General features: G+C 64.4%; 52 protein-coding genes (1 of these 52 cut by a window edge). 37 read left to right on the forward strand and 15 right to left on the reverse strand.

Annotation, left to right across the window (positions count from 1 at the left end; all coding sequences use genetic code 11):
• The 3 genes from AC1RR3_RS23065 to AC1RR3_RS23075 form a co-directional block, all read left to right on the forward strand.
• Positions 1-302, forward strand: partial view of a hypothetical protein gene (locus AC1RR3_RS23065; protein ID WP_492825398.1) — the 3' portion only. 79 nt of this gene lie to the left of the window's left edge; the window shows 302 of its 381 coding nt (coding positions 80-381); its start codon lies off the left edge, out of view; its stop codon occupies positions 300-302.
• 125 nt (positions 303-427) lie between these two features.
• On the forward strand, positions 428-1,180 hold the full coding sequence (gene recO / locus AC1RR3_RS23070; protein WP_492825399.1) for a DNA repair protein RecO: 753 nt from the start codon (positions 428-430) through the stop codon (positions 1,178-1,180).
• 100 nt (positions 1,181-1,280) lie between these two features.
• Positions 1,281-1,559 (forward strand): hypothetical protein, encoded by a 279-nt coding sequence (locus AC1RR3_RS23075; protein WP_492825400.1) that lies wholly within the window; start codon positions 1,281-1,283, stop codon positions 1,557-1,559.
• A 127-nt stretch (positions 1,560-1,686) separates the two neighbouring features.
• On the opposite strand, the gene AC1RR3_RS23080 is transcribed toward AC1RR3_RS23075, so the two are convergent.
• The gene (locus AC1RR3_RS23080; protein WP_492825401.1) at positions 1,687-2,673 is read right to left on the reverse strand and encodes a helix-turn-helix domain-containing protein; all 987 of its coding nucleotides are present in this window, start codon (positions 2,671-2,673) and stop codon (positions 1,687-1,689) included.
• A 509-nt stretch (positions 2,674-3,182) separates the two neighbouring features.
• Between AC1RR3_RS23080 and AC1RR3_RS23085 the strand changes: the two genes are divergently transcribed.
• The 14 genes from AC1RR3_RS23085 (at position 3,183) to AC1RR3_RS23150 (ending at position 21,783) form a co-directional block, all read left to right on the forward strand.
• Positions 3,183-4,196, forward strand: coding sequence for a formylglycine-generating enzyme family protein (locus tag AC1RR3_RS23085; RefSeq protein ID WP_492825402.1), 1,014 nt, complete (start codon positions 3,183-3,185; stop codon positions 4,194-4,196).
• 10 nt (positions 4,197-4,206) lie between these two features.
• Entirely contained in the window at positions 4,207-5,928 is a 1,722-nt protein-coding gene (locus AC1RR3_RS23090) for an arylsulfatase (RefSeq protein ID WP_492825403.1), read from the forward strand.
• Between the two features lie 5 nt (positions 5,929-5,933).
• Positions 5,934-6,962, forward strand: a complete 1,029-nt coding sequence (locus AC1RR3_RS23095) for an HAD family hydrolase (RefSeq protein WP_492825446.1) — start codon at positions 5,934-5,936, stop codon at positions 6,960-6,962.
• Positions 6,963-6,985: 23 nt separating this feature from the next.
• Entirely contained in the window at positions 6,986-7,489 is a 504-nt protein-coding gene (locus AC1RR3_RS23100; protein ID WP_492825404.1) for a hypothetical protein, read from the forward strand.
• A gap of 33 nt (positions 7,490-7,522) precedes the next feature.
• Positions 7,523-7,762 carry a DUF3302 domain-containing protein gene (locus AC1RR3_RS23105; protein WP_092216279.1) on the forward strand — a complete coding sequence of 80 codons (240 nt, stop codon included), beginning with the start codon at positions 7,523-7,525 and terminating at the stop codon, positions 7,760-7,762.
• Positions 7,762-8,703 carry an HlyD family secretion protein gene (locus tag AC1RR3_RS23110; protein ID WP_492825405.1) on the forward strand — a complete coding sequence of 314 codons (942 nt, stop codon included), beginning with the start codon at positions 7,762-7,764 and terminating at the stop codon, positions 8,701-8,703. The genes AC1RR3_RS23105 and AC1RR3_RS23110 overlap by 1 nt, the downstream gene beginning before the upstream one ends.
• 11 nt (positions 8,704-8,714) lie before the next feature.
• Positions 8,715-10,145: a DUF1254 domain-containing protein gene (locus tag AC1RR3_RS23115; protein ID WP_492825406.1), complete on the forward strand. Its 1,431-nt coding sequence runs from the start codon at positions 8,715-8,717 to the stop codon at positions 10,143-10,145.
• Positions 10,146-10,203: 58 nt separating this feature from the next.
• The gene (locus AC1RR3_RS23120; RefSeq protein ID WP_492825407.1) at positions 10,204-11,670 is read left to right on the forward strand and encodes a DUF1254 domain-containing protein; all 1,467 of its coding nucleotides are present in this window, start codon (positions 10,204-10,206) and stop codon (positions 11,668-11,670) included.
• Between the two features lie 61 nt (positions 11,671-11,731).
• Positions 11,732-12,748, forward strand: a complete 1,017-nt coding sequence (locus AC1RR3_RS23125) for a SphA family protein (protein WP_492825408.1) — start codon at positions 11,732-11,734, stop codon at positions 12,746-12,748.
• Positions 12,749-12,769: 21 nt separating this feature from the next.
• A complete protein-coding gene (locus AC1RR3_RS23130; protein ID WP_492825409.1) occupies positions 12,770-14,875 on the forward strand; it encodes an adenylate/guanylate cyclase domain-containing protein in 2,106 nt (701 codons plus the stop codon).
• Between the two features lie 62 nt (positions 14,876-14,937).
• Positions 14,938-15,879 (forward strand): ABC transporter substrate-binding protein, encoded by a 942-nt coding sequence (locus AC1RR3_RS23135; RefSeq protein WP_492825447.1) that lies wholly within the window; start codon positions 14,938-14,940, stop codon positions 15,877-15,879.
• 215 nt (positions 15,880-16,094) lie between these two features.
• Positions 16,095-18,353: a DNA topoisomerase IV subunit A gene (gene parC / locus AC1RR3_RS23140; RefSeq protein WP_492825410.1), complete on the forward strand. Its 2,259-nt coding sequence runs from the start codon at positions 16,095-16,097 to the stop codon at positions 18,351-18,353.
• 330 nt (positions 18,354-18,683) lie between these two features.
• The gene (locus AC1RR3_RS23145; protein ID WP_492825411.1) at positions 18,684-20,234 is read left to right on the forward strand and encodes an ABC transporter substrate-binding protein; all 1,551 of its coding nucleotides are present in this window, start codon (positions 18,684-18,686) and stop codon (positions 20,232-20,234) included.
• Between the two features lie 4 nt (positions 20,235-20,238).
• Positions 20,239-21,783, forward strand: coding sequence for a GMC family oxidoreductase (locus AC1RR3_RS23150; RefSeq protein WP_492825412.1), 1,545 nt, complete (start codon positions 20,239-20,241; stop codon positions 21,781-21,783).
• Positions 21,784-22,054: 271 nt separating this feature from the next.
• On the opposite strand, the gene AC1RR3_RS23155 is transcribed toward AC1RR3_RS23150, so the two are convergent.
• The 3 genes from AC1RR3_RS23155 to AC1RR3_RS23165 form a co-directional block, all read right to left on the reverse strand.
• Positions 22,055-22,435, reverse strand: coding sequence for a hypothetical protein (locus tag AC1RR3_RS23155; protein WP_492825413.1), 381 nt, complete (start codon positions 22,433-22,435; stop codon positions 22,055-22,057).
• A 143-nt stretch (positions 22,436-22,578) separates the two neighbouring features.
• Positions 22,579-23,964: a chromate efflux transporter gene (gene chrA / locus AC1RR3_RS23160; protein ID WP_492825414.1), complete on the reverse strand. Its 1,386-nt coding sequence runs from the start codon at positions 23,962-23,964 to the stop codon at positions 22,579-22,581.
• Positions 23,964-24,782, reverse strand: coding sequence for a chromate resistance protein ChrB domain-containing protein (locus AC1RR3_RS23165; RefSeq protein WP_492825415.1), 819 nt, complete (start codon positions 24,780-24,782; stop codon positions 23,964-23,966). Before AC1RR3_RS23165 ends, chrA begins: the two co-directional genes overlap by 1 nt.
• Before the next feature lie 194 nt (positions 24,783-24,976).
• On the opposite strand from AC1RR3_RS23165, the gene dmeF reads away from it, so the two are divergent.
• The 5 genes from dmeF (at position 24,977) to AC1RR3_RS23190 (ending at position 30,931) form a co-directional block, all read left to right on the forward strand.
• Positions 24,977-25,918, forward strand: a complete 942-nt coding sequence (gene dmeF, locus AC1RR3_RS23170; RefSeq protein ID WP_492825416.1) for a CDF family Co(II)/Ni(II) efflux transporter DmeF — start codon at positions 24,977-24,979, stop codon at positions 25,916-25,918.
• Between the two features lie 88 nt (positions 25,919-26,006).
• Positions 26,007-26,837, forward strand: coding sequence for an N-acyl homoserine lactonase family protein (locus tag AC1RR3_RS23175; protein WP_492825417.1), 831 nt, complete (start codon positions 26,007-26,009; stop codon positions 26,835-26,837).
• 85 nt (positions 26,838-26,922) lie between these two features.
• Positions 26,923-27,801 (forward strand): DMT family transporter, encoded by an 879-nt coding sequence (locus tag AC1RR3_RS23180; protein WP_492825418.1) that lies wholly within the window; start codon positions 26,923-26,925, stop codon positions 27,799-27,801.
• Positions 27,802-28,143: 342 nt separating this feature from the next.
• Positions 28,144-28,794, forward strand: a complete 651-nt coding sequence (locus AC1RR3_RS23185; protein ID WP_492825419.1) for a hypothetical protein — start codon at positions 28,144-28,146, stop codon at positions 28,792-28,794.
• A gap of 73 nt (positions 28,795-28,867) precedes the next feature.
• A complete protein-coding gene (locus AC1RR3_RS23190) occupies positions 28,868-30,931 on the forward strand; it encodes a methyl-accepting chemotaxis protein (protein ID WP_492825420.1) in 2,064 nt (687 codons plus the stop codon).
• 13 nt (positions 30,932-30,944) lie between these two features.
• On the opposite strand, the gene AC1RR3_RS23195 is transcribed toward AC1RR3_RS23190, so the two are convergent.
• Both AC1RR3_RS23195 and AC1RR3_RS23200 read right to left on the reverse strand, forming a co-directional pair.
• Positions 30,945-31,133, reverse strand: a complete 189-nt coding sequence (locus tag AC1RR3_RS23195; protein ID WP_492825421.1) for a hypothetical protein — start codon at positions 31,131-31,133, stop codon at positions 30,945-30,947.
• A 31-nt stretch (positions 31,134-31,164) separates the two neighbouring features.
• Complete coding sequence (locus AC1RR3_RS23200; RefSeq protein WP_492825448.1) at positions 31,165-32,322, reverse strand: MFS transporter; 1,158 nt, start codon at positions 32,320-32,322, stop codon at positions 31,165-31,167.
• Between the two features lie 167 nt (positions 32,323-32,489).
• Between AC1RR3_RS23200 and AC1RR3_RS23205 the strand changes: the two genes are divergently transcribed.
• Positions 32,490-33,749: an adenylate/guanylate cyclase domain-containing protein gene (locus AC1RR3_RS23205; RefSeq protein ID WP_492825422.1), complete on the forward strand. Its 1,260-nt coding sequence runs from the start codon at positions 32,490-32,492 to the stop codon at positions 33,747-33,749.
• Positions 33,750-33,893: 144 nt separating this feature from the next.
• Here the strand turns inward: AC1RR3_RS23205 and AC1RR3_RS23210 are convergent, their stop codons facing one another.
• A complete protein-coding gene (locus AC1RR3_RS23210; RefSeq protein ID WP_492825423.1) occupies positions 33,894-35,138 on the reverse strand; it encodes an MFS transporter in 1,245 nt (414 codons plus the stop codon).
• Positions 35,139-35,307: 169 nt separating this feature from the next.
• Between AC1RR3_RS23210 and AC1RR3_RS23215 the strand changes: the two genes are divergently transcribed.
• Positions 35,308-36,672 (forward strand): Nramp family divalent metal transporter, encoded by a 1,365-nt coding sequence (locus tag AC1RR3_RS23215; protein WP_492825424.1) that lies wholly within the window; start codon positions 35,308-35,310, stop codon positions 36,670-36,672.
• A gap of 32 nt (positions 36,673-36,704) precedes the next feature.
• Here AC1RR3_RS23215 and AC1RR3_RS23220 read toward each other — a convergent pair whose 3' ends face one another.
• The 6 genes from AC1RR3_RS23220 to hemB all read right to left on the reverse strand — a co-directional run bounded on the left by AC1RR3_RS23220 (position 36,705) and on the right by hemB (position 40,657).
• On the reverse strand, positions 36,705-37,103 hold the full coding sequence (locus AC1RR3_RS23220; protein WP_492825425.1) for a PIN domain-containing protein: 399 nt from the start codon (positions 37,101-37,103) through the stop codon (positions 36,705-36,707).
• Entirely contained in the window at positions 37,093-37,323 is a 231-nt protein-coding gene (locus AC1RR3_RS23225; RefSeq protein WP_492825426.1) for an AbrB/MazE/SpoVT family DNA-binding domain-containing protein, read from the reverse strand. The genes AC1RR3_RS23220 and AC1RR3_RS23225 overlap by 11 nt, the downstream gene beginning before the upstream one ends.
• 120 nt (positions 37,324-37,443) lie before the next feature.
• Positions 37,444-37,953: a hypothetical protein gene (locus AC1RR3_RS23230; RefSeq protein WP_492825427.1), complete on the reverse strand. Its 510-nt coding sequence runs from the start codon at positions 37,951-37,953 to the stop codon at positions 37,444-37,446.
• A 6-nt stretch (positions 37,954-37,959) separates the two neighbouring features.
• Positions 37,960-38,736, reverse strand: a complete 777-nt coding sequence (locus AC1RR3_RS23235) for an arginyltransferase (RefSeq protein ID WP_492825428.1) — start codon at positions 38,734-38,736, stop codon at positions 37,960-37,962.
• Between the two features lie 122 nt (positions 38,737-38,858).
• Positions 38,859-39,395: an RDD family protein gene (locus AC1RR3_RS23240; RefSeq protein ID WP_492825429.1), complete on the reverse strand. Its 537-nt coding sequence runs from the start codon at positions 39,393-39,395 to the stop codon at positions 38,859-38,861.
• Positions 39,396-39,595: 200 nt separating this feature from the next.
• Positions 39,596-40,657: a porphobilinogen synthase gene (gene hemB, locus AC1RR3_RS23245; protein WP_492825430.1), complete on the reverse strand. Its 1,062-nt coding sequence runs from the start codon at positions 40,655-40,657 to the stop codon at positions 39,596-39,598.
• 138 nt (positions 40,658-40,795) lie between these two features.
• Here hemB and AC1RR3_RS23250 point away from each other — a divergent pair, with 138 nt between their 5' ends.
• The 13 genes from AC1RR3_RS23250 to AC1RR3_RS23310 all read left to right on the forward strand — a co-directional run bounded on the left by AC1RR3_RS23250 (position 40,796) and on the right by AC1RR3_RS23310 (position 51,706).
• Entirely contained in the window at positions 40,796-41,299 is a 504-nt protein-coding gene (locus AC1RR3_RS23250) for a DUF6163 family protein (protein WP_492825431.1), read from the forward strand.
• A 504-nt stretch (positions 41,300-41,803) separates the two neighbouring features.
• Positions 41,804-42,322, forward strand: coding sequence for a transcriptional regulator LdtR (gene ldtR / locus AC1RR3_RS23255; protein ID WP_011087797.1), 519 nt, complete (start codon positions 41,804-41,806; stop codon positions 42,320-42,322).
• A gap of 198 nt (positions 42,323-42,520) precedes the next feature.
• Positions 42,521-42,757: a hypothetical protein gene (locus AC1RR3_RS23260; RefSeq protein WP_492825432.1), complete on the forward strand. Its 237-nt coding sequence runs from the start codon at positions 42,521-42,523 to the stop codon at positions 42,755-42,757.
• A 37-nt stretch (positions 42,758-42,794) separates the two neighbouring features.
• Positions 42,795-43,016 (forward strand): hypothetical protein, encoded by a 222-nt coding sequence (locus AC1RR3_RS23265; protein WP_492825433.1) that lies wholly within the window; start codon positions 42,795-42,797, stop codon positions 43,014-43,016.
• Between the two features lie 272 nt (positions 43,017-43,288).
• Positions 43,289-44,587, forward strand: a complete 1,299-nt coding sequence (gene glyA, locus AC1RR3_RS23270; protein WP_492825434.1) for a serine hydroxymethyltransferase — start codon at positions 43,289-43,291, stop codon at positions 44,585-44,587.
• 15 nt (positions 44,588-44,602) lie between these two features.
• Positions 44,603-45,085, forward strand: a complete 483-nt coding sequence (nrdR, locus tag AC1RR3_RS23275; RefSeq protein WP_007603426.1) for a transcriptional regulator NrdR — start codon at positions 44,603-44,605, stop codon at positions 45,083-45,085.
• Positions 45,082-46,230 carry a bifunctional diaminohydroxyphosphoribosylaminopyrimidine deaminase/5-amino-6-(5-phosphoribosylamino)uracil reductase RibD gene (ribD, locus tag AC1RR3_RS23280; protein WP_492825435.1) on the forward strand — a complete coding sequence of 383 codons (1,149 nt, stop codon included), beginning with the start codon at positions 45,082-45,084 and terminating at the stop codon, positions 46,228-46,230. Before nrdR ends, ribD begins: the two co-directional genes overlap by 4 nt.
• Position 46,231: 1 nt before the next feature.
• A complete protein-coding gene (locus AC1RR3_RS23285; protein WP_492825436.1) occupies positions 46,232-46,840 on the forward strand; it encodes a riboflavin synthase in 609 nt (202 codons plus the stop codon).
• Between the two features lie 101 nt (positions 46,841-46,941).
• Positions 46,942-47,433 carry a 6,7-dimethyl-8-ribityllumazine synthase gene (gene ribH, locus AC1RR3_RS23290; RefSeq protein ID WP_492825437.1) on the forward strand — a complete coding sequence of 164 codons (492 nt, stop codon included), beginning with the start codon at positions 46,942-46,944 and terminating at the stop codon, positions 47,431-47,433.
• A 3-nt stretch (positions 47,434-47,436) separates the two neighbouring features.
• Positions 47,437-47,934: a transcription antitermination factor NusB gene (nusB, locus tag AC1RR3_RS23295; protein WP_492825438.1), complete on the forward strand. Its 498-nt coding sequence runs from the start codon at positions 47,437-47,439 to the stop codon at positions 47,932-47,934.
• Positions 47,935-48,091: 157 nt separating this feature from the next.
• Positions 48,092-49,090 carry a thiamine-phosphate kinase gene (gene thiL / locus AC1RR3_RS23300; protein WP_492825439.1) on the forward strand — a complete coding sequence of 333 codons (999 nt, stop codon included), beginning with the start codon at positions 48,092-48,094 and terminating at the stop codon, positions 49,088-49,090.
• Positions 49,091-49,328: 238 nt separating this feature from the next.
• A complete protein-coding gene (locus AC1RR3_RS23305; RefSeq protein ID WP_492825440.1) occupies positions 49,329-51,449 on the forward strand; it encodes a sodium-translocating pyrophosphatase in 2,121 nt (706 codons plus the stop codon).
• A gap of 101 nt (positions 51,450-51,550) precedes the next feature.
• On the forward strand, positions 51,551-51,706 hold the full coding sequence (locus AC1RR3_RS23310; protein ID WP_008129438.1) for a hypothetical protein: 156 nt from the start codon (positions 51,551-51,553) through the stop codon (positions 51,704-51,706).
• Positions 51,707-51,726: 20 nt separating this feature from the next.
• On the opposite strand, the gene AC1RR3_RS23315 is transcribed toward AC1RR3_RS23310, so the two are convergent.
• Together AC1RR3_RS23315 and AC1RR3_RS23320 are read right to left on the reverse strand one after the other, a co-directional pair.
• Positions 51,727-52,146: a carboxymuconolactone decarboxylase family protein gene (locus AC1RR3_RS23315; RefSeq protein WP_492825441.1), complete on the reverse strand. Its 420-nt coding sequence runs from the start codon at positions 52,144-52,146 to the stop codon at positions 51,727-51,729.
• The gene (locus AC1RR3_RS23320) at positions 52,082-52,510 is read right to left on the reverse strand and encodes a MerR family transcriptional regulator (protein WP_492825442.1); all 429 of its coding nucleotides are present in this window, start codon (positions 52,508-52,510) and stop codon (positions 52,082-52,084) included. Before AC1RR3_RS23320 ends, AC1RR3_RS23315 begins: the two co-directional genes overlap by 65 nt.
• Positions 52,511-52,666 lie beyond the last annotated feature (156 nt).

Here is a 52,666-nt window from a genome sequence, read left to right on the forward strand (position 1 = left end):
TGCAGGATCGCACGCCCAGTGCCGAGATGACGGAGCAGATGATCATGACGGCGACGATGCTCGCCGGCGGGATGATCCTGCTGCTCGTCTACTTTGTCTGGCTCGCTGCGCATTGGCGCAAGAACTGGCCGCGCTGGGTGCTGGCCGCAGCCCTGGTGCTGTCGGTGATCTCGCTCGGCCAGATCATCGGCGAGAAGGGGATGGAGCTCGACAGCGCCATCGAGATCGTCTCCTGCGTGCTGACGACGATGGGGCTGTATTTCTCGTTCAGCGGCGACGCCCAGGGCTGGTTCAACGCGTGAGCTTTTGCGGGGCAAAGGCGCGCTGTTGCGCGCCGTGCCCACTCTAATCGCAGATGATCAAAATTGGTGGGCACGCTTCGCTTTGTCCACCCTGCGATCGCTCGAATTGCGCTAGACTTCCTCCCATGGAATGGACCGATGAGGGCATCGTGCTGGGCGTGCGGCGGCATGGCGAGAGCAGCGCCATCGTCGAGCTGCTCACGCGCGCACACGGCCGGCATCTCGGCCTTGTCCGCGGCGGCGCCGGCTCGCGGATGCGCCCCTTGCTGCAACCCGGCAACAGCGTCAGCGTCATCTGGCGGGCGCGGCTTGACGAGCATCTCGGCACCTACGCCATCGAGGGACTGAAGCTGCGCGCGGCGACGCTGCTGGGATCGTCCCATGGGGTCTACGGCGTTACTCACCTCGCCTCGATTGCGCGGCTCCTTCCCGAACGCGATCCGCACCAGGAGATATTTTCGCAGCTCGAACATTCGCTGGATGATTTCGACGACATCGGCAGCGCCGCCGTGCACGTCATTCATTTCGAGTTGGCGATGCTCGCCGAGCTCGGCTTCGGGCTCGCTCTTGAGAATTGCGCGGTAACCGGGGAGACCACGGACCTGATCTATGTCTCGCCCAAATCCGGCGGCGCGGTGTCGCGCGGTGCGGGCGAGCCGTGGCGCGACCGGCTGTTGCGGCTGCCGCCGTTCCTGCGCCAGGGCGAAACCGCGCGCGAACTCACGGATGAGGATCTCCAGGATGGCTTTCGGCTCACGGGCCTGTTCCTGTTGCGCCACGTGCTGGAACCGCGCGGGCAGGCCCATTCCGACGCGCGCGCCGGCTTCATCAATGCGCTGACGCGGCAGCAGGCGAAGGCCGCGCTTCCGGCGCCATGACCTGATCGCGCCTCTGCATTGCCTGAGAGCATGCTGTTCCCCGGAACGAAATTTGCTCAGCGACGTTGGCCGGGGAGGTTCCATTACGGGGACGGCCTAAATGTTAATCAGGGGATTTGCGCTATCAGCGGCGCTGTTTGCCTTCGCGCCTGATGCAATCGCAGGCGAGCCGCAGCCCGGCGTCTTTCGACGGGCCTCCTGCACCGTCGTCCGGTATTATGTGGCGAAATATTCGGCTGCTGCCGCAGAGACATGGGCCCGATCCCATGGGGCAACCGAGGCCGAAATCGAAACGGCTCGCCGTTGTGTGGCCAATGCACCGGCGCCGGCGCAGCCCAAGACGCAGCAGACCGTGACCGCTGGCTGGGCCGGGCAGTAGCCGTCCAAGGGAACCAATCGAGGGAACCGATCGATCGTTGCCGGATCGCTGCCACGGTTTAACCGGGCGGCACCGGAAGGCGATTGCTTGAGGAGGTGCGTCTTGCTCCCCTCCGAGGGAGCCGGGCTTAAGCTTGGGCCAGCCCGCCTGTTGAAACGGGGAGCGACATGATTCCCAAGGTCTGCGACGGACGCTCTCCGAACATCGCGAAATAATACTGCGAGAAGCGTCCGAGTTCGTAAAAGCCCTGCTGCATGGCGACCGCTGCAACCGTGGTCGTGCCCGGCGGGCTCTCCCGCAGGATGGAGTGGATCGTGCACAGGCGCTTGTGGCGCAGGAAGGTCACCGGGCCAAGCCCGAACACCTCCTGAAAGGCACGATGCAGCGTGCGTCGCGACACACCGAATGTGGCGCAAATCTCGGACACATGCACCGGCCGCGTGCCGGCCTCGTCCAGATACTCCTCGACCCTGCGGATCAGTCGTCTTGCCGAAGGAAGCCAGCCGCTGTCGTCGGGCGGCATTGACGAGATGACGTTGGCCGCCATGCATTCGACGATCGATCGCTTCCAGAAATCGGCGGTCGACGGGGTCAGTCCGTCGGTGTGGTTGCGCAGATGCGACATGATCCGCACCAGACGACGCGAGGCGACCGCACCGGTGTCGAGATCCGCGCGGAAATGCCCACGGCTGCGCCATGTGTCGGGATTGCTCAGACGTGCCTCTCCGCCGAACAGCGACGTTACCTCATGGAGATCGAAGCGCATCGCGGCGTAAGCGGATGCGCCATGAAAGACGCCGTCATGCTCTAGCAGCGGCGGTATCACGAGCACGTCGTTGAGCTGCATGTCGAACGACCAGTGGGCGACGCGCTGCTCGGCGGCCAGCAGCATTCCGATGATCAGCTTGTCGTCGCTGGAGGTGCGCTGCGTGCGCATGCCGACGTTGAAGGCACCGATGCTGAGAGAGAAATTGCCGATGCCGATATGGGACAGCGTCCCGCGCAGCCGCCCGCGTCCGAGCTGCATGACGTCGACGTGAGAGCCGTGCACGGCCTGGTGAAGGCCCTCGAATCCGTCGAGCTTCCGCGAATCAACCAGAAGGAACTGCCCCATGGCTGTACCCTTGTACTGAAGCGCGACAATTATGCGGCAGACAGCAAGCAACCACCACTACAACGCGAGGTGGATGCAGCGAACTGACTTCGCGTTTTGAGGCGAAAGATCGTCGAATTTGATGTGAACCAATTCCTACATAACGCTGCGGATTGAGGGATTTGCGAGATGTGTCGTTAAGCCTCACCGTTCGCCGCGTTGGACTGGCACAAACTGCACATCACAGCCGTTCAATCTTCGGATACCGTTTGCAACTTAAGCGATACCGGGCGGAAGCGCCTTGCAGATGGCAGAGCGCATGCGGCAGCTGGTTTGCCGCGCGCGCGAAAATGTGCGCGCGAAAGCGGAAGAGATGTTGACGCAACACGGCATCTTCATCTCCAGCCACCAAGCGCCAAGAAGAGGGGACCAGACAATGCGTCCGATGTGCCGGAAAATTTGCCGTCGTCGACGGCCGCTGAATTCCGTGCGGTAGCAATTGGTGGGATGCGCGTATCGGAGTTTCCACCATGCTGCGGGCGGACCTGGATCACTGCGAGTGGTTACCGGATGATTTGAAGACCGGCGAGATGGTCTTCATTCCCGGCGGCACCTTCCGCATGGGATCCGATCACCATTATCCCGAGGAAGCGCCGAGCCATCGCGTTTGCGTCGACGGCTTCTGGATCGATCGAACGCCGGTGACCAACCGGCAGTTCAAGCAGTTCGTCAACGCCACCGGCCATGTCACGGAGGCGCAGGTCGTCCCCGACCCCAAGGATTATCCCGGCGCGCTGAAGGAGATGCTTTACGCCGGCTCGCTGGTGTTCTCGCCGCTGCCGCGCATTACGGATTTGTCTGACTGGAGCCAGTGGTGGTCGTTCATGCGCGGCGCCAATTGGCGCCATCCCTATGGCCCGGGCAGCAATATCAAGGGCCTCGACGATCACCCAGTGGTGCACGTCTCCTACAGTGACGCGAGTGCCTATGCGCGCTGGGCCGGCAAGGAGTTGCCGACGGAGGCGGAGTGGGAGTTCGCCGCGCGCGGCGGTCTCGACGGTGAGGAATTCGCCTGGGGCGACGCGTTGATGCCGGGCGGCAAGCACATGGCCAATATCTGGCAGGGCAATTTTCCTGTCCAGAACCTCGGCGAGGATGGGTTCGAGCGTACCTCGCCGGTCATGGCCTTTCCGCCGAACGGCTACGGTCTCCACGACATGATCGGCAATGTCTGGGAATGGACCTCGGACTGGTGGTCGTCCAGACACGCGGCCGAGGCTGCGAAGCCATGCTGCATCCCGAAAAATCCGCGCGGTGGCCGGGAGGATGCGAGCTACGACCTGTGTCAACCAGACATCCGCATTCCACGCAAAGTCTTGAAAGGCGGCTCGCATCTCTGTGCGCCTAATTATTGCCGCCGCTATCGCCCGGCGGCACGGCACGCAGAGCCGATCGATACCTCGACGAGCCATGTCGGATTCAGATGTGTGGTGCGGTCACCGCTTTCCATTCAACACGAACAAGAAGGACGTACAGCAACGTAGGGAGTCGGGAATGAGTAACGAATTGGAGAACGACAACAATCAGTCGCGGGCTGACAAGTCGATCGATCGCAGAAATCTTCTTTTGGGGACGTCCTCCATCGTCGCCGCGGCGACGCTGACCTCGGAGGTCCTGGCGCAGGCGCAGAAGGCCGCGCCCGCACCGGCAGCAAGTCCGGCGGCGGGGACGCCTTCCGGACGCAAGCCGAACATCCTCGTGATCTTCGGCGACGACATCGGCCAGACCAACATCTCCGCCTATTCCTTCGGCGTGATGGGGTATCGCACCCCGAACATCGACCGCATTGCCAGGGAAGGCATGATGTTCACCGATTATTACGCCGAGCAAAGCTGCACGGCGGGGCGATCATCGTTCATCACCGGGCAATGCACGCTGCGCACGGGACTGTCCAAGGTTGGCATTCCCGGCGCAACTGTCGGCCTTCAGGCGCGCGATGCGACGATTGCGGAGCTGCTCAAGCCGCTCGGCTACGCAACCGGCCAGTTCGGCAAGAACCATCTTGGCGATCGCAACGAATATTTGCCGACTGTCCACGGCTTCGACGAATTCTACGGCAATCTGTATCACCTCAACGCCGAGGAGGATCCCGAGAACCGGTTCTATCCGCGTGATCCCGGCTTTCTCGAGACGTTCGGACCGCGCGGCGTGCTGCGCTGCAAGGCGAGCGATCGCGACGATCCGACAGAGCATCCGCGCTTCGGACGGGTCGGCAAGCAGATCATTGAGGATACCGGTCCGCTAACGAAAAAGCGGATGGAGACGATCGACGACGAGACATCGACCGCCGCCATCGACTTCATCAGGCGGCAAGCCCAGGCGAACACGCCGTTCTTCTGCTGGTTCAATTCCACCCGCATGCACTTTCGTACCCATGTGCGCGCCGAGCATCGCGACAAGCCCGGACTGACCTCGCGTACGGAATATGCGGACGGTATGATCGAGCACGATGCGACCGTTGGCACGGTCCTCAAGACCCTCGACGATCTCGGTATCACGAACGATACGATCGTGATCTACACGACCGACAACGGGCCGCACCAGAACTCCTGGCCCGATGCCGGCACCACTCCGTTCCGCAGCGAGAAGAACACCAATTGGGAAGGCGCGTTCCGTGTGCCATGCCTGGCCCGATGGCCCGGCCGTATTGCCGCCGGCTCCATATCGAACGAGATGTTCAGCGGCCTCGACTGGATGCCGACACTGCTGGCTGCCGCCGGCGATCCCGACATCAAGCAGAAACTTCTCACCGGCTATCAGACGGGCGGCAAGACCTACAAGGTTCACCTCGATGGCTACAGCCAGCTTGCCTATCTAACGGGTCAGCAGCAGGGCAGTGCGCGGAAGGAGTTCATCTACTTCAACGACGACGGTGACGTTGTCGCGGCCCGCGTCGAGAACTGGAAGATCGTGTTCGAGGAGCAACGCGCAACGGGAACGCTGCGGATTTGGGCCGAGCCATTCACCAAGCTGCGCGTCCCGAAATTCTTCAACCTCCGCTCCGATCCCTATGAGCGCGCCGACGTCACGTCCAATGTCTACTACGACTGGCTGATGTCAGATGCGGCGGGCGTCATTGTGGCGGGGCCAGCCATCGTCGGGAAGTTCCTGGCGACGTTCAAAGACTATCCGCCGAGCCAGCGGCCGTCCAGCTTCAGCATCGACCAGATGGTCGAGAAGATGCAGCAGAGCTTCGAATCGGTGCAGAGCAATTGATGGTGATGACCGTGATCATCCGCGCGGTTTTTGCCGTCCTGCTGATTGTCGGATGCTATGCGAACAGTGCGGCGGCTCAGTCGCCGCACTCAGATCCGCTGCCGTCCTGGAACGATGGTGTGGCGAAGAGCTCGATCACCGCCTTCGTCGTGCGGGTGAGCAAGGACGGCAGCCCGGATTTCGTTCCGCCGGCCGAGCGCATTGCCGTGTTCGACAATGACGGCACGCTGTGGTGCGAGCAGCCGATCTACTTCCAGTTTGCGTTCGGCCTGGACCAGGTCAAGGCGCTGGCGCCGCAGCATCCCGAATGGAATCAGCAGCAAACGTTCAAGGCGTTTCTTGCGAATGACAAGGGCAGGCTCGCCGCGCAAGGCCAGAAAGGCCTGCTCACACTGCTCGCGGTCGCGCATAGCGGCATGACGACGGAGGCTTACGCCAGATCGGTGTCCGATTGGCTTGCTGAGGCAAGACACCCGCGGTTCAATCGCCCCTACAACGAGCTGATCTACCAACCAATGGTGGAGCTGCTCGCCTATCTGCGCGCGAACGGCTTCAAGACCTTTATCGTTTCCGGCGGCGGGGTCGAATTTCTGCGGGTGTGGGCCGAGAAGGCTTACGGCATTCCGCCGGAGCAAGTGGTTGGCTCCTCCGGTGTCACGCGGTTCAAGATCGGCGCCGACGGCCAGCCGGTGCTGATGAAGCTGTCCAAGGTCGAATTCATTGACGACGGTCCCGGCAAGCCGTCGGGGATCAACCGCTTCATCGGCCGCCGCCCGATTCTCGCCTTCGGCAATTCGGACGGCGACCAGCAGATGCTGCAATGGACCGCGGCCGGCCCCGGCGTGCGCTTCCTCGGCATCGTCCATCACACCGACGCCCCCCGTGAATACGCCTACGACCGGCAATCCAGAGTCGGAAAGCTCGACAAGGCCTGGGACGAGGCGGTGCAACGCGGCTGGACCGTCGTCGACATGGCGAAGGACTGGAAGACGGTATTCGCGTTCGAGCGCGACAACACGGGAGTATCGCAATGAGGAACGCAACAAGGGGGATGGCAATGTCTGATCATACTCATCTGACGCGTTTGGCGAGCTGCATTCTGGCGCTCGCGACCGGCATGTCAGCTTCTCTGGCAACGGTGTCAGCGGCGCCACTGCACCCCGTCACGATCCAGCATGATGTGACGGCCTCACCCGATCTCATCGAGGTGCGCGCGGCCGGTCGCCGAGGCGGGGCGGCGGTCGGTCCACGAGGCGGCGCGGTGGTTCATCGCGGCGGCGCCGTCGTTGGACCACGCGGCGCGGCCTATCGCGGCGGCACGGTCGTCAGGGGGCCGCGCGGCAATGTTGCCGCTCGCAGCACTACGGTCGTGGCGGGGCGTGGCGGCTGGGCTCGGCCGTACCGCTGGCCGGTGGGAGGAGCCATCGCCGCCGGTGCCGCGATCGGGTTCGTGTCGGCGGCTACGGCAGCCGCATGGGCAGGCTCGCCGCCCGCACCTGGCATGTGCTGGTACTACACCGATCCGTCCCGCACCCAGGGCTTCTGGGACTATTGCCAGTGACGGCGGCGCTGCGGTGACAACGGGGCGGCCGTCATGAGCGGTTACGACATCTTCGCCTGGATCGTGCTGGTGATCCTGCTCGCCAGCGCGATCGGCGTGGTCTGCATCGCCGGCTGGCTGCCCGGACATATCGCCAAATCGCGCAACCATCCGCATGCGCAAGCCGTGACGGTCGCCGGCTGGATCACGCTGTTCTTCGGCTTCGCGCTGTGGCCGATCGCTTTCATCTGGGCCTATCTCGACGTGCCCGCACGCAAGGCCGGAGATGCGTGATGGCCATCGCGATCCTCAACACCTATCTGGCTGTGCTGTTCCTGCTGGTGCATTTCAAGATCGTGCGCTTCAACCTGTTCTGGAAGGTTTCGCCGGCGATCGTCATGGTGGTCGTGCTGCTTGGGCTGCTGATCCCGATAGGGTGGGGGGCGCCGCAGGGTAGTGCGCTGGTGGTGCGCAACGCCGTCTCTATTGTGCCTGACGTCGCCGGTGAGGTGACGGATGTTCCGGTCCTCGCGAACGCGCCGCTGAAATCCGGCGATGTCCTGTTCAAGATCGACCCGACGCCCTATGCGGCGCAGGTCAAGGCGATCGACGCCCAGTTCAAGCTCGCCAGGACGCGTCTGGGACAGATGACGCAGCTTTACGAGCGCGACGCTGGCCGCGGCTTCGACGTCGAGCAGCGCCAGTCGGAAGTAGACCAGCTCTCCGGCCAGCTCGAATCCGCGCAATGGAATCTCGACAAGACGATCGTGCGGGCGCCGGCCGACGGTTACGTCACCAACCTCGCGCTGCGCAAAGGTGCGCGGGTGGCGAACCTGCCGCTGTCGCCGGTGATGGCCTTCGTCGACACATCGAGCACCATCATCGGCGTCGAGATCAACCAGATTGATGCGCGCTTCGTCGCGTCCGGGCAGGAGGTCGAGGCCACCTTCAAGTTTGCGCCCGGGCAGATTTACGCCGGCAAGGTCGAGAGCGTGCTCCAGGCGATCGCGCCGGGGCAGGCGCAGACATCGGGCACGGCGGTGCTGCCGAAAGCGATCGAGGCCGCGCCCTTCGTCGTGCGTGTCAGGCTCGACGACGCCGAGTTCACAAGGCGCCTGCCTGCGGGGAGCGCCGGCACGGCGGCGATCTACACCGACCATGTCAGGCCGGCCCACATCGTCCGCCGCGTGGTGCTGCGCCAGCTCGCGATCCTGAATTACGTCAATCCGTTCTGAGGGAGTGCAACATGATGAGGATCATCGCCGGAGCCGCCATCGTCGCCCTGATGACCATGAGTGCGCTGGCGCAAGGCATGTCTTCGGAAGACCTCGCGGCGCGCAACATCCAGTGCCGCGCCGTCGAAGCCGTCGTCTGGGGCATGCCGGCGGTCAACTATGACCTGATGCTCCAGGAGATGCTGACGAAGACGCCGGGCAAGGTGGGAGAGGTCATCTACTGGGGCCGTCCACTCGACTGGCGCAATCAGACCCTGACGCCCAATCCGGACGCGCTCTATTTCATGGCGTTCTTCAACACCAAAGACGGCCCCGTCGTGCTCGACCTGCCGCCGGGCGACAAGGACGGTTCGTTCAACGGCAACATCGTCACGGTCTGGCAGATGCCGCTCGAGGATGCCGGACTGCTCGGCGCCGACAAGGGAAGCGGGGGAAAGTATCTGGTGTTGCCGCCGGGCTATTCCGGCAAGGCGCCGGACGGTTACGTCGCGCTGCAATCCGACACGTTCGGCGGTTACATGCTGTTCCGCTCCAACCTCAGGAGTCATGGCGCGGCCGATGTCGAGACATCGATCGCTTACGGCAAGCGGCTCAAAGTCTATCCGCTCGCGCAGGCAGGAAATCCACCGCCGACGGTCTTCACCGACGTCGAGGACGTCAATTATGATTCAACGATCCGTTACGACGGGACATTCTTCGAGCATCTCGATCGGATCATCCAGAGCGAGCCTTGGCTGGAGCGCGACCGCGCGATGATCGACCAGCTCAAATCGCTGGGCATCGAGAAGGGAAAACCGTTCAAGCCGGATGATGCGACGAAGAGGGTGCTCACCGGTGCCGTGCGCGAGGCCGGCGCGCTGCTGGAGACGAAATACGACGCCGGCCTGCCACCGTTCTTTTCGCCAACGAGTCGCTGGACCTTCCCGGCGCCGCAAGAGCTCATCAAGGCAACACAGAGCGGCTACGCGGATCTGGACCAATACCCGATCGACGAGCGGGGCATGGCCTATAGCTACGCCTATATTGGCATCAAGCGTCTCGGCGCCGGCCAGTTCTATCTGATCTCGATCAGGGACAAGGACAATCAGTCGTTTGCAGGAGGGCAAACTTATCGCCTGAGCGTTCCGGCCAATCCGCCGGTCGAGCAATATTGGTCGGTCACGGCTTACGACCGTCAGACACATGCGTTGATCAAGAACATGCCCCGCGCGAGCCGGTCCTCGCAAATCACCGAGCTGCAGAGGAATGCTGACGGGTCAGTCGATATCTATTTCGGCCCGAAAGCGCCTGTGGGCAAGGACGCAAATTGGGTGCCGACGGATCCGAGCCGAAAGTTCGAGCTGATGTTCCGCGCCTACGCGCCGACCAAGGCGCTGTTCGACCATACCTGGGTGCTGCCTGACGTCGAGCGCGTCGCGACAACAATCGGAGGCGCCAAGTAACCAATCACGACCACCACGGTTTCGAAGGACAGACTCAAGAGCAAGAAGGGTCAAGACGATGCGAACGAAGCTTCTTCTTCCCGCCGCGACGCTGGCGATCCTCTGTCACCAGCCGGCCACTGCGCAGAATGCTGCGACTTACACGTTCGAGCGCGGCTATCCTGCGTCCGATACGACCAAACGCGCGCGTGACGATGCCGACTTCCAGCGCGCAATCACGGCCTATCGGTTCTGGTATCCGACCGTCTCGGTCGAGGGCATCTTCAATGGCAATCGCGAGCTTGGCCTGAAGGACGGCGAGAAGATGGGGATCGTTGCGGCGGGACCGCGGCAGCTTGGATTCACACTGAATTCCGATACGCCTTACGGCTCCGGAGTCATCGACCTCAGCAAGGGTCCCGTCGTCATCGAGCTGCCGGCCGGTCCTTATATCGGCCTCGTCAACGACCATAACCAGGGCTGGGTGCAGGATCTCGGACTGCCGGGGCCTGACGCGGGGAAGGGCGGCAAGCATCTGGTGCTGCCGCCGGACTACAAGGGCAAGGTCCCGGCCGGCTATCACGTCGGCCAGTCGAAATCCTATAAGAACCTCCTCGCTGTGCGTGCCCTGCCTGTCGGCGGTGACGTCAACAAGGCGATGGACGCGCTGCGAGCGATCAAGATTCATCCGCTCAGCGGTGGCGGCAACGTCGCCATCGTCGATATGACGAAGGAAAAGCTGGACGCCTCCTCACTGCGCTGGGAGGATAACGGCAAGTTCTGGACGGCGCTGAAGCAGGTGTTGGACGAGGAGCCTCTCGTTCCGTCCTTCCTGCCGATGTACGGACTGCTCGCCGAGCTTGGCATCGAGAAGGGCAAGCCGTTCGCCCCCGATGCGCGGATGACCGACGTCCTCGCGCGCGCCGCCAGGGCAGGACGCGACCAGATGCTGGTCTCGGCCTTCGATAGCGCGCGCGCCGATCGCATCAATTGGCCCGACCGCAAATGGGAATGGGTCGGCCTCACGCCCGGCAGTGCGCAGTTCGAGACAGCTTCGGGCATGGATCTCGAATCTCGCGATCGCTGGTTCGCGCAGGCGATCGTGACCTCGCCGGCGATGTTCCGCCGCTCGGCCGGCGCGGGCTCGCTGTACTGGATGAGTGTCCGCGACGACACCGGCGCCTTCCTCGACGGCGGCAAGAACTACAAGCTCAGCGTGCCGCAGCCGGTGCCCGGAAAACTGTTCTGGTCGGTCACCATCTACGACACCCAGACCCGTTCGCAGGTGCAGACCGATCAGGACAAGGGCGCGCTGCGCTCGATGTTCGAGCTCAGGGATATCAAGGGCACGACACCCGCCGATCTCTTCTTCGGCCCGGATGCGCCGAAGGGTAGCGAGGCGCACTGGATCAAGACCCAGCCGGGCAAGGGCTGGTTCGCCTACTTCCGCATCTACGGCCCTGAGCAAGCTGCCTTCGGCAAGAGCTGGAAGCCCGGCGACTTCACGGAGGTCGGAGCGAGCACGATCGGCAGCGCGACGAAATGAGCGCAGGTCGCACGGCGCGACCTGTTCGGGTGGAGACGCGTTGGGACGAAGGAGGCATGACATGACGGGACATTTGCGGACGGCTGGCCTTGCAACCACATTGGCGATGGCGAGCTTTGCCGCTCAGCCCGCGCTCGCGGATTCCTCCGGTGTCAGCTTCTGGCTTCCCGGCATCTTCGGCAGTCTTGCCGCCGTGCCGGTGACGCCGGGCTGGGCCTACTCCACAATCTACATCCATCTGAATGAGAAAGCGGGAGGCGGGCAGAATTTCGTCACCAGCGGCGGTATCCCCGGCTCGGTGACGGCCGGCCTCAACGCGCATGCGGACGTGCTGGTCCAGGGTATCACCTACACTTCGCCGATACCGGTGCTCGGCGGCCAGGCAGCCTTCACGCTGCTGACCGCGCCCGGCAATATCGGCGTCGGCATCGATGCGACGCTGACCGGTCCGCTCGGCAACACCATCTCGGGCAGCAAGACCGATAACCGCACGACTCTGACCGACGTGTTCTACCAGGGCACGCTGAAATGGAATCAGGGCGTCCACAACGAGATGATCTACATCACCGGCAACATCCCGAGCGGCACCTATGATTCCAGCCGGCTCGCGAATCTGAGTTTTGGTTTTCCCGCGATCGACGCCGGAGGCGGCTACACCTATCTCGATCCGAAGACCGGCCACGAATTCTCTGTTGTCGGCGGTCTCACCTATAATTTCATGAACGGCGCGCTCCAGTACCAGAATGGCATCGACTTCCATGTCGATTGGGCCGCCTCGCAGTTCGTCAGCAAGAACGTCCATATCGGCATCGCCGGCTACTTCTTCCAGCAGCTCACCGATGACAGCGGTCCCGGCGCCAGGCTCGGCGGCTTCAAGGGGCAGGCGGTCGGCATCGGTCCGCAGATCGGATTCATGATCCCGTTGTCGGATGGCTATCAGGGCTATCTCAATGTCCGCGGCTACAAGGACCTCGAGACCGAGAACCGGCCGAACAGCTGGTCGACCTGGGTCACTTTCTCGGTCTCGCCGGCCGCGCCCGCGCCGGCCGCGACGAAGCCCATCGTGCGAAAATACTGAGGGGAGGCTGCAACAGCTCCGATGACCGGAGACAGGACCAGCAAGCGCAAACTTCGCATCGGCTTCCAGACATCGATCATCACGGTGTTTGTCGGCGTCGTGCTGCTCGTGGGCCTGACGCTGGTTTATCTCAGCTTCGAGCGCGTCACCGTGATCACGAAGACGGCGGCCTCCGGCTTCACCGAGAAGGTGGCACAGCTCGGTGCCGATCACGTCGACGAGCAGTTCAAGAACGTTCGCGACAATCTCGACATCCTGTCCGGCTTGCCGGCAATCCAGGAGGCCGATATCGCCGACAACTCACGGCTCTACGGGCTGATGGCGGCGATGCTGCGCAACAATCCGCAGCTCTTCAATCTCTATGTCGGCTATGAGGATGGCTCGTTCATCGAGATGGATGTGATCGATCGCGCCAAGCCGGCTTTCAGGACTGGCCTGAAGGTCGGCGAGGATGCGGCATTCCGCCTGGTCCTGATCTCGCGCACGGCGGGAGCTGCGCCGGTCACGCAATATCTGTCCGAGAACCTCATTCAGGTCGCGGAGGTCGCCGGCCCCGCGAGTTACGATCCGCGGCAACGGCCCTGGTATGTCGAGGCGTTCAGGAACGACAAGACCCTGCTGACGGGGCCTTACGTCTTCTACGCCACGGGCGAGCCCGGCTACACATTGCGGACGCCGTTGAAGGAAGGCCGCCGCGGCGTCGTCGCCGGCGACGTGCTGCTCAACCGGTTCGAGGACATGCTGGCGCAGCAGAAGCTCGGCCCGTCGGGGCTCGCCTTTCTGTTCGACGATTCCGAGCGCATCGTCGGCCATCCCGAGATGAACCGCCTGATGGCGGAGATCCCGGAGCGGCAGGACGACCTGCCGCAAATCGGCGCGCTGAAGTTTCCCGCGCTGGTGCCGATCATCAGGTCCTGGCGGGACGGTGGACCCGCTCAGCAATTCTTCACCGACGCGTCGGGCCGGACCTATGTGGCGGCGGTTCACAGGCTCGACACGGCCGGTTCGGCCAATGTTCGGCTCGCACTGGTCGCGCCGCTCGACGAGTTCTACGCGCAGATCATCGGCGAGCGCCGCACGCTGTTTGCGCTGGCGCTCGCCTTCGTCGGCGCCACGCTTCCGTTCGCATTCTGGCTGGGTTCGCTGATGGCGCAGCCGCTGCGCAAGCTGGTCGAGCAGACCGACGCGATCCAACGGTTCGAGATCGCCGAGCGGCCGCGCATCCATTCCGTCATCGCCGAGATCGAGGAACTCGGCCGTTCGGTGTTCACCATGCGCAGCGTGGTCCGCAGCTTTTCAAGCTTCATCCCGCGCCAGATCGTGCGGCAGCTGATCGAAACCGGTTCTTCGCTCAGCCTCGGCGGAAGCCGGCGCGAGGTGACGGTGCTGTTCACCGATGTCGCCGACTTCACCGCCAAGACCGAACGGGCCGACCCGTCGCAGGTGATGATCCACACCTCGCGCTATTTCGCCGCGCTGTCGGACGAGATCATGCGGCACCACGGCACGGTCGACAAATATATCGGCGATGCCGTGATGGCGTTCTGGAATGCGCCTGCGGATGACCCCGATCACACCGTCAATGCCTGCCGCGCCATCCTGGCGTGCGTTGCCGCGAATGAAGCGCTCAACAAGGAATTTCGCCGCGAGGGCTGGCCGCCTTACGACACCCGTTTCGGCCTTCACGTAGGCGACGCCGTGGTCGGCAACATCGGCTCGAGCGACCGGATGAACTACACCGCACTCGGCGCTACCATCAACCTGGCCTCGCGGCTCGAAGGGCTGAACAAGAATTATGGAACGCGCGTGCTGGTCAGCGCGGCCGTCCGTGCGTGCGCGGGAGACGCATTCCTGTTCCGGAGCATCGACAGCATCAGGCCCAAGGGATTTGCCGATGCGATCGAGGTTAGCGAGCTCCGTGGCGAGCTCGCGCAGGCGGACGAGGCCGAGGTCGCGATGTGCCGGCGCTGGGACGAGGTGTTTGCCGCGATCGCAGAGGAGGGCGCGGGCGAGACGGCCATGGTCCGGCTCTCGGGCTTCCTGCTCGACTATCCCCGCGACGGCATCGCGCAATATCACGCGGGTCGGTTTCGCCGCGCGGCCCAGGACCCGGGAGAGGCGGCGTGAGCGCCCGCGATCTCAGCCGCCGGCGACTGCTGCGGCATGGAACGGCGTTGGCCGCTGCGTCCATGCTCGGCACGCCCGCGATGGCGCAGGCCCGCAGCCGCATCCGTCTCGGCTATCTCCACGTGGTCGCCGTGGACGGACATCTGTGGACCGGCCTCGATCGCGGCTCATTCGATCGGGAAGGCATCGATTTCGAGCTGAACGAATTCAACAGCGGACCCGAGGTCTTCGAGGCGATGGGGAAGGGACATCTCGACGTCGTGTCGGCCGGTGGTGTGATCTCGAACTATCTCGCGCTCGGTCGCGGTCGCGGATTTCTGATCAACGACATCGAGATCGCGACGGCGCAGCTGTGGATCCGGCCGACGCTCGGCGTGAAGGGCTTTGCCGACCTCCGGGGAAAACGGATCGCAACGACCGCGAAGACGACGGCGCATATCTTCCTCGACAGGGCGCTGCGCGCCAACAACATCAATCCGTCCGAGATCGAGATCGTCAATCGCAGCATGCCCGCCGCGGTCCAGGCGTTCATAGCCGGAGACGTGCCGGCCGTGGCGCTCTGGGTCCCCTTCAACATCGCCGTGCGTCGGGCGGTGCCGGAGGCGATCAAGCTGGTCGATGCTTCGGCCTTCTACCCGCAATCGGCCGTGCTGGGCGGCTGGGCGGCGACGAGCGATTACTATGCGCAGAACAGGGAGGTGCTGGGCCGGATCATCCGCGCCTGGACGGATGCGAATGACCACATGGTCCGCAATCCCGCGGTGGCGGCGGAAGCCTTGCAGCGATCCCACTATCAGCAGACGCGTCCGGAAGACATCATCGAGGCCTTCAAGGCGCAGAAGCTGTATTCCTCGCGCGAATGGCGACGCCTCTATTCGGACGGGACCGTCGTGAGATGGCTCCAGCAGGTGAGCGACTTCTTCATGACGGACGCCGGCGTCACCGGATCAGTGCGTGCGTCGGACTACTTTGACGCGCAGCTCTATCTGTCGACCGTCGCCTGAAGGCGCGGCCTTTGGCGATTTCGATGCGACCGGCCCCCCATACCGCCCGGCGCTGTGGATAACTCGCGCAGCGGCCCCGGCACAGGGCAGGGGGCGCATGTCGTGGTCCAGCCTGCTATATATCCGCCCGAATCGCGCCCCAGCGGGGGAGAGTTGGCCATGTTTTCCGGCAATCAGCCGGAATCTGACCGGAAGTCTTTGAAAGTAAAGGCCTAATGGGCAAGCGAATAGTTCCGCCGGAAGAGCCGGCCGAAATCCACGATGTGCCGCTACGCGAAGCGCTGGAAGAGCGCTATCTCGCCTATGCGCTCTCCACCATCATGCACCGCGCGTTGCCCGACGCGCGCGACGGCCTGAAGCCGGTGCACCGGCGCATTCTCTACGGCATGCGCCTGCTCCGGCTCGACCCCGGCACGGCCTTCAAGAAATCCGCAAAAATCGTCGGCGACGTGATGGGCTCGTTCCATCCGCACGGCGACCAGGCGATCTACGACGCCATGGTGCGCCTCGCGCAGGACTTCTCCTCGCGCTATCCGCTGGTCGACGGCCAGGGCAATTTCGGCAATATCGACGGCGATAATCCCGCCGCCTATCGCTACACCGAAGCGCGCATGACCGATGTCGCGCGGCTTCTGCTCGACGGCATCGACGAGGATGGCGTCGAGTTTCGTCCCAATTACGATGGCCAGTCGAAAGAGCCGGTCGTGCTGCCTGGTGGCTTCCCGAACCTGCTCGCCAACGGCGCACAGGGTATCGCGGTCGGCATGGCCACCTCGATCCCGCCGCACAACGCCGCCGAGCTTTGCGACGCTGCGCTGCATCTGATCGAGAAGCCCGACGCGAAATCCAAGGCGCTCTTGAAGTGGGTGAAAGGCCCGGATTTCCCGACCGGCGGCATCTGCGTCGATTCCAAGCAGGCGATCGCTGAGGCCTACACCACCGGCCGCGGCTCGTTCCGTGTCCGCTCCCGGTGGGAGCAGGAAGAGGGCACGCGCGGCACCTGGGTCGTCGTCGTCACCGAGATTCCGTTTCTGGTGCAGAAGTCGCGCCTGATCGAGAAGATCGCCGAGCTGCTGGACCAGAAGAAGCTGCCGCTGGTTGGCGATATCAGGGACGAGTCGGCCGAAGACGTTCGCATCGTGATCGAGCCGAAGTCGAAGAACGTCGATCCAGCGCTGATGATGGAATCGCTGTTCCGCCTGACCGAGCTCGAAAACAAGATTCCGCTGAACCTGAACGTGCTGATCAAGGGCCGCGTGCCCAAGGTCGTGGGCCTTGCAGAGTGCCTGCGCGAATGGCTCGACCATCTGCGCGACGTGCTGATCCGCCGGACCAATTACCGTAAGGCGCAGATCGAGAACCGGCTGGAAGTTCTCGGCGGTTTGCTGATCGCCTATCTGAACCTCGACGAGGTGATCAGGATCATCCGCACCCAGGACGAGCCGAAACCGGCGCTGATCAAGGCGTTCAAGCTCACCGAGGTGCAGGCCGAAGCCATCCTCAACATGCGCCTGCGCTCGTTGCGCAAGCTCGAGGAAATGGAGATCCGCACCGAGGACAAGAACCTCCGCAACGAGCTCAAGGGCATCAACGCGATCCTCGCCTCCGAACCCGAGCAGTGGAAGAAGGTCGGCGAGCAGGTCGGCAAGGTCCGCGACATGTTCGGACCCAAGACGCCGCTCGGCAAGCGCCGCACCACCTTTGCCGATGCGCCCGAGCACGATCTCGCCGCGATGGAGGAAGCCCTCGTCGAGCGCGAGCCGGTCACCGTCGTCGTGTCCGACAAGGGCTGGATCCGCACCATGAAGGGGCATGTCGAGGATCTCTCGGGCCTTGCCTTCAAGCAGGACGACAAGCTCGGCTTCGCCTTCTTCGCGGAGACGACCTCGAAGCTGCTGCTGTTCGCCACCAACGGCAAGTTCTACTCGCTCGATGTCGCCAAGCTTCCGGGCGGGCGCGGTCACGGCGAGCCGATCCGCCTGTTCATCGACCTCGAGCAGGAGGCTGCGCCCGTCGCGCTGTTCGTCAACAAGGGCGGACGCAAATTCCTGGTCGCGAGCCACGAGGGCCAGGGTTTTGTCGTCAACGAGGACGATTGCGTCGGCACCACCAAGAAGGGCAAGCAGGTCCTCAATGTCGACATGCCGAACGAGGCACGTACGGTCACCGAGGTGATCGGCGACACCGTCGCGGTCATCGGCGAGAACCGCAAGATGCTGGTGTTCCCGCTCGACCAGGTGCCGGAGATGGCCCGCGGCCGCGGCGTCCGCTTGCAGAAGTACAAGGACGGCGGCCTCTCGGACATCGCCGTGTTCGAGGCCAAGGCGGGCCTGACCTGGAAGGACTCCGCAGGCCGCGAGTTCTCCGCGACCATGAAGGAGCTCGCCGAGTGGCAAGGCACCCGCGCGGATGCCGGCCGCCTGCCGCCGAAGGGTTTCCCGAAGTCGAACAAGTTCGGCCGGGGGATCGGGTAGGGTAGTCTCGTGTCCCGGACGCGCTGCAACGCTCCATAGCGGGTCGAAGACGCGCGTAAACGCGCTTATGGCGTTGCTGTGCAGAGCCGGGACGCCACAACACAGGTGTCATGCCCCGGCTTGACCGGGGCATCCAGTACGCCGCGGCTTCTCGGTTCATCACGCCCCTCTCTGGAATACTGGATCGCCCGCCTTCGCGGGCGATGACAGCGAGTGTGGTGCAAACGCTTGGCAGATAGTCGTGAGCGCATAAGTGCCTGCGTTGATCGGGCACGAACATTGCTTTTTCTTGCCTGCAAATGAACTCTCAAGAAAAAGCAAAAGGCACCAATGTTCAGACTGAAGGCTTTCATTCCGGCGCTGTTCGGACTCGCGCTGGTGGCGGCGCCGGCGCATGCGGCGGGCAATCTCGTCGCGGTGCTCGAGGCGGAGATCGTCACGCTCGATCCGCATTTCTCCACGGCCTATATTTCGCGCACGTTCGGCTACATGGTGTTCGACACGCTGTTTGCGAAAGACTCCAAGGGCGACATCAAGCCGCAGATGGTGCAGGACTGGAAGGTCTCAGCCGACGGTTTGACCTACAGCTTCACGCTGCGCGACGGCCTGAAATGGCATGATGGCCAGCCGGTCACATCAGCCGATTGCGTGGCGTCGCTGCGCCGGTGGGGCACGCGCAGCGCGCTCGGCCGCCGTATCTTCGCGATCACAGCCTCGCTCGAACCGACCGATGCGAAAACCTTCGTGCTGACGCTGAAGGAGCCGTCCGGCCTCGTCATCGACGCGCTCGGCAATCCCGTCAGCCCGGTCGCCTTCATGATGCCCGAGCGCATTGCCAAGACACCCGGCGACCAGCGCATCACCGAGATCATCGGCTCCGGTCCGTTCGTCTACAGCAAGGCTGATCACCGCACCGGCGATCGCATGATCCTGAAGAAATTCGCCGACTATGTGCCGCGTCCCGAGCCCGCCGACTTCCTCGCCGGCGGCAAGCGCGTCAACATCGACACGCTCGAGATCCGCGTCATTCCCGATGGTGCGACCGCCGCCTCCGCTCTGCAAGCCGGCGAAGTCGACTTCATGCAATATGCGCCGTTCGATCTGCTGCCGGCGCTCGAGAAGAACTCTCGCGTGAAACTCGTCAATTTCACCGGCGGCAACATGTTCGCGGGCGCCTATCGCCTCAACGCCGCTTCGAAGCCGTTCGACGATCCCGCGATCCGGCGCGTGCTGTGGAAGCTGGTCGACCAGCGCGAGGTGCTGGATGCGCTCGGGCTCGATGCCAAATACGCCGCTCCCTGCGCGACGTTCTTCACCTGCGGCACCACCTATGAGAGCAAGGCCGGCACGGACGCTGCGGCAAAGCCGTCGATCGAAGCAGCGAAGGCCGCGCTGAAGGCGACGAAGTATGCCGGCGAACCTGTCGTCGTCATGGAGGCCAACGATCTCGAAGCCCCGCGTGTCTCGGCGCAGGTGCTGGCGGAGCGGCTGAAGCAGGCGGGATTCAACGTCGACCTCCAGGTGATGGACTGGGCGAGCGTGCTGGCGCGCCGCGCCAAGAAGGAGGGCTGGAGCGTTTATGGCGTTCATGCCGGCGGTTTTGACCTCGGCTCGCCGCTCACCAACGTCATGGTCGCCTTCAACTGCGTCGACTTCACCGGCTGGCAATGCGATGCACGCATCACGCCCTTGATGGAAGCCTTCGCCAAGGCACCCGCCGAGGAGGACCGCAAGAAGATCGCGGGCGAGATTCAAAGCGTCATGTACGATCAGGCGCCCGCGATCCCGTGGGGCCAGTTCGCGCAGCCGGCACTTTATCGCGCGCCGCTTCGCAATCTGATACCGTCCGCCATCCCGGTGTTCTGGAACGTTGAGAAGTAACGCCATGTACGATGTCATTGTTGTCGGCGGCGGCTCCGCCGGTGCCGCTGTTGCGGCCCGGCTCTCGGAAGATCCGGCACGGCGCGTCCTGTTGCTCGAGGCGGGCCTCGACTGGCGCGCCGAGGAGGCACCCTGGGAGGTGAGGACGCCGAACCCGATCCCGATCATCCACAAGCGCGAGTATCAGGAGAAATGGCAGTGGCCGGATCTGCTGACGCGCCGGGTGGCGGGGCAGGAGCCGCGCTTCTACTGGCGCGGCAAGGGGCTCGGCGGCTCCTCGATGATGAACGGCCAGATCGCGATCCGCGGCGTTGCTGACGCGTTCGACGAATGGGCGGCCAATGGCTGCACCGGCTGGTCGGCGAAAGAGGTGATGCCGCTGTTCTCGGTGATCGAGGACGATTTCGAGTTCGGCGACGCCGCGGGACATGGACGCGGCGGACCTCTGCCGGTCTATCGTGCACCGCCCGAAAAATGGGGCCCGATCGACCGCGGCTTGCGCGATGCTGCGCTCGCCAGCGGCTATCCCTGGTGCGCCGACGTCAACGGCCCGGACGGAGAGGGCGTCGCCTGCTATCCCATCAACAGCCGCGACAGCCGCCGCATCACCACCAATGAGGGGTATCTCGAGCCCGCGCGCGGCCGCGCCAATCTGGAAATTCGTGGCCATGCGCTGGTCGATCGCGTGCTGATCAGTGACGGAAGGGCGACCGGCCTCCGCGTCCACATCGAGGGGCAGGGCACCCAAGAGATCAGCGCGCGGCAGATCGTGCTATGCGCCGGCGCCATTCATAGTCCGGCGATCCTGCTGCGTTCGGGCATTGGACCTGCGGAAGAGTTGAAGGCGATGGGGATCGCGGTCGAGCGCGACCTGCCGGTCGGCCGTCACTTTTTCGATCATCCGCTGTTTCGCGCGACGATCCAGCTTCACGAAAATCTCCGGCCGACCGATCCTGATACCCGTCACACCAATTGCTGCGTGACCTATTCCTCGGGCCTCGCCGATGGCGGCAAGCGCGACATGATCCTGATCGCGTTCAATCACCGCGGCATCGGCGTCCCCGGAGCCATCGGCGCCGGGCTGTTCAACGCGTATTCTCGTGGAACGCTGAAATTGGCCTCGACCGATCCGTCGATCGATCCCATCGTCGAGGAGAACATGCTGGCCGATCCCCGCGACGTGATGCGCATGAGGGATGCGGTGAAGCGGCTCGCGGTGATCACCTCGCAACCGGCGCTCGCAGGCATCGCCGACTGGATCCGGCTGACCGACACCGATCTGACATTTCCTCAAGCAGCCAGCCTGCCGGATCACGAACTCGATGCGCTGCTGCGCCGCGAGACCGGCGACATCCAGCACGCCGCCGGCAGTTGCCGCATGAGCGGCGTCAATGACGCCGATGGCGTCGTCAATCCCGACGGTAGTGTGAAGGGCATCAGTGGCCTGCGCGTCGCCGACGCCTCGATCATGCCGTCGGACTGCCGGGCCAATACGCATTTCACGACGGTGGTGATCGGGGAAGCGATTGCGCGTATGATGATGCGATAGTTCGATTGTCGAACCCGCTCTTCTCTTCATCTTGAGGGAACGGCTCCATCCACGTCATTGCGAGCGCAGCGAAGCAATCCAGAATCTTTCGGCGGAGGCAGTCTGGATTGCTTCGCTGCGCTCGCAATGACGGAGCAAATGGCGAGGGCGTCGCTGGGTGACGAGCTCTTGCCCAAAGGGCGCAATGGCAGAGTCTGAGAGGGGACGTGGACGTCGTCCCGCTTAGTGGTCATCGGCCGTTTGTGACCCGAAACAGATAAGGGACCACGTGTTATTGACGCGTCATCAGTGCGGCGACGAACCCAAATAAGGTCAATAGAATGGTGAGGGGATAAAGCTGAACCAGCTTCGTCTTGAGCGGAATGGATGTTTCAAGATTGTCGAGGTCGAACTTGAATGGGATCTCGGAGAAGTGCAGTCCGAAGTTCAGCGCGAGTTTCTCACTAACATAAGCCAACAAGTCGTTCGTGAAGAAGTAGAACTCGACGAGGATGATCGCAGGAAGGGCGTACAGCCCCGTCGCAGAACTCAGTATTTGCAGCGTGCTGCTCCATTGCATCCCAAGGATGCCTGCCAAGACGGTGATCAGTAGCACTGCGGTCAAGATTACAGCGCAAGCGGCCAAGAGGACAATTTTGAGCAGCGTTCTCATGCGCCGGCATGCTTTGTTCGCGAAGGGGGCAACATCCCGTGGTTGTGCACCAATGAGCACTAACCTTCGGTAAATTGCCAGCCGCAGTTCCGCAACTGGCCGGAGGCCGTCATCCAATAGCAAACCGGACGCGAGCAAGTGTCCTAGATCACCCCCGCCAACCTCAGCACCACCCCCGCCGCACAAGAGCCCGCCAGTACCGTCAGCATCCCCAGCTTGAACCGGAAGATCGCAGTCGCCGCCGCGATTGCCAGCGCGAGCGCGGGGATGTCGACGCTCGTTAGCACCGGCATGTCGAAGTCCAACGGGAAGGCGTGCACCGGCACGGTCTCGCGGAACAGCGTGTGCAGCGCGAACCAGATCGAGAGGTTGAGGATGACGCCGACGACGGCGGCGGTGATCGCGCTGAGCGCGCCGGCAAGGCCGGTGTTGCCGCGCAGGCGCTCGATGTAGGGCGCGCCGACGAAGATCCAGAGGAAGCAGGGCGTGAAGGTGACCCAGGTCGCAAGCAGGCCACCCCACATTGCAGCCAGCATCGGCGATAGCCCGCCCGGATCGCGATAGGCCGCCATGAAGCCGACGAACTGCAGCACCATGATGAGCGGGCCCGGCGTGGTCTCGGCCATGCCGAGGCCGTCGAGCATCTCGTGCGGCTTCAGCCAGTGATAATGCTCGACCGCCTGCTGGGCGACATAGGCCAGCACCGCATAGGCGCCGCCAAAGGTGACCAGCGCCATCTTCGAGAAGAACAGCGCGATCTGGCTGAACACGTTGGCCTGGCCGAACGCCAGGAGCAGCGCGATCACGGGCACGAGCCAGAGCGCCAGCCACAGCGCGCCGACGCGGATCGCGCGCGCCGTGTTGGGGCGGACGTGATCGGGCACGGCGTCGCCGAGCATGCTGTCGATCGCGGCGCTGCTGCCGCTCGGGCCGTGACCGGCCGGGGCAAATTCCGGGCGGCCTTGCTTGGCGCCGATATAGCCGATCACGCCGGCGGCGATGATGATGATCGGGAAGGGGACGGCGAAGAAGAAGATCGCGACGAAGGCGATCGCGGCGAGCGCTATCATGATGCGGTTCTTCAGCGCGCGCTTGCCGACCCGAAACACGGCCTCGACCACGATGGCGAGCACGGCGGCCTTGAGGCCGAAGAACAGCGCTTCGACGAAGCTGACATTGCCGTAGGCGGCGTAGATGTAGCTGAGGCCCATGATGGCGATGATGCCGGGCAGGATGAACAGCCCGCCCGCCATCAGCCCGCCGGCGGTGCGATGCATCAGCCAGCCGATATAGGTCGCAAGCTGCTGCGCCTCCGGTCCCGGCAGCAGCATGCAATAGTTCAGCGCATGCAGGAAACGGCCCTCGGAGATCCACCTCCTCTCCTCAACCAGGATGCGGTGCATCACCGCGATCTGGCCCGCGGGCCCGCCAAAGCTCAAGCAGGCGACGCGAAGCCAGACGCGGAAAGCTTCATTGAAGCTGATGCCGTGACCGGCATCAGCTTCCGCTTGAACGTTACGGGTATCCATTACGCCTTCGCCTTGTTGGTCGGCCAATTGTGCGTCTCGGCCGTGGCGTCGCGGCACCAGCGATAGAAGGCGTCGTAGAGCGTCATGCCGGCCTCGAGCTGTTCGAGGTCGTCATCATACATCCGTGACAGCCCGAGCGAAGCCGCGAGCAGGCCCGGCGCCTCCGGCGCGAGGTCGGGCCGCGCGGTGTCGGCGCCGCGCACCAGCGTCGCGAGCCGGAGCAGGGCCGGGGTGGCGATCCCGAACTCCTCGATCATCACGTCGAAGGTGCAGAGCTCGCCGCGGTGGCTCCAGAACACGTTCTCGATGTCGAAGGGCGCCGCGTTGAAGCGCTCGCCGACGGCGACGACCTCGGACGGCGCCACGAACAGGAATACCGCGTTGGGATCGACAAAGCGTCGGATCAGCCAGGGGCAGGCGATGCGGTCGACCTTGGGCCGCGCCCGCGTCACCCAGACGGTGCGTCCCTTGGCGTCGCGCGGTGGCAGCTTGCGGGTGTCGAGCAGCGGAAGATTCGCCGCCTTCCAGCCCTCGAAGCCGCCATCGAGCGTCTCGGCCTGCACGCCGAGCTGGCGAAGCCAGGCCGCCGTGCCCTGGGCGAGCTTGGCGCCGCGCAGGCACGCGACGATGGCCGAGCGCCCGGCGAAGGCTGCGCCCCAGTCGGGTACGTTGTCATGGTTGAGCTTGATGGAGCCCGGGATCAGCCGCCGGTCGGCGGCAAAATCCTCGTCCGTGCGCACGTCGATCAGGGCAGGAGCGTTCGCCGTGCCGATCAGCCGTGCCAATTTGTCGGAAGATATCGTCGTATAGGAAGACATGATGCGCCCTCGTAAGAACAAACGGGACGCGATACTTGGGCATGTCGCCTCGTGGGGAGATCGCTCAAATCCCCATGGACGCTAATACACCGAAACCGCCGTGAACTGTCAACGGCTCGTTTCGTCGATTTTGTCCGCCGGCGCCGCAGGTCTATATTGGCGGCCAACGGACCGGACCTTTCGGAGCTATTTCCATGCACTCCCATTCCATCGAACAATGGACCCATGACCACGCCTTTCTCGGCGAGAAGCACGACGAGAACGAGCGGCGCACCTGGCTCGTGGTGATCCTGACGCTGGTCATGATGGTCGGCGAGATCATCGCGGGCTCGCTGTTCGGCTCGATGGCGCTGCTCGCCGACGGCTGGCACATGGGCACGCATGCGGCGGCGCTCGGCATTGCCGCCTTCGCCTACCGCTTCGCCCGCCGGCACCTGGGCAATTCGCATTTCACCTTCGGGACCGGCAAGTTCGGCGATCTCGCCGCCTTCTCCAGCGCGATCATCCTGGGACTGATCGCGGTCGAGATCGCCTATGAGAGCGTGCTGCGGCTGATCACGCCGATGCCGATCGCCTTTGGCGAGGCGATTGCGGTGGCCGCGCTCGGGCTGTGCGTGAATCTCGCCAGCGCGTGGCTGTTGCGCGACAGCCATGATCATCACCATCATGGCCATGCGCATCATGATCACGATGATCATCACCACCACCATCATCACGACAACAATCTCCGCGCGGCCTATGTCCACGTCATGGCGGATGCCGCGACGTCGGTGCTGGCGATCGGCGCGCTCGCGGTCGCGATGTATTCGGGCTGGGTCTGGGCCGATCCGGCCGTCGGCCTGATCGGCAGCGCGGTGATCGCGAGCTGGGCGTTCGGCCTGATCAAGACGTCAGGCGCGGTGCTGCTCGACGTGCGCGCCGACGAGAAGCTGGAGCGCGTCATCCGGGCGCGCATGGAGGTCGGCGATGATCGCGTCACCGACCTGCATCTCTGGCAAGTCGGCCCCGGCCATTGCGCCGTGCTGGTGTCGGTGGTGTCGGACAAGCCGAAGCAGCCGGCGGTCTACAAGAAGCGGCTCGCCGGGCTGAAGGGCCTCAGCCACGTCACCGTCGAGGTCGAGACCTGCCCGCACTGATGTGATCCGCGCAGGCGGAATTCTGCGGCGTGGCCGGGGTTGATCCTCGGTCGCAGCTGCCCCAATCGCTGCCAAGGAGGGACCAAGGATGATGCCCAGAATCAAGCTCGCTCTCGCGGCCGCCGCGCTCGCTCTGTCTGCTCATGTGGCGATGGCGCAGTCGGAAAAAACCGGCGTCGAAAAGCTCTACGTGCTCAATTGCGGGGAGGGCATCGCAGGTGACATCTCGCGCTGGACGCCCGGCCTGAACGAAGGCAAGACGATGGACTTCGTCGACAGCTGCTACCTCGTCAAACACGCCAAGGGCTGGTTCCTGTGGGACACCGGCATCGCCGATTCCGTCGCTGCGATGCCCAATGGCCTGCCGCCGGCCGATCCCAAGGCCGTGACCTGGCGGCGGCCAAAGACGCTCCAGGCCCAGCTTGAGCAGCTCGGCGTCAAGCCCGAGGACGTCAAGGCGATGGCCGTCTCGCACACCCATCCCGACCACTCCGGAAATGTCGAGCTGTTCCCGCAGGCCACGCTCTACGTGCAGAAGGCCGAGTATGACTGGCCCGGCGCCAACAACGAGCCGCGCTTCAAGCCGTCACATCCAGTCGAATTGCTGTCCGGCGACAAGGACGTGTTCGGCGACGGCAGCGTGACCATCCTGTCGACACCCGGCCACACGCCGGGTCACCAGTCGCTGCTGGTGAAGCTGCCGAAGACGGGTGCGGTGGTGCTGTCCGGCGATGCCGTGCACTTCAAGGACAATTGGGACAACCGCCGCGTGCCCAGCATGAATGCCAACAAGGAGTTGAGCGCGGCCTCGATGCAGAAGATCGCCGACACGCTCGCCAAGGAGAAGGCGCAGCTCTGGATCAACCACGACAAGGCCCAGCGCGACAGCCAGAAGATGTCGCCGGAGTTCTACGACTAGCCCTCGTCAAGCGGCCCTGTTGCCACACTGGTGGCAGCAGGGCTGTGTTAGCCGCATCCGTGGGCTCCGGGACGGGAGACGAAGCGTGGGGGAGTGGCTCGGGGTTGCGATCGCGCTGGTCTCGAGCAGCCTCGGCGGCACCGCCGCGGCGATCACCCGCTATCTCGTCGTCGGCGCCGATCCGGTCCTGCTCGCGATCCTGCGCTGGGGGATCGGCTTTCTCTGCCTGTTGCCGTGTGCGCTGCTGCTCGGCGTGCGCTGGCCGCAGCGCGCCGACTGGCCGGCCGTGGCGCTGCTCGGCATCTGCTTCTTCGGCCTGTTCTTCATCCTCTACAACATCGCGGTGTCCTACACGACCGCCGCGCGCGCCAGTCTCGCGCTGGCGACATTGCCGCTCCACACGATGGTGGTCGGCGCAATCCTTGGCGTGGAGCGGCTGACGGCCCGCAAGATCATCGGCGTCGGCATCGCCGTGCTCGGCGTGACGGCGGCGCTCGCCGCGGGCCTGGCGCAGAGCCCGCCGGGGGCCTGGCGCGGCGAACTGATCATGGCCGGCGCGGTGTTCTGCATGGCGTTCTACAACGTACTGTCGCGCCCGCTGATGCAGCGTTCCAGCGCGCTCGGCTTTCTCACGGTCGGTATGGGCGCAGGCGCCGTCGTGCTGGTGCTGGCGGGTCTCGTGAAGGGCAGTTTTGCCGCGCTCGAACACTTCACGACGGCGCAATGGATTGCCGGCATCTATCTCGGCGCCGGCGGCGGCGCGCTCGCCTTCATCCTCTGGGTCATGGCGCTGGCGCGGGCGACGCCGACCCGCGTCGCCAATACCATGACCGTCAATCCCATCGCCGCCACCTTGCTGGCGGCGCTGCTGATCGGCGAGCCGATCACGCCGAATCTTCTGATCGGGTTGATCGCTGTCTTCGCCGGAATCTGGATTGCGACCGGCGAGGCGAAGCCGAATTGATCAACCCCGCGTAGCGCGACGGACTAAAAATTTCGGCGAACTCTACCAATGATCCGCTCTCGCCGAGTACCTCGTGCAGCTGAATGCAAGTGGAAGTGGCGCACTGTCATCGCGTTGCCTATAGTTTCGTCAAAACGATCATCGGCGGTGCATCAGGCATGCCGTTTGGGGCGACGGGCATGCATTTCTGAAATCCCGATCAGGCCTTCACTTAAGCGGGCTTTAAAGAGTCGGCCGATATGCATGCAGGCGTGCATAATTCAACAGGACGGCAAGGATATGCGTAATTCGATGGGGCGGCGTCAGTTCTTGTGCGGTTGTTGCGCGGTGCTTGGAGCGACTGTGCTGCCGCAGCGCGTGAGCGCCGCAGGCGATCCAGATATCGTCCCGATCGAGTTCGCGAGCTTTCACGATCAGACATTCAAGAACGAATATCTTCAGTTCATGAATGTCACGATCCCGCCTGGACAGATCGCGGCCTATCACAGCCACACCCGGGATTTTGCCCAGGTGTATATGGCTGTCTCGGATGCGGAGGGGACGCCGCTTGGCGGCAAGCCCTCCATCACGCCGCGCAAGGTCGGCGAAGTGCTGTTCACCAACTACACGAAGAAGCCGGGGGTGCATCAGGTTGCCAATGTCGGCTCCAGCGACTTCCGGATCATGGGGTTCGAGATCTTCGATTCGGAGCCCGGGCGCTTCACGCCGCTTGCTCGCCCCGCGCCCTACGTCCCGGTGATGGACAATCACCGGGTCCAGGCCTGGCGGTTGATCCTGCAGCCGGGCGAGGCCGCGCCGGCGATGCAGCAGGCGGCGCCCGGCGTGCGGATCGTGGTACAGGGGGGCATGCTGGTCGAGGGCATTGAGGGCAAGCCGGACCACAAGCTCAACCTGAAGTATGGCGACTTCGCCTGGCAGACTACGGGGCCGGTGCGGACGATGCGAAACGCGGGGACGTCGACCGTCGAGCTGGTCGAGTTCGAACTGAAATAGACCGCGTGTGGGCGTGAGGACTGGCGGGGGCCGGCCTCACGTCACGGGCAGAAATACGAATGAGGAGCGGGGCATGTCGATCAAGCGGTCGGGAATTGCGATTGCGGCACTGATGTCGGGCGTCGTCGTTCTGACGTCAGGCCTGCAACTGAGCGAGCGCTGGAGCGCTTACCAGAATGCCATCGCGGCACACGCCCTGGAGACCCGTCTGGCTGCCGGCTTCGATGCTGTCGGCAGCCTGACCATCGAGCGTGGTCCGGTCAATCGGGCGCTGCTCGGGAAGTCCGCGGCGGATGATGCGGTGCTCAAGGAGTTCGCCGCCAATCGCCGAACCAGCGACGAGGCACTGGAGAAATTGCAGACGCTCGCCAGCGGCGACGCGGATCTGACGCAGCGGGTCAAGGCGGCCGCGGCCAGGATCGCCGCCGCGCGCGAGGAGGCCGCCTCACACTGGCAGAAGCCGCTGACCGAACGTCCCGGCGGCATCGCTGCCAAGGCCATGCGAGACTACGCCGAGGCGATGGCGAGCCTGAATGAGCTGCTGGAGACCGGCATCAAGGCGACGATGCGGCTGAGCACCACGGCGGGAAATTTGCTCGATGTCGCGCAGAAGGGCTGGGTGATCCGGCAGACCGCCGGCCAGGTCTCGCTGCTGATTTCGGGGCTCGTGACGTCAGGCCGTCCGGCAACATTGGCGGAGCGCGACGAATTGAGCGCTGCGAACGGCCAGATGACGCGGCTCTGGGCTGAAATCCTCGATCGCGGCGATGACGTTCACGCGCCCAAGAACACGCGGGCCAGCGTCGCTGCGGCCAGGGATCGCTATTTCGGTTCGGACAAGCCGCTGCGCGACGGGCTGACCAAGGCCGCATTCGACGGCACGCCTTACGCGGTGTCGGTCGATGACTGGCGCAAGTCCGCCACCAGCGCGAACGCCTCGTTGCTGGGAATCCGTGATGCCGCCTTGCGCGACGCGCAGACCGTAGCCGAACAGGACGAAGCCAGCGGGCTGGGCGGCATCTTGTTCGCCGGTGCGGCCATTCTGGTCGTTCTGGGACTATCCGCAGCATCGTCAGTGCTGCTCGTGCGCCACTTGCTCACGCCCATCTCGAAGCTTTCGGAGGTGATGACCCGGCTTGCCCGCAACGAGGAGGCCGAAGTGCCATTTGCCGCCCGCAAGGATGAGATCGGCGGCATGGCTCTTGCGGTGCAGGTCTTCAAGGAGGCCATGGCCACCACCAATCGACTGGCTGGAGAACAGGCCGCCGAGCGGGTCGTGAAAGAGAAGCGCGCGGCGCGTCTCGAAGGCCTGGTTCGCGACTTCGAGGCCAAGGCGGGAGCCATGGTGGCGCTGCTGGCGTCGGGGGCGACCGAACTCGAGACGACAGCGCGATCCATGTCCTCGACCGCGACGCAGACCAAGGGGCAGGCGACAACCGTCGCGGCGGCGGCCGAGGAAGCAAGCGTGGGCGCAAGCACGGTTGCCTCCGCGGCCGAGGAACTGACGGCATCCATCAGCGAGATCAGTCGCCAGGTCGCGCAATCGTCGACGATCACCGGCCGGGCGGTGGCCGATGCGCAGCGGACCGACAAGATCGTGCAGACGTTGGCTGAGGGGGCCGAGAAGATCGGCGCAGTGGTCACCTTGATCCAGGCCATCGCCGCGCAAACAAACCTGCTGGCCTTGAATGCGACGATCGAGGCGGCGCGGGCTGGCGACGCTGGAAGAGGCTTTGCGGTGGTCGCCTCCGAAGTGAAGATGCTGGCGACCCAGACGGGAACGGCGACGGCGGAGATCGGGGCCCAGATCGCGCAAATTCAGGCTGCCACCAAGGAAGCTGTCGACGCGATCCGTGGAATTACCGGCACCATCGAGGAGGTCAGCTCGATCTCGAATGCGATCGCGACGGCAGTCGAGGCACAAGGCGTGGCGACGGCGGAAATCGCCCGCAACGTTCAGCAGACATCGCAATCGGTGAGGGACGTGACGGCGACCATCGGTGGTGTGAGCAAGGCGGCAACGGAAACGGGCGTCGCGGCGACCGAGGTGCTGAGCGCGGCAGACGGCCTGTCGCGACAGGCCGTGCAGCTGACAAGCGAAGTGGGCAGCTTTGTCGAGGACGTCCGGGCCGCCTAAAGCGCGATGACCTTTAGCGCGGCGCCGTGATCGCGGGCGGGCTCGCCTCCGGCGTCTTCTTCGGCTTCAGCGTGCCGGCATAGAACGAGAGCAGCCACACCAGGATGATGGCGAGGAGATAGACGCCCCAGGCCTGCGGCGGCGTGATCGCCCAGCGCAAAAGGCCTTTGAATGTGCGGGGCGGGCTGTTGTCTTCGGTCATGGCCCGCTTGTGCGCGAAAGCAGCCGGGCGGTCAATCCGGCCGCCGCTCCGCGCGGACGAGAAACAACGCGGCCAGCGCCGAGAGGCTGAGCGCGGACGAGACCATCAGCACCTTGGCGCCCATGACGTCGATCAGCAGGCCGAAGGCCAGTGGCGCCACCGCCTGCGCCATCCGCGCCGGCGCGCCGATGATGCCGAGGCGGTAGCCGAAATCCTTCGGGCCGAAGATCGACAGCGGCAGCGTCCCGCGGGCAATCGTCAGGATGCCGTTGCCCGAACCGTGGAGCAGCGCAAATGCGCTCGCCGCGGCGCCGCCGAAGATGGCGACGACGGCAGCGCCGATCGGATGGGTCAGGCAGGCGAGCCGCGTCGACCACAGCGGATGAAAGCGGCTCAGAACGCTCGCTTCGAGAATACGCGCGACCACTTGCGCCGGACCGATCAACGCGCCGGCCGCGATCGCCTCGACATGCGTCGCGCCCGTTGCCTCCAGAATGCGCGGGAAATGCACGGCCATCGCGCCGGTGACGGTCCAGACCGCGGCGAAGACGAAGGCGAGCAGGATCATGCTGCGGTCGAGCGGCAGATGCGGCTTCTCGGCCGTCGCCGCCGCCTGCTTGGCGCCCTTGATCGCCGGCAGCATGAAGAAGTTGAGGGGCAGGCCGATCAGGATGTTGGCGGCGGCCCAGGCAAAGCAGGTCTCGCGCCAGCCGATATGGGCGAGCCCCCAGGCGGTGAGCGGCCAGCCGACGGTGGAGGCAAAGCCCGCCATCAGCGTGATGCCGGTGATGGGGCTGCGCGCCTCGGCGCCGTAGATGCGGCCGAGCGCGGCGAAGGCGGCGTCATAGAGCCCCATCGCCATGCCAATGCCGAGCACGAGCCAGGCGATCGCCATCACCGCCGTGGATTGCGAGAAGCCGAGCAGCACGAGGCCGGCGGCGATGATCAGGTTGGAGGCGGACAGCACCTGCCGGCCGCCGACGAGATCGATCTGCCGCCCGATCCGCGGGCCCAGCATGGCCGAGATCACCAGCGAGGCCGAGAACGCGCCAAAGATCCAGTTGGAGGAGATGCCGAGGTCGTGCGCCATGGGATCGGCAAGCAGCGCCGGCAGATAATAGCTGGAAGCCCAGGCCAGGGTCTGCGTGGTGCCGAGCGCCAGGACGATCGGGAGCTGGCGCTGGCTCATATGCCGGTGTTTCTGGTCGGCTCTGTCATCGGCGATCATTTGCAGCCTGCGGCGCGGGCGCGTCAACAGCGCCTGCGGCATATTCGACCTGCTACGGGCGGGAGCCTTGGCTGCATGCGGTCTGCGCGCGGCCTTTCGTTCGTCACGAATGCACGCCATAATGGCGTATGCAATTGACCTCGCGCCTCGCGCTGATGAACTGGCTGACCGGCCAGGGGCTCACCGGCCTGCCCGAAAATGAACTGCTCCGCGGCTTCTGCGAGCGCTGCCGCGCCGAGGGGTTGGAACTCTCGCGCGGGCTGGTCGTCATCGACACGCTGCATCCGATCTATGAAGGCCGCGGCTTCCGCTGGAGCGACCGGGCGAGCAACGAGAGCGACGCGTTCGAATACGGCTCGACCGCCGAGGGAGACGCCGCCCAGCACTGGCGCCGCTCCGTGTTCTTCCACATGCTCGAGCACGGCCACGACGAGATGGTGATCGATCTTGCGGATGCGCCATCGATGGATTTCTCGCAGCTCGGCGAGCTCGCCGAAAAGGGCCACAAGCACTATCTCGCCTTCGTGCATCGCTTCGGCGAGAACGGCGCGCTCGGCCTGATGGATTGCCTCTATTCCTGCTGGACCACGCGCCGCGACAGCGGTTTCTCCGAGCCGGAGCTCGTGGCGCTGCGCGATCTCGTGCCGGTGCTGGGGCTTGCGATCAAGTCGGCCCAGCAGGTCGACATCGCCCGCACGCTGGGCCGCGTCTATCTCGGTCGCGGCGCCTCCGAACAGGTGCTGGGCGGGCGCATCTCGCGCGGCGTCACCGAGCGCATCAACGCCGTGCTCTGGTATTCGGATCTGCGCGGCTCGACCGGGATCAGCGAGAGCATCGGCCCCGACGAGATCATCCCGTTCCTCAACGACTATGCCCAGGCCGTGATCGACGCGATCCATGATGCCGGTGGCGACGTGCTCAAGCTGATCGGCGACGGCGTGCTGGCGATGTTCACCGGTGAGGACATGGCGCATGCGCGCCGTGCAGCGCTCCGTGCCGAGCATCTGTCTCGCCAGAACGTCGCTGCGCTGAATGCGCGCCGGGCAGCCGACGGCCGTCCCACCACGTCCGCCTATATAGGCCTGCATGTCGGTGAGGTCTTCTACGGCAATATCGGCAGCGAGGACCGGCTCGATTTCACGGTGGTGGGCCCGACCGTGAACGAGGTCAGCCGCATCGCCTCGATGAGCCGGTCGGTTGACCGCGAGCTGCTGGCCTCGTCCGAGTTCTACCGGGGACTCGACGCCGCCGGCCGCCGCTACCTCGTCTCGACCGGCCGCTACGCGCTGCGCGGCATCGGCCACGCGCAGGATCTCTACACGCTCGATCCCGAGGTCGACGCGAGCGAGCCGGTGACGGGAAGCTACGAGCGGTATCTGGCGAACTAGCCCGGCTATCTCAACATACTCCGTCATTGCGAGCGCAGCGACTTGTCCGCCGAAGCTTTAGCGAAGGCGGAAGCAATCCAGAGTCTTTCTGTTGAGGCAGTCTGGATTGCTTCGTCGCAAGAGCTCCTCGCAATGACGCTTTGGTTAGCACCGCACCGCCACCTCATCGCCCACCATGTCCGGCTGCCGGTCGAGCGCCGCCGCGGGGGACTGCAGGATCACCAATGCCTGCGCGCCGAACACCGCCGCTGCCAGATACAGGCACGCCTCCGCGCTGTACAACCCGCCGACGATTGCCCCCAACGCCGAACCGAGCGGGCGGGCGCCATAGCTCATGATGTTGATGGCGGAGACGCGCCCCAACAGACGCGGTGGCGTCACCGACTGGCGCAAGGTCGTGGTCGAGATCACCCACAGGATCGGTCCGACACCGAGCAGGAAGAAGCTCAGGGCCGCAAGCCAGGGCGAGGGCACCAGCACCGTCAGCGCCATCACCAATGAGGCGACGAAGCCGGTGACCGGGCCGAGGCCGACGACCGTGCCGAAGGCGATCCGCTTCATCACGCGGGTGGCGAACAACGCTCCGATCACCATGCCGACGCCGTACATGGTCAGCACCGTGCCGATTCCGGCGGCGGTCAGGCCGAGATGGCGCACGGCGTAGGGCACGAACACCGCGATCTGGAGGAACCAGCCGGTGTTGAAGATGAACTGGGTGATGAACACCGGCCGCAGCAGCGGATGGTGGAACACGAAGGCCGCGCCCTCGCGGATGTCCTGGAATGGATGGCGGCGTGGTGAGGGCGCACGCGCGGGCTCGTAGATGCCGGAAAGCAGCACCACGGCGATGGCCGAGAGCGCCGCGGCGAAGCCGAAGGCCGGGCTTGCACCCCACCAGCCGACCAGCGCGCCGCCGAGCGCAGGCCCGCTGGCAAAGGCGATGGTGCGCGCAAGCTCGATCCGGGCATTGGCGGCTGGCAACAGGTCCGAACTCACCAGCGAGGGCACCAGCGCGGGTGCAGCCACGCTGTAGACGACAGTGCCGCACACCGCAGCGAAGCCGAGCAGCGCCAGCAGCGGCAGATTGAGCGCGCCGCATGCGAGCAGGATCACGATGGTCGTGAGGGCAGCGGCCCGGAGCGCCTCGGCTCCCGCCATCAGCGCGCGGCGGGAGATGCGGTCGGCGAGCAGGCCGGCCGGAATGGCGAACAGCACGAAGGGCAGGGTCAGCGCGGTCTGGAGCACGCCGGTCTGGCCTTCGGCGACGCCGAGTGTCAGCACGGCGACAATGGGGGCGGCAGCCAGCGCGATCTGCTCGGCCGATTGTGCGGCGAGATTGGACCAGGCGAGGCGGCTGAAGGTGTCGGGGAGGCGGGGCGTCGTTGACATGGCTCATTTCCTGCAAAGTCGGATTGGCGCCAGTATCTGCCTCCGGGGACGGCCAAACCCACCCGCTTCCCGACAGGGTGGAGCAAAACAGGGCCGCGGCGGGAACCCATGCGGCTAGATGCAGTTGCAAATGAGTTGCAATAAGCTTCGACTTCGGTATTGTGCCAGCATGGATGCCCGATCGCCCGATCTGACCCAAGAACTGACCCGAGACGCCGCCGGCTGGCGCACCGATGCGCCGACCACCAAAAGCCTGGCCGAGGTGAATGCCTCCGTTGCCATCCCCATCGCAGGGGTGTGGTGGCGGCGGCTGCTCGCCTTCGTCGGTCCAGGCTACCTGGTCTCGGTCGGCTACATGGACCCCGGCAATTGGGCGACCGACCTCGCTGGCGGCTCGAAGTTCGGCTACACGCTGCTATCCGTCATCCTGCTCTCGAATTTGATGGCGATCCTGCTCCAGTCGCTGGCGGCGCGGCTCGGCATCGTCACCGACCGCGATCTCGCGCAGGCCTGTCGCGCGACCTATTCGCCCGCCGTGAACTTCATGCTCTGGCTCGCCTGCGAAGCGGCGATCATCGCCTGCGACCTTGCCGAAGTCATCGGCACGGCGATCGCGCTCAAGCTGCTGTTCGGCATTCCCCTGATCGGCGGCGCGCTGATCGCTGCGCTGGACGCCTTTTTGCTGCTCATCCTGATGAATCGTGGCTTCCGTTTCCTCGAAGCCTTCGTCATCGCGCTGCTCGTCGTGATCGCAATCTGTTTCACGGTCCAGCTTGCCGCGGCAGCGCCGCCGGTTGCCGAGATGCTGAGGGGATTTGTGCCGAAGACCGAGATCTTCACCAACCCCGAGATGCTCTACATCGCGATCGGCATCATCGGTGCGACCGTGATGCCGCATAATCTCTACCTGCATTCGTCGATCGTGCAGACGCGCGCCTATGAGCGCAACGACACCGGGCGCCGCGAGGCGATCAAATGGGCGACGACGGATTCGACCATTGCCTTGATGCTGGCGCTGTTCATCAACGCCGCGATCCTCGTGGTCGCCGCCGCGACCTTCCACAAGAGCGGCCATTCCGATGTCGCCGAGATCGGCCAGGCCTTCGAGCTGCTCTCGCCTCTGCTAGGCCTCGGCATCGCCTCGACGCTGTTCGCGGTGGCGCTGCTCGCCTCGGGCCTCAACTCGACGGTGACGGCGACGCTCGCGGGTCAGATCGTGATGGAAGGTTTTCTCGACCTGCGTCTGCCGAGCTGGGCACGCCGCCTCTTGACGCGCGGCATCGCCATCATTCCCGTGATCGTCGTCACCGCAATTTACGGCGAGCGCGGCACGGCGGATCTGCTGGTGTTCAGCCAGGTCGTGCTGTCGATGCAGTTGCCCTTCGCGGTGATCCCGCTGGTCCGCTTCGTCTCGGATCGCCGCAAGATGGGCCAGTTCGCGATACCGCCGTACGTCGCCGCGATCGCATGGATCGTCGCGGGCGTGATCGTGGTTCTGAATGTGAAGCTGCTGGCGGATACGCTGTTCGGGTGAGGGCTAGGGGACCGTCCGGCCCTGCGGTGATTTCACACAAAGGGATTGGTGATGCGAAGGCCTTCCTTCAATACCATCCCATGTTGGAAGTCTTCGGACAGCAATGTCTGGCATCCCGCGTGAAGCGCCGAGGCTGCGATCATCGCGTCGTAGGTCGCCATTCCATAACGTTCGGCGAGGCTCAGGCCGGTATCATGAATATCCAGCGTGACGGGATGAATCGTGAGCAGCCCGCGTAACGCGTCCAGGAAAGTGTGTGTCTCCCGCCACGACAATTGCGTTTTCCGGCGGGCTACGTTGGCAAGTTCGTTGAGCACCTGCACGCTGATCACGCCCCCGCGCGAAAGAGCTTGCTCGGCGCGATCAGCTTTCGTCGCATCGCCTGATACGAGATAGACGAGGACGTTGGTGTCGAAGAAGCTAGCGGGCATTCGCTTCCTCTCTGTCGAACTTGAAGTCGGCAGGAAGGCTACCCCGAAGGGAACGAAGACGCTTTAGCAGCTCTGCACGGTCCGGCTTGCGTGCCACACCGAACTCCCGCTCTCCAGCAACGTGAATTTCGATCTCATCGCCTTCCTTCAGCTGAAGCGCCTCGACGACCGTGGCGGGAAGGCGGACTGCAAGGCTATTTCCCCATTTGGCGACTTGCATGTCACCTCCGTTGGATATACACAAGAAAATATGTATATCTAGCGCGCAGGATGTCAAGATCGATATCGGCAACCCTGCAGGGTCTGCGCCAAGCGTTGGCCCATAGGGTTTCCGTGGCCACTAGCACAGCCCGCTCATGTGCTTGAACCTCCAGAGCGACGGCAATCCTTGCGGGCTGTGTTTCGGCACGTAGCCCCGCAACCTCGCCTTCGGTCCCTTCTGCTTGAACTCCTCGATCCCGCACGATGTCGGGCCTTCGTACACGCTCACCGTCACGACATAAAAATCGGGAAGAACGCCCTCGATCCGGGCTTCGGATTCGACGTCGGCGTTCGGGCGCCGCCACGTGTGAATGATCTTGCGGCCAGGCTCGGGCTTGTCGAACAAGGGAACGTCTGGTGCGAAGAGATCAGCGACCTCGCCGATCTTGCCGATTGGCTGGCCGTAGTCCTTGAGGAACGTCCGAAGCTTCGGGGACAGAGGCGTCACCCCGATGCAGCGACCAAAATACTCTTTGCCGCCGGCGTCGCAGGCATGAGCGTCGATGCTCGAAGGGATGATCTGCGCGAGTGCTAACAGGACAGAAATTGCGGACGGCAAGCACAGGCTCCTGCTCGCCGCACGAACCACTGCTTCTTAATCCTGCGGCTCGGACGCCGCGTCACCTTGCGCGTCGATGCGCAGCCAGCCTGAGGGTGCGAGGCGCTGCTGCGGCAGGAAGCGGGCCTTGTAGTCCATCTTCTTGGAGCCTTCGATCCAGTAGCCGAGATAGACGTAAGGCAGGCCCTGACGGCGCGCGCGCGCGATGTGGTCGAGGATCATGAAGGTGCCCATCGAGCGGCTGACCTGGCCCGGCTCGAAGAAGGAGTAGACCATCGACAGGCCGTCGCTGAGCACATCAGTGAGAGCGACCGCGATCAGCTCCTCGCCGCGGCCGGTGATGCCGCTGTCGGGGCCGCGCTTGCGGTACTCGATGATGCGGGTCTCGACATGGCTGTCCTCGACCATCATGGCGTAGTCGAGCACGGTCATGTCGGCCATGCCGCCGTGGCGGTGGCGGGAGTCGAGATAGGCGCGGAACACCGAATATTGCTCGGAGGTCGGCACGGCGCTGCGCTGCTCGCCGATGATGTCGGCGTTGCGCGCGATGACTTTCCGGAAGTTGCGGGAGGCACGGAACTCGTTGGCGACGACGCGGACCGAGACGCAGGCGCGGCACTGGTCGCAGGCCGGCCGGTAGGCGATCGACTGGCTGCGACGGAACCCGCCATGGGTCAGGAGGTCGTTGAGGTCGCCCGCGCGATCGCCCACGAGGTGCGTGAACACCTTGCGCTCATGCCGGCCCGGCAAATAGGGGCAGGGGGAGGGCGCCGTGAGGTAAAACTGTGGGGTATCGCGCGAGTGCTGGGTCAAGGGACGTCGTGGGCCTCCGAACTGAATATAAGCATCGCGCTACGGAAGCCCCCGGTCAATTGTCCTGCTCGGCAGGTCAGATCAGCAACCAGTCTAGTGGATCCCGGTTAGTAGGTCGTTGATCAGTAAGTTCTGGCCGCCTGCGGGACGGGCGCGCGGACGGAATTGTTGATCACGACCGTTCCCAGCACGAAATCGTGCAGCAGGCGCCGGCGCCCGTTGAATAGGCCGACCAGCACCACGAAGGGCGTCAGGAACGACACCGTCACCCAGAACAGCACGGCATGGGTGGCGCCGAGCACGAAATAGCCTGAAGCGCCGTACCAGGTGCGCAGCTCCAGATCCATCAGGCGCATGCCGATCGTCGCGGACGAGGGACCGCCGATGCAGGCGCCGTAATAGACGATGGCCCAGATCACCGAGGCGGGCCAGGCCAGCCAGAACAGCGCCCAGCCGATACCGAGGGTGACGACGCCGAACAGCGCGATGAAGATGTAGCCGAGGATGACGGGAACGGAGATCACGACCATGTCGATCAGGAAGGCAAACGCCCGCCGCGTCGCCACGCCGCGAAACAGTTCCGGGTGCAAATAGGGATCGTAGGCGTGAGCCGCGCCGTCGCTGCGCCAGGCGCCCGAACTACCCGAGTCATACGACATCGTCCGTCCTCCCAAGGGGGAAACAGGGAAAACTCCCGTGGCAGGACATGGGAATAAGTCATCCCCGTGCCAAGGGCGCAGGGACGTTACCAAGCCGAAATATTCCGGCGATTCGGGGGCGGCGGAAGGCCCCAAGCGCCCGCTGTGGCGCACGGTGGATGGAATGGTGGGCATGCTTGCGCTTTGCCCACCCTGCGGCCTTATCCCTGGGTGCGCAGCTTCTCCGCGACCTTCGGCGCAAAATAGCTAAGCACGCCGTCGGCACCGGCGCGCTTGAAGGCGAGCAGGCTCTCCATCATCGCGCGCTCGCCGTCGAGCCAGCCATTGTTGGCGGCCGCTGCGATCATCGCGTATTCGCCGGAGACCTGGTAGGCGAAGGTCGGCATCGCAAAGGTGTCCTTCACGCGGCGGACCACGTCGAGATAAGGCATGCCGGGCTTCACCATCACCATGTCGGCGCCCTCGGCGATGTCGAGCTCGACCTCGCGCAGTGCTTCGTCGGTGTTGGCGCTGTCCATCTGATAGGTGCGCTTGTCGCCGGTGAGCGTCTTGGCCGAGCCGATGGCGTCGCGGAACGGGCCGTAGAAGGCGGAGGCGTATTTGGCCGCATAGGCCATGATCTGCACGTCGAGCAGGCCGGTGCGGTCCAGCCCCTCGCGGATCGCGGCGACGCGGCCGTCCATCATGTCGGAGGGCGCGATGATGTCGCAGCCGGCTTCCGCCTGTACCAGCGCCTGACGCACCAGCACGGCGACCGTCTCGTCGTTCAAAATCTTGCCGTCGGAGATCAGGCCGTCATGGCCGTGGCTGGTGAAGGGATCGAGCGCGACGTCGCAGAGAATGCCGATCTCGGGAAACTCCTTCTTGATCGCACGCACCGCCTGGCAGACCAGGTTGTTCGGGTTGGTGGCTTCCGAGCCTTCCTCGTCGCGCAGGGACGGGTCGGTGTAGGGAAACAGCGCGAGGCAGGGGATGGTGAGCTTCATCGCGCGCTCGGCCTCACGCACGGCCTGGTCGACGCTCAGGCGCTCGACGCCGGGCATCGAGGCGATCGCCTCACGCTTGTTGTTGCCGTCAATCAGGAATAACGGCCAGATCAGATCGTCCGTGGTGAGGACGTTCTCGCGCATCATGCGCCGGGCCCATTCGGCCTTGCGGTTGCGGCGCGGACGGATTGTCAGATCGAGGGCAGGGGAGGCGCCAGCACCATCCCGGCGCGAGACCTCGCGCAGTTCGATCGGACGTCCGTATTTGATCGCCATCACTCTTCCTCCGGCTGGAATTATTCTTATACCAGCTCGCATGGTTCCCGTCACCGCAGCTTGACCTGCCGCAAGGCAGAATTGAAGTGAACTGGGCAGCCGATTGATTTTGCGGGGCGAACCAGCCAGAAGGGGGCCATGTCCGAGATCTCCACCCGCGATGCGGCCCGCGACAGCGCCAATGCCAGGGACGCCGCCCGAGATAATGCCAGAGACAACGCCATGTCGGTGGCGGCGATCTCGTCGGAGCGCCCGGAATCCGACGACAATGTCTGGACGCGCCGGCTGGTGCTGTTCCTGCGGGTGATGGCACTGCTCTCGATCCTGAAGGGCCTCTATCACTGGGCGCAGGTCACCGGCTTCGTCGGCGGCGAGGACGAGGCGTTCGAGAACCAGTCGATGGCCTGGCAGGCCTCGACCATCTACTTCGCCGTGATCGAGCTCGTCGCCGCGGTTGGCCTGTGGCTGGCGACGCCCTGGGGCGCGGTGGTGTGGCTCACGACCGTGGTGTCGATGGCGGTGATCGAGCTGATGTTCCCGGGAATCTACGGCGGCAGCCTGATCGTGGTCGGCGTCGAGGTCTTCATGCTCGCCGCTTATCTCGCGCTCGCCTGGATGGCCGCGCGCGAACGGCCGCCATAGGGTGCAGGCGGTTCGGTGCACACTCGCTCGTGCCCCGGACGCTGCGCAGCACGCAGTGATGCGCTGCAGAGCCGGGGCCCATCTCCCCACCATCTCGTTTTTGGGCTTCTGGGTCCCGGATCTTCGCTTCGCTTGTCCGGGACACGAGAGCGGAGTTGTACGCGATTGGTTGACCGCTGGTTGCTTAAAATTCGACGTAACTTTTCGCTAACCAGCCCGTTCCGCCACAGCTGTTACGCGCGCGTTTCGAAACGGGGCGGGGCTGTTCTGGAATGCGACAACAGGGCCGGACGGAGGGTGAACAGGACCTTGCGAGGGTCAACAGAGCGTTGCGAAAAGCCCTTGTGGCACAGGCTTAATCCGCAATTCACTGTCTTAAATTCATGATCTCTTTATTCTCTTATTTAAGCCGATCTTCAAACGCCCCCCTTAAGTTGGACCTATCAGACGGAGCACAAGTTTCGTCGAATAAGTGTCGATAAAAACGACAACAGGGGAAGTGTCATGATGAAAGCCGTCGCAACTGCGGCAGATACCGCAGAGCGCGTCTCCGGCCAGCAGGGTTCGGTGCAGTCGCTCTATCTGGAAGCTTTGACTCTGGTGGAGCGGCTGCATCGCCGGCTCCTCGACGTGATCAAGGACGAGTTCGATCGTCGTGGTCGCGCGGACATCAACTCGGTGCAGGCGCTGCTGCTCTACAACATCGGCGACAAGGAGCTGACCGCGGGCGAACTGCGCACGCGCGGTTACTATCTCGGCTCCAACGTCTCCTACAATCTGAAGAAGCTCGTCGAGCTCGGCTTCCTCGATCATCAGCGCTCGCGCGTTGATCGCCGCTCGGTGCGCATCCGTCTGACCCCGCAGGGCCAGGAAGTCCGCCGCATCGTCGACTCGCTCTACCAGAAGCACGTCAAGACGGTCGAGCAGGTCGGTGGCATCTCGGGCGAGGAATTCTCGACCCTGAACAAGTCGCTGCACCGCCTCGAGCGGTTCTGGACCGACCAGATCCTGTATCGCCTCTGAGTTTTTCCGAGGGATCGAGGCCAAGCCGGCCCGCAACAAGACCGGCAAGCCTCCCGAACGTGCCTGACTTCCCCAAGCGCACCGGCCCGGCTCTGCCCGGATCGGTGCGTTTTGTCGTTTCGCGGTTGCGAAAAAAACAGCGGGTTGAGCGGAACCAGTTCCCGGTTGCGGCGTTGTGTCCCCGGATCGGAGAATGCGATGCTGGTCGAGCGCGGGTTGCAGGCAATGAACGTCGAACTCGTGAGCGATGCCTATGCCATCGCCGCGAACTACCTCCGCCGCTCCGGCGCCATCCCCGACACGCTCGTCACCAATGAACGCCTGCTCGAGATCATCGTAAAACTGTTCCAGCACGGTGAACTCAACAAGATCAGGCTCGCCAACAAGGCGATCGCCTGGTTCGAGACGCAGTTCGAGGCGCGCGCGGTTGCCTGATCGAAACTCCCAGAATTCCAGAGAACCAGAGGGTGCCATGGACGCTGCCATTGACCGCATCATGCAGACCTATGACCTGCTCGCAAACCGCACATCGGCGGCGAGCGCCGAGGCGCGGGCCAAGGTGACCAACTATCTCAAGACGTTGATGGAAGCCGGCGAAAAGGACACCCACAGGTTGACCGTCTGCGGCCTCACCTATCTGCGCCAGCTCGACGGCAGCGTGGACCCGGTGAAGGCGGGGTATACCGGGCTGTAGGGGAGAGCTGGCCGTCTCATCGGCTGGCGCCGGTCAGGATTTAGGTCCAGAGCGGACCCTTCAGGGCCATAGGCGTGAGGACGATCCCCAGAGATCCGTCCTCCCGTCCAAATCCCCCAATCCCCACCATATCTTGCATAAATATCAGGCCCGACCCGCAACTACTTGGCCTGTTGCGGGCGATGTGGTAGATCGCGCACGCCGCTTCCGATCACCACACCAGACCCGCCCGTAGCCCGCCAAAAGGCTGCGGCGGTGGAGATATTCGCAAGATGACCTTCGCCAAAACCACCTCCGCGCCCGATTCGTTTTTCACCGCCGCGCTCGACCAGGCCGACCCGGAAATCGCCGCCGCCATCAAGGGCGAGCTCGGCCGGCAGCGCCATGAGGTCGAGCTGATCGCCTCCGAGAACATCGTCAGCCGGGCCGTGCTGGAAGCGCAGGGTTCGGTCATGACCAACAAGTACGCAGAGGGTTATCCGGGCGCGCGCTATTACGGCGGTTGTGAGTGGGTCGACGTCGCCGAGAACCTTGCGATCGATCGCGCCAAGAAGCTGTTCGGCGCCAATTTCGCCAACGTGCAGCCGAACTCCGGCAGCCAGATGAACCAGGCGGTGTTTCTGGCGCTGCTCCAGCCCGGCGACACCTTCATGGGCCTCGACCTTGCGGCCGGCGGTCATCTCACCCACGGCTCGCCCGTCAACATGAGCGGCAAGTGGTTCAAGGCCGCGCATTACACCGTGCGCCGCGAGGACCAGATCATCGACATGGACGCGGTCCAGAAGCAGGCCGAGGAGGTCAAGCCGAAGCTGATCGTCGCCGGCGGCTCGGCCTATTCGCGCGCTTGGGACTTCAAGCGCTTCCGCGAGATCGCCGACAGCGTCGGCGCGTATTTGCTGGTCGACATGGCGCACTTCGCGGGTCTCGTGGCCGGCGGCGTGCATGCTTCGCCGGTGCCGCATGCCCACATCACCACCACCACGACGCACAAGTCGCTGCGCGGCCCGCGCGGCGGCCTGATGCTGTGGAATGACGAGACGCTGACCAAGAAGTTCAACTCGGCGATCTTCCCGGGCCTGCAGGGCGGCCCCCTGATGCATGTGATCGCGGCGAAGGCGGTCGCTTTCGGCGAGGCGCTGCGTCCGGACTTCAAGATCTACGCGAAGAACGTCGTCGAGAACGCCAAGGCGCTGGCCGAGACGCTGAAGAGCCACGGCTTCGATATTGTCTCGGGTGGTACCGATAACCATCTGATGCTCGTCGATCTCCGGCCGAAGGGCCTGAAGGGCAACGTCTCGGAGAAGGCGCTGGTTCGCGCCGCCATCACCTGCAACAAGAACGGCATTCCCTTCGATCCCCAGTCGCCGTTCGTCACATCAGGTATTCGGCTCGGCACCCCCGCGGCGACCACCCGCGGCTTCGGCGTGGCCGAATTCCAGCAGGTTGGCGGCATGATCGCCGAGGTCCTCAATGCGATCGCGCAGTCCGACGAGGGCAAGGCGCCGCTGGTGGAGGCCGCGATCAAGGAACGAGTGAAGGCGCTCACCGATCGGTTCCCGATCTATCAGTAAGGCCAAGGTAAACGGATGCGCTGCCCGAACTGCAACAGTCTCGATACGCAGGTAAAGGACTCGCGTCCGACCGAGGATTCTTCCGTGATCCGCAGGCGGCGCGTGTGCGTCGCCTGCAATTTCCGCTTCACCACCTTCGAGCGCGTGCAGCTGCGCGAGCTCACGGTGATCAAGCGCAACGGCCGCCGCGTGCCGTTTGACCGCGACAAGCTGATGCGCTCGGTGTCCATCTCCCTGCGCAAGCGGCAGGTCGAGCCGGAGCGGGTGGAGAAGATGGTCTCGACCATCGTGCGCGAGCTCGAGACCGGCGGCGAAGCCGAGATCTCCTCCGAGGTGATCGGCGAGACCGTGATGGAGCATCTGCGCACGCTCGACGACGTCGCCTATGTGCGCTTCGCCTCGGTCTACCGCAATTTCCGCGAGGCCAAGGATTTTGCCGACGTGCTCGGCGAGCTCTCCGGTGAGGAGGAAGCGCGGCTCGCCGCGATCCGCAAATGATCTTCCGCATCCTGGAGGATCAGTTCGCCCGGAAGATCCGCGACACCAAGGACGCCGATCGCCGCTTCATGCAGCTGGCGCTCTCGCTCGGCCGGCGCGGGCAGGGGCGCACCTGGCCCAACCCGGCAGTAGGTGCCGTGATCGTCAAGGACGGCGTCATCGTCGGCCGCGGCTGGACGCAGCCAGGTGGGCGCCCGCATGGTGAGCCCGAGGCGCTGCGGCGGGCCGGGGAGGCAGCACGCGGCGCCACGCTCTACGTCACGCTGGAGCCATGTTCGCATTTCGGCAAGTCGCCGCCTTGCGCTGATGCGGTGATCGCCGCCGGCATCAAGCGGGTCGTTGCGGCGATCGAAGATCCCAATCCGGAAGTCGCGGGCCAAGGCCATGCGCGGTTGCGCGCCGCCGGTATCACGGTGGATGTGGGTCTGTGCGCGGCAGAGGCCGCCTTCGACCATTCCGGGCATTTCCGCCGCATCCGTGACAAGCGCCCCCATGTGATCCTGAAGCTCGCGGTCTCGCCCGACGGCAAGATCGGTGCGGCCGGCGGCAGGCCGGTTGCGATTACCGGCGAAGCCGTGCGCGATCGCGTGCATCTCTTGCGCGCGCAGAGCGACGCGATCCTGGTCGGCATCGGCACGGTGCTGGCGGATGATCCGCAGCTCAATTGCCGCCTGCCGGGCATGGCGGCGCGCTCGCCGGTGCGCGTGGTGCTGGACCAGAGCCTGCGCATTCCGGCATCGAGCCAGCTCGTGCGCTCCGCGCGCGAAATACCGCTTTGGGTGGTGGGCTCTGAACTCGCCGAGGCCGCGGCCGCCACGCGGCTTGGCGCGGCCGGTGCGCAAATCATGCGCATGCCGCCGGGCAGTGCATCCGGGCTCGATCTTCCGGCCGTGCTGCATGCGCTGGCCGGGAAGGGCATCTCGCGGCTGATGGTCGAGGGCGGCAGCCGGGTGGCGGCATCGTTCGTCGCGGCCGACCTCGTCGACGAGATCTGGCTGTTCCGCGGCGTGGAAGAGGTCGGCGCTGGCGGCGTCGATGCGCTCGATGCATTGCCCCTGTCGAAAATCACGCAGTCGCAGGCCTACAAGGTTCATGCTAGCGAGACATTCGGTCACGATATTCTCACCATCTACGAGCGCGCCTAACATGTTCACCGGCATTGTCACTGATATCGGCGAGATCGTCGGCTTCACGCCAACGGCGCAGGGCCAACTGCATCGTCTGCGCATCGCCTGCAGCTATGACCAGACCACCATCGCGGACGGCGCCTCGATCGCCTGCAACGGCGTGTGCCTCACCGTGGTCGCTTCCGGCGTGGCGAGCGGCAAAACCTGGTTCGACGTCGACGCCGCCGCCGAGACGCTGGCGCTGACGACGGCAAGGCACTGGAAGGTCGGCACGCGGCTCAACCTCGAGCGCGCGCTCAAGATCGGCGACGAGCTCGGCGGCCACATCGTCGCCGGCCATGCCGACGGGATCGCGACCATTGTCAGCCGCGAGGACCTGCCTGATATGGCGCGGTTCGAACTCTCGACCACGCGCGAACTGGCGCGGTTCATCGCCACCAAGGGCTCGATCACGCTCGACGGCGTCTCGCTGACGGTTAATACGGTTGCGGACGTGACCTTTTCGGTGCTGATCATCCCGCACACGCTTGATGTCACGACGATTGGTGCCTGGAAGGCGGGGGCCGAGGTCAATATCGAGGTCGATTTGATGGCCCGCTATGCGGCGCGGCTGACGGAAATGAAGTGACCGGCGCAGCCGGAATTATGCTTTAAAACTTGGCTTACGCGCCTGCGGCGACTACATAACGCGCCGACCCAAGAGGCGACTTAACTAAACGGATTGAGATGATGGCAGACGCGCGGCGCGCACCGCTGAAGGACCAGACCGACATTTCCGGCGCCCGTGCGCTGATTGTCGAGGCGCGGTTCTATGACGATCTCCAGGACGCGATGCTCGAAGGCGCGGTGGCCGAACTGAAGGTGGCCGGCCTGACGTATGACGTCATCACGGTTCCCGGCGCACTGGAGATTCCGGCGGCGGTGGCCATTGCGGTCGATGCGGCCGCGGCCAACGGCAAGCCCTATGATGCTGCGATCGCGCTCGGCTGCGTGATCCGCGGCGACACCATCCATTTCGAAATCGTCTCGCAAGAGTCCTCGCGTGCGCTGATGGACCTCGCTGTGGCGCGAAAGCTGCCGCTCGGCAACGGCATCCTCACAGTCAACACCGAGGCGCAGGCCTGGGCACGGGCGCGCGCCAGCGAGCTCAACAAGGGTGGCGACGCCGCGCGCGCGGCGATCGCGATGCTGCGCATCAAGCGCCGTCTGGCGCGGGTCTGAGCGATGGCCGACAACAGCAAGAAGCCCCCGGTCGGCGCTGAGAAGAAGGCGAACCGGCGTGGTGCGGCGCGGCTCGCAGCCGTGCAGGCGCTGTACCAGATGGATATCGCCGGTGCGGGCATCAACGACATCTTCGCCGAGTTCGAGAGCCACTGGCTCGGCAACGAGGTCGAGGGCGACACTTATCTTCCGGCGGAAGCGGCGTTCTTCCGGGACGTCGTCTCCGGCGTCGTGCGCGACCAGAAGAAGCTCGATCCCCTGATCGACGAGGCGCTGTCGAAAGGCTGGCCCTTGAAGCGGATCGAGGCGATCCTGCGCGCGGTGCTGCGGGCCGGGGCCTATGAGCTCCAGCATCGCAAGGACGTGCCGGGCCGCGTCGTCGTCTCCGAATATGTCGATGTCGCCAACGCCTTCGTCGACCGCGAGGAGACCGGCATGGTCAACGCCGTGCTCGACCAGATCGGCCGCCAGTTTCGCGGTGACGAGTTCGGGCGGGGGTAGCTCCGCATTCCGCTGTCATCACCCGCCTTGTGCGCACTTGCGCACTGGAGCGGGTGATCCAGTACGCCGCGGCAGCGGTTATTGATATCGGGCGTCTCGGCGTACTGGATCGCCCGGTCGAGCCGGGCGATGACAGTGGAGTGTAGGGTCGACATTGATGACCATTCCGCACAATCCCTCCGCCGAAGACTCCCTCATCGCGCGCTATTTCAAGCCGCTGGCGACTGATCCCGGCGCGTTCGGGCTGGTCGACGATGCGGCGGTGCTGTCCTCATCCGGCGACGACATCGTTGTCACCACCGACGCGATCGTCGAGGGTGTGCATTATCTTGCCGCTGATCCGCCCGACACCATCGCGCGCAAGGCGCTGCGGGTGAACCTGTCCGACCTCGCCGCCAAGGGCGCGAGGCCGGCCGGCTTCGTGCTGACGCTGGCGCTGCGCAGCAAGGAAGATTCCTGGCTCGGCCCGTTCGCGGATGCGCTCGGCGAGGACGCCAAAACCTTCGCGTGCCCGCTGCTCGGCGGCGACACGGTCTCGACACCGGGGCCGCAGATGATCTCGATCACAGCCTTCGGCCGCGTGCCGAAGGGGCATATGGTCGGCCGTACAGGCGCAAGGCCAGGCGACCGCATTTTGGTGACAGGCACGATCGGCGATGCCGCACTTGGCCTCGATGTCCTCACCGGTGGCGCGGTGGCCGCGGCGCTCGCGTCCGATCCCGCTGCATGGAAGGCTCTGGTCTCGCGCTATCGGATCCCGCAGCCACGCAACGCGCTGGCCGAGGCCGTGCGCGACCATGCCTCGGCCGCGATGGACGTCTCCGACGGGCTCGCCGGCGATCTGACAAAGCTCTGCGCGGCGTCCGGCGTCTCGGCCACGATCGACGTGGCGAACATCCCGCTGTCACCTGCTGCGGCTGGCCTGATCGCGCGCAACGCCGTTTGCGTCGAGACGCTGCTTGCCGGGGGCGACGACTACGAGGTGCTGTGCACGGTGCCGCCGGCGCAAAGCGACGCACTGATCGCGGCAGGGCGAGCCGTCGGCGTTGCCGTCACGGCCATCGGCACGATCGTGGCGGGCGGCGAACGGCCGCGCTTTCTGGACGGGCAGGGCCAGGAACTGGCCTTGAAGCGGCTCTCCTACAGCCATTTCTAGGAATTGCTCCAAACCAGCGGCCAGACGCTCAGGACTAGGTCTAAATACCTGCCGAGATCGGCCTTTTCGGCCTTATCCGGCGTTGCACCCTCAATTTGATTTTGGCAAGCTTGTGACCGAACAGGGCCGCCCCTTCGGGCAAGGGGCGGCCCTGTTCAACATAAGGGCGCCGCACCGCGTGACGGAAAAACAAAAGGCGCCGGGGGTACGTACATCAAGGATCTGAGGCAAAAATCACATGACAGCATTATGGTTGATAGTGCTCTGCGGAGTGCTTTCCGTCGTCTACGCGATTTGGGCGACGTCTTCGGTGTTGAGTGCAGATGCGGGGTCGCCGCGGATGCAGGAGATCGCAGGAGCGGTGCGTGAAGGCGCACAGGCGTATCTCCGGCGCCAGTACACCACGATCGGTATCGTCGGCATCGTCATTTTCGTGCTGCTTGTCTATTTCCTCGGGCTTTATGTCGCGATCGGTTTTGCCATCGGCGCCATCCTGTCGGGGGCGGCCGGCTTCATCGGCATGAACGTCTCGGTTCGCGCCAATGTGCGCACCGCCCAGGCGGCGACGACGTCGCTTGCCGGCGGCCTCGAGCTCGCCTTCAAGGCGGGTGCGATCACCGGCATGCTGGTGGCGGGTCTCGCGCTGCTCGGCGTGACCCTCTATTTCGGCTTCCTGGTCTATTCGCTGAAGCTCGCGCCCGACAGCCGTGTCGTCGTCGACGCCATGGTGGCGCTCGGCTTCGGCGCCTCGCTGATCTCGATCTTCGCCCGTCTCGGCGGCGGCATCTTCACCAAGGGTGCGGACGTCGGCGGCGACCTCGTCGGCAAGGTCGAGGCCGGCATTCCCGAGGATGATCCGCGCAATCCCGCGACCATCGCCGACAACGTCGGCGATAACGTGGGCGACTGCGCCGGCATGGCGGCCGACCTGTTCGAAACCTATGCGGTGACCGCGGTCGCCACCATGGTGCTGGCGGCGATCTTCTTTGCGAAGACGCCGATCCTCATGAGCATGATGACGCTGCCGCTCGCGATCGGCGGCATCTGCATCATCACCTCGATCATCGGCACGTTCTTCGTCAAGCTCGGGCCGAGCCAGTCGATCATGGGCGCGCTCTACAAGGGCCTGATCGCGACCGGCGTCCTGTCGTTGGTCGGCATCGCCTGCGTGATCTACGCCCTGATCGGCTTCGGCAAGCTCGATGGCGTCGAGTACACCGGCATGTCGCTGTTCGAATGCGGCATCGTCGGCCTCGTCGTCACCGCGCTGATCATCTGGATCACCGAATACTACACCGGCACCGACTATCGTCCGGTGAAGTCGATTGCGGCGGCGTCGGTGACCGGCCACGGCACCAACGTGATCCAGGGTCTTGCAATCTCGATGGAGTCGACCGCGCTGCCCGCGATCGTCATCATCGCCGGCATCCTGGTCACCTACAGCCTCGCCGGCCTGTTCGGCATCGCGATCGCGACCGCCACCATGCTGGCGCTGGCCGGCATGGTCGTCGCGCTTGATGCCTTTGGCCCCGTCACCGACAACGCCGGCGGCATCGCCGAGATGGCGGGCCTGCCGAAGGAGGTGCGCAAGTCGACCGACGCACTCGACGCGGTCGGCAACACCACCAAGGCGGTGACCAAGGGCTACGCGATCGGCTCGGCCGGTCTCGGCGCATTGGTACTGTTCGCGGCTTACAATGAGGACCTCAAGTTCTTCATTGCGGACTCCGCGCACCACGCCTATTTCGCAGGCGTCAAGCCGGACTTCTCGCTCAACAATCCCTACGTGGTTGTCGGCCTGTTGTTCGGTGGCTTGCTGCCGTACCTGTTCGGCGCGATGGGTATGACTGCGGTCGGACGCGCGGCGAGCGCGATCGTCGAGGAGGTGCGCCGGCAATTCCGCGAGAAGCCGGGCATCATGCAGGGCACCGACAAGCCTGACTATGGTAAGGCCGTGGACCTGCTCACCAAGGCGGCGATCAAGGAGATGATCATCCCGTCGCTGCTGCCGGTGCTGTCGCCGATCGTCGTCTACTTCCTGATCTACGCGATCGCGGGCGGTGGCCCGGCCGGCAAGTCGGCGGCGTTCTCGGCGGTCGGTGCGATGTTGCTCGGCGTGATCGTGACGGGCCTGTTCGTCGCGATCTCCATGACCTCCGGCGGCGGCGCCTGGGACAATGCCAAGAAGTACATCGAGGACGGCCATTACGGCGGCAAGGGCAGTGATGCCCACAAGTCCGCCGTGACCGGCGACACCGTCGGCGATCCCTATAAGGATACGGCGGGACCTGCGGTAAACCCGATGATCAAGATCACCAACATCGTGGCCTTGCTGCTGCTCGCGATCCTGGCGCACTAAGCAGCAGTCAGTCGATCAGGCAAACCCCGCGGTGCGAGCCGCGGGGTTTTGCTTGGCAAGAACCTCTTTCGCTGTATGCGAACAAACACGGAGATCAATCCATGTCGCTCTCATCCGCCCGGAATTATGCACTCCGCGCCGCCAAGTCGCAGGACCAGAAGGAGGCCGCCGAATTGTTATCCAAGGCCATCCTGGAGCTCGCTCTGGCGATCGAGGCCACCGATGCCAAGGTCAAGAAGATCAACAAGTCGTCCTAGGCGCGATGCGATCCGAAGGCTTACGCCTTGGCTTCCGATCCTTGCTCAGTTCTCCGCGCAAACACCTCCTTCGCTGCGAACAGGCCGTTGATGGCTGCCGGGAAGCCGGCATAGACGGCCATCTGGATGAGGATCTCGACAATCTCCTCTCGGCCGAGCCCGACATTCAGACCTGCCTCGATATGCACCTTGAGCTGAGGTGCGGCGTTGCCCATGGCCGCGAGCGCTGCGATCGTTGCGATCTCGCGCGAGCGGAGGTCGAGTCCGGGCCGTGAGTAGATGTCGCCAAATGGAAATTCGAAGACATAGGTGGCGAAGTCCGGGGCGATGTCGCCGAGCGCCGCCACGACCTTATGGCCGGCCTCTCCGTCGATCTCAGCGAGTGCGCGACGACCGCGCTCCAACCGGCTTTCGCCGGCGTTCGGGAAGTGTTGCGTCATAGTCTTTCATCCTCTGTTCCGTTTCGGCATAACCGCCGATCTTGGTGTCGAGGACGAGAAGACAGGCATTCAGTTCGTCGACGTGGGCGCGCACGCTTTCGCGGTGTCGCTCCAGCAGCGCGCGCCGCTCAGCCTCGGTGCCGCTGCCTCGATCCCGGAGCTCCGCGTAAAGCAGCATGTCCCTGATCGGCATACCCGTCGTCTTCAGGCGACCGAGAAACTCGATCCACACCAGGATCGAGGCATCGTAGTCACGTTGGCTGGATCGGTCCCGGTCGGCGTAAGGCAACAGTCCGATCCGCTCGTAGTAGCGGATCGTATGGGCCGTCAGCCCGGAACGCTTCGCGAGTTCGCCGATCTTCATGCCTGTCTCTCATCACGACGCGCGGAAACTACGAGTTCGAGCGCACTCTAAGTCAAGAGACATTTGGGCCCGTCATTGCTGTGCAAGTCCACTAATTCGCTGATCGAGAGATTTCGGTTTTGGCGGCGGCAAAATCTTTTGGAGACTTGCCGCCGA

It is taken from the genome of Bradyrhizobium sp. GW821-FHT13H05 (assembly GCF_058804065.1).

Coding starts and splice junctions, on each gene's coding strand:
- recO (WP_492825399.1), top strand. CDS start 428: ATGGAATGGACCGATGAGGGCATCGTGCTGGGCGTGCGGCGGCATGGC.
- AC1RR3_RS23075 (WP_492825400.1), top strand. CDS start 1,281: ATGTTAATCAGGGGATTTGCGCTATCAGCGGCGCTGTTTGCCTTCGCG.
- AC1RR3_RS23080 (WP_492825401.1), bottom strand. CDS start 2,673: ATGGGGCAGTTCCTTCTGGTTGATTCGCGGAAGCTCGACGGATTCGAG.
- AC1RR3_RS23085 (WP_492825402.1), top strand. CDS start 3,183: ATGCTGCGGGCGGACCTGGATCACTGCGAGTGGTTACCGGATGATTTG.
- AC1RR3_RS23090 (WP_492825403.1), top strand. CDS start 4,207: ATGAGTAACGAATTGGAGAACGACAACAATCAGTCGCGGGCTGACAAG.
- AC1RR3_RS23095 (WP_492825446.1), top strand. CDS start 5,934: ATGACCGTGATCATCCGCGCGGTTTTTGCCGTCCTGCTGATTGTCGGA.
- AC1RR3_RS23100 (WP_492825404.1), top strand. CDS start 6,986: ATGTCTGATCATACTCATCTGACGCGTTTGGCGAGCTGCATTCTGGCG.
- AC1RR3_RS23105 (WP_092216279.1), top strand. CDS start 7,523: ATGAGCGGTTACGACATCTTCGCCTGGATCGTGCTGGTGATCCTGCTC.
- AC1RR3_RS23110 (WP_492825405.1), top strand. CDS start 7,762: ATGGCCATCGCGATCCTCAACACCTATCTGGCTGTGCTGTTCCTGCTG.
- AC1RR3_RS23115 (WP_492825406.1), top strand. CDS start 8,715: ATGATGAGGATCATCGCCGGAGCCGCCATCGTCGCCCTGATGACCATG.
- AC1RR3_RS23120 (WP_492825407.1), top strand. CDS start 10,204: ATGCGAACGAAGCTTCTTCTTCCCGCCGCGACGCTGGCGATCCTCTGT.
- AC1RR3_RS23125 (WP_492825408.1), top strand. CDS start 11,732: ATGACGGGACATTTGCGGACGGCTGGCCTTGCAACCACATTGGCGATG.
- AC1RR3_RS23130 (WP_492825409.1), top strand. CDS start 12,770: ATGACCGGAGACAGGACCAGCAAGCGCAAACTTCGCATCGGCTTCCAG.
- AC1RR3_RS23135 (WP_492825447.1), top strand. CDS start 14,938: ATGCTCGGCACGCCCGCGATGGCGCAGGCCCGCAGCCGCATCCGTCTC.
- parC (WP_492825410.1), top strand. CDS start 16,095: ATGGGCAAGCGAATAGTTCCGCCGGAAGAGCCGGCCGAAATCCACGAT.
- AC1RR3_RS23145 (WP_492825411.1), top strand. CDS start 18,684: ATGTTCAGACTGAAGGCTTTCATTCCGGCGCTGTTCGGACTCGCGCTG.
- AC1RR3_RS23150 (WP_492825412.1), top strand. CDS start 20,239: ATGTACGATGTCATTGTTGTCGGCGGCGGCTCCGCCGGTGCCGCTGTT.
- AC1RR3_RS23155 (WP_492825413.1), bottom strand. CDS start 22,435: ATGAGAACGCTGCTCAAAATTGTCCTCTTGGCCGCTTGCGCTGTAATC.
- chrA (WP_492825414.1), bottom strand. CDS start 23,964: ATGGATACCCGTAACGTTCAAGCGGAAGCTGATGCCGGTCACGGCATC.
- AC1RR3_RS23165 (WP_492825415.1), bottom strand. CDS start 24,782: ATGTCTTCCTATACGACGATATCTTCCGACAAATTGGCACGGCTGATC.
- dmeF (WP_492825416.1), top strand. CDS start 24,977: ATGCACTCCCATTCCATCGAACAATGGACCCATGACCACGCCTTTCTC.
- AC1RR3_RS23175 (WP_492825417.1), top strand. CDS start 26,007: ATGATGCCCAGAATCAAGCTCGCTCTCGCGGCCGCCGCGCTCGCTCTG.
- AC1RR3_RS23190 (WP_492825420.1), top strand. CDS start 28,868: ATGTCGATCAAGCGGTCGGGAATTGCGATTGCGGCACTGATGTCGGGC.
- AC1RR3_RS23195 (WP_492825421.1), bottom strand. CDS start 31,133: ATGACCGAAGACAACAGCCCGCCCCGCACATTCAAAGGCCTTTTGCGC.
- AC1RR3_RS23200 (WP_492825448.1), bottom strand. CDS start 32,322: ATGAGCCAGCGCCAGCTCCCGATCGTCCTGGCGCTCGGCACCACGCAG.
- AC1RR3_RS23205 (WP_492825422.1), top strand. CDS start 32,490: ATGCAATTGACCTCGCGCCTCGCGCTGATGAACTGGCTGACCGGCCAG.
- AC1RR3_RS23210 (WP_492825423.1), bottom strand. CDS start 35,138: ATGTCAACGACGCCCCGCCTCCCCGACACCTTCAGCCGCCTCGCCTGG.
- AC1RR3_RS23215 (WP_492825424.1), top strand. CDS start 35,308: ATGGATGCCCGATCGCCCGATCTGACCCAAGAACTGACCCGAGACGCC.
- AC1RR3_RS23220 (WP_492825425.1), bottom strand. CDS start 37,103: ATGCCCGCTAGCTTCTTCGACACCAACGTCCTCGTCTATCTCGTATCA.
- AC1RR3_RS23225 (WP_492825426.1), bottom strand. CDS start 37,323: ATGCAAGTCGCCAAATGGGGAAATAGCCTTGCAGTCCGCCTTCCCGCC.
- AC1RR3_RS23240 (WP_492825429.1), bottom strand. CDS start 39,395: ATGTCGTATGACTCGGGTAGTTCGGGCGCCTGGCGCAGCGACGGCGCG.
- hemB (WP_492825430.1), bottom strand. CDS start 40,657: ATGGCGATCAAATACGGACGTCCGATCGAACTGCGCGAGGTCTCGCGC.
- AC1RR3_RS23250 (WP_492825431.1), top strand. CDS start 40,796: ATGTCCGAGATCTCCACCCGCGATGCGGCCCGCGACAGCGCCAATGCC.
- ldtR (WP_011087797.1), top strand. CDS start 41,804: ATGATGAAAGCCGTCGCAACTGCGGCAGATACCGCAGAGCGCGTCTCC.
- AC1RR3_RS23260 (WP_492825432.1), top strand. CDS start 42,521: ATGCTGGTCGAGCGCGGGTTGCAGGCAATGAACGTCGAACTCGTGAGC.
- AC1RR3_RS23265 (WP_492825433.1), top strand. CDS start 42,795: ATGGACGCTGCCATTGACCGCATCATGCAGACCTATGACCTGCTCGCA.
- glyA (WP_492825434.1), top strand. CDS start 43,289: ATGACCTTCGCCAAAACCACCTCCGCGCCCGATTCGTTTTTCACCGCC.
- nrdR (WP_007603426.1), top strand. CDS start 44,603: ATGCGCTGCCCGAACTGCAACAGTCTCGATACGCAGGTAAAGGACTCG.
- ribD (WP_492825435.1), top strand. CDS start 45,082: ATGATCTTCCGCATCCTGGAGGATCAGTTCGCCCGGAAGATCCGCGAC.
- AC1RR3_RS23285 (WP_492825436.1), top strand. CDS start 46,232: ATGTTCACCGGCATTGTCACTGATATCGGCGAGATCGTCGGCTTCACG.
- ribH (WP_492825437.1), top strand. CDS start 46,942: ATGGCAGACGCGCGGCGCGCACCGCTGAAGGACCAGACCGACATTTCC.
- nusB (WP_492825438.1), top strand. CDS start 47,437: ATGGCCGACAACAGCAAGAAGCCCCCGGTCGGCGCTGAGAAGAAGGCG.
- thiL (WP_492825439.1), top strand. CDS start 48,092: ATGACCATTCCGCACAATCCCTCCGCCGAAGACTCCCTCATCGCGCGC.
- AC1RR3_RS23305 (WP_492825440.1), top strand. CDS start 49,329: ATGACAGCATTATGGTTGATAGTGCTCTGCGGAGTGCTTTCCGTCGTC.
- AC1RR3_RS23310 (WP_008129438.1), top strand. CDS start 51,551: ATGTCGCTCTCATCCGCCCGGAATTATGCACTCCGCGCCGCCAAGTCG.
- AC1RR3_RS23315 (WP_492825441.1), bottom strand. CDS start 52,146: ATGACGCAACACTTCCCGAACGCCGGCGAAAGCCGGTTGGAGCGCGGT.
- AC1RR3_RS23320 (WP_492825442.1), bottom strand. CDS start 52,510: ATGAAGATCGGCGAACTCGCGAAGCGTTCCGGGCTGACGGCCCATACG.